Below are 57,671 nucleotides of genomic sequence, written 5' to 3' on the forward strand. Positions count from 1 at the left end.
TAGCTGATGATATTATCGTAGAGTAAAATGGTTAACAATCGCAACCTTTTGTGCCTGCACACCCTGCCCATCCGGTAATCCCAGGAATACCAGCGTTGAATTCCTGAACAGCCATTTGTTCACTTCTGTGAGCCGGGCCGTAGAAGCATATTTATTCATCTTGCCTGTGTTATAGGTAGCCAATAGTTTGCCACTTACCTTATCCCTGAATTCAAACGTGTAATCATTGATGCTGGCATCAGCAGGATACATGGTAAAAGCTGTTACCGACTTGTAGGCTAATTGATCCACCTCACTTCCTTGTATTTTACCTGCTATATTGATGGATATGGGATTACTTCCGGGAGACAGGTTGATAAACCGCAGTCCGGTTACACTATCTTTTATCGAATGCCAGGGAATGATATCTTCCATGAATATAGTATCGGGAGCAGCGGCGGTTCCTGTCAGAAATAGCGAGTAGATGCCGTTGACCTTTAATGGAATGTTCAGCGCCATGAGCGGCTTGCCGGGATTAACAGTGTCAGTGCGCCGGTAAAAGGCCAGGCGTTGATCTCCGGCAGGACGGGTAAACGCAATACTGGCTCTGCCAGTGCCCGTGTAGTTACTGTAATTAAGCACACTTGAAGAAACATAACTCTCCAGGCGATCAGTACCAGCGAAACTGGTGTATAACCTGTCTACATCCGGTATGGCAGCAATGATGGCAAGCGATGCTCCAGGTGTTAAGATCTCAGGGTCTTTATTACAGGCAGTTAACAGAACCGGAATTGTGGCCGCAATGGCCGCTATCTTTCTGATGCCAGTTAAACAGGAACGAATAATCAGCATACCAATATTTTTAAATGAGTTAATAATCTTTGTTCTGGGAAAGGAAAGGATTGTTGATGCGCTCTGAACTGGGTATGGGATATAGCAATTGATGATCTCCTGCCCAGGGTTGTTTATTGGGTATCTGCGATAACACCGATGGTGCACGGCCAGTGCGTTTCAGGTTCAGCCAGCGATGCCCCCATTCACAGAAATATTCCGTTTGCCATTCCTTTTCGATTGCTATCTGAAGCTGTGTATCATCGATGGTATTTTCAAGGAGCGGAACCCCTGCCCGTTTCCGGATCTCATTGATATCAGCGATGGCTGTGGTTCTTCCTTCAGCTGCTCCCTTACTGGCAGCTTCGGCCCTGATCAGGTATTGCTCTGCGAGCCGCAGCGCCATATAGTGTTCAGTGAGTGGTGCTCCAATGACCCGGTTATAAGTTCCGGTCTTATATTTAAAAGGATACCAGGTGGTATCATTACCACTATACATATACGTTACCCAGGACGCGCGGCGTTTATCATCTTCCTCAAAAGCCGACAATAACTGATCAGACAAACTGCCGGAAGAGATTGTTCCGGCCCCACCGGGTACAAAGAAAGCCGACATGAAATACATTCCTTCCGGAGTAGCATTTCCAAGTGGGGTACCATTGTTTTGCTGCAACTGCCAGATGGCTTCTTTGCTATTGACAGCAAAAACAGTATTGAGGTCTGTTGGCAAAGAAAATAAAGTATTGTTCTTTATTACAGCGTCTGCCTGTAACGCAGCATTCGTAAAATCACCTGTATACAGATAGGCTCTTGCCAGCAAGGCAGTAGCAGCCCATTTATTGGCCCGTATGCGCAAGCCGTTATTGATATTGTAATTATCGGGCAGCAGTTGCTGCGCGTCTTTCAGATCCTGAATGATCTGCTTATATACCAATGTCTGTGCGGTTCTGGGCATGGTGGCCGACTGATTGAAATCGGTTGTCAATACCAGTGGCACATCTCCAAAAAAATTGGTGAGATAGAAATAACTGAATGCTCTGATGAATTTGGCTTCTCCTTCCAGTTGCTCTTTCACCGACCGGGACAAAGTAGCTGAAGCCCCGATCCCTTCCAGTACTGCGTTGGCTCCATATACACCAATTGAATAAGAAGAAACCCATAATTTAGGAATATTCGTATTGTCAGCCAGCAATGCCGTCAGTTTATTCATTGCTACAAAATCATCTGCTTCCCCTCTCAAATCATCCGAAGAATAACTTCCGAGGATGGTTGCCAGCCCGCAACTGAATTGCTGTATTGCGCCTCCGTTGATCATTTGCGAATAAACACCCATCAATGCAGCAGTGGCGCTATTGTCGTCACTGAATACTTTCTCTGTGGTGACCGCATTGATGGAGTCAGGGATTTCCACGAGTTTTTCGCAACTACCAAGGAAGCATATTAAAATGAAGGCTGCAGCCTTCATCGTATGCTGTTGAACCAACAGGTATATTTTTCTGCACCTGCCCAAAAACATATTTGCTATTAATAGAGTAACCATGGTTTTCGATTGATCAGAAGTTAACGTTTAGATTGGCAGTGATGGTCTTCGGAATTGGCAGACCGAACATGGGCGCGCCGGGCCTGTATTGTCCGGACAATGCAATGCTGAAAAGCTCCTGTGTTTGTATAGAAACACGACAGGCTTTCATTCTGAGTTTCTTCACCAACTGTTCATTGAGCGTATATTGCAATGAAAGATTCTGACAGCTCACATAGAATGCCTTTACATATTGTCCGTCTGACTCCGAAAAAAGAGCGCCCGATGGAGAGGACATGGTCATCAGCCTGGGATAGGCTGCGATATCACCCGGCTTTTTCCAAACCTGCTCATACACCGATACCGGCATGTTATTTAACCTGCCTAAAGTGAGGAATGACCAAACCGGATTTCTCACCATCGCTTTGTTGTAGGTGAACAGTACATTCAAAGACCATGATTTGTACCTCAGGTCAGAAGAAAAACCACCGTAATACTCGGGCGTAAGGTCTAACCAATACCTGTCATCAAACATCGATCCCGGCGGAAGTGCACGGTCAACATTTATTGCACCATCATGATTCCGGTCCTGATACGACATATCACCTGTAAGCGGGTCTACGCCCGTATAATGTAACAGTGGCATGATGGTAAGGGGACGGCCAATCTGGTAAAGCGCTCTGTAGGGAGAACTTTCGAAATTGGGATAGGCCACAAGTTTATTCCGGTTCAGTGAAACATTGAAACTGCCCGACCAGTTTATAGTTGATGTATTGAGGAGCCTGGCATTGAGTTGTACTTCCCATCCTGCATTCTGCACCAATGCCGGCGAATTGGCCGTTACCTTATCGAATCCGGTGATCCAGGGAATTGGGAACTGGACCAGCTGGTTGTCCATACGATCCCGATAGTAAGTAATATTCAAATTCAGTTGCTGATCTTTGAAGAATCCCAGTTCCAGCGTTGCAGAAAGTTTTTTTGCTTCCTGCCACTGGAATAATGGATTCATTGCATAGAGATTTTTCAGTGGTGTTATTCCTCCATAGGAATACAAGGCAGGAGTTCCGGGATTCCACTGGGAAATATATTGGTAATCGCCTACACCGTCGCTGCCCACTACTCCATAACTACCACGCAGTTTTACAAAACTGACCGATGCAGGTATTGCAGATTTGAACCATTGCTCATCTGAAACGATCCAGGCTGCTCCTACCGATCCGAAATTGCCATATCTTTTACCGGGACCGAACCTGGAAGAACCATCCCTTCGGGCATTCAGGTTGATAACATATTTATTGGCGATGGTATAATTAAGGATGCCAAAAATTCCGGCGAATTTTTGCTCCGCGCGTTTATTATCGCCCCTCAATGATGCTGCGGCGCTCATCAAATTAAGCAGATCATCATTCGTATACCCGGTACCGTAAGTAGCATTACTGATAGCCATTGCGTATTTGATGGAGCCTCCCATTTTCACATCGATGGTTCCAGGGCCTAAATGGTTTACATAATTCAATACCGGTTCAATGGTGGAGCCTCTTCCTTCTGAAAAGGTGAAACCTGCACTGCCCTTGGGTGCGTTCAGGGGATTCTGGGAAGACATGGGCATTTGATTATTGGCCTGACCATGAAACTCATTATAGCTAAGGAGGGTATTCAGGTTCAGTCCTTTCAGGATATTATATCTTATGGAGAGATTGATATTCGAACTGGAAGATCTGCTTTCGTAAGATGTTTCCAGTGATCCGAACGGAAACGGGATCTTGGTAAATCGTGGATCCTGTCCATCCAACCAGCCCGACCAGTTCAGTTTTCCTGCTTCATTGTAGACGGGTGGTGCATTAGGGGGCAGCATGATATCTGCCGGTATCGTTCTGGGGTTAGCATTGGAATTGCTCCAACCCGCTATCAGGGAAATCGTCAGTTTTTTGTTCTGGCTATTATAGGAGGTAGATGTATTCAGCATTAGTCTTTGAGTGGCCCCGGAAACCGTGGAGATATCCGTTACTCTTCCGTAGCCGGCACTTGCCCTGAAGTTGAATTGCTGATTCCCCCCTGACATGGAAATATCGTAATCCGTTCTTGCTCCTGTTTTTCCAAACAATTCTTTCTGCCAGTCTACATTTCGGGTAGTATCCCAAAGAAACAGATCAGGAGCAGTAATGGGAGTTGGGGTTACGCCGTCGTTCTTGAATGCCTGCCGGCGCATTTCCAGGTATTCAGGTGTGCTCAGGTAGTCGATCCGGTTCATCGCCCTGGTAAATCCCCCTCTAACGGATAGGGATACCTGTAGCGGGCCCGATTTTCCGGATTTGGTTTTGATCAGTATTGCTCCATTGGCGCCCTGTGCTCCGTAGATGGCAATCGCGTCTGCATCTTTCAATACTTCGATGCTTTCGATATCCATAGGATTGATACTGAAAAGGGGACTCAGTCCTCTTGTTGGCGTGTTTGTCCAGAGCGGATCAGCCTGATCATAACCCTGGTTGCCCATCAGGTAGCTCCCGCTAGCATTGATCACGGAAAGCGGCGCCCCGTCGATAACATATAAGGGTTCTGAATTGACGCTATTGTTCAGATTCAATTGCCCCCTCAACAGCACTTTTACCGGACTGCTGGCATACCCTGTAGTTTGTGCAACCATCAGGCCCGGAACTTTCCCTGACAATGCAAGTATTGGATTCATTACAGGCTGCCGTTGAATTTCTTCTCCTGTTACTTTCACAATATCACCGGTAGCGAGTCTTTTGCTGGTTTTTCCATAGGCAGTGTAGACGATTTCATCCAGCTGATTGCGGCTGAGTTTCAGCCTGACCGGCAAATAATGGCTCGTATCCTTCACTGTATGGGTAAATGTTTCGAAACCGATATAACTGACCACTAAAATATCTCCCAGGTTAACAGACAGGTTGATACTCCCCATTTCATTGGTCAATCCTGCAAACTTTGTAGTTCTGTTGGTTACCGATGCACGGAAGAGAGGGCCACCTTCCTGATCAGTAACCCTGATCATGATAGACCGGGGAAGCAATATTCTTTCTTCATCAACAAATCTCTTCTCAGTTCTTACAACAATTGTTTTGTTCTTGATTTCATAAGCGATATTCTGTTCTTTCATCACTGCATCCAGGAATGTTTTCAATGGCATATCTTTCACCGATAAAGAAACCGGCTTCGCTTCAGCCAAAACATTTTTATCGCTATAAAAAATAAAATAACCGGTTTGTTTTTCCACAGCAGTCAACGCTTCTTTCAATGAAACGTTCTTACCAGAGAAACTAACTGTTTGCGACAAAGTTTTCGCAGCCAGCTGCAAACAAACTACAGTCATTAAAAAACAGGCCATTCTCATAATTCGCAGTATTTGTTCTGGTATCCATGGAACAGGCGGTAATGCATAGCGCCGGCCCTGGCTATTATTAGCCATTTTTTGCATACATTGCAGTGTTTGGTTGTAAAAAATCGTTACGAAGCGAGTTTTAAATCAATTAAACATCAGCCGGAAGTGTACCACCACTTCCGGTTTTGTTTTGTTGAACATACTATCAGGAATTCATGGCTATATTATTTTGTGATGATAATTTTTCGATCGTCTTCGATGGTAAATTGAAGGTCTGTTCCAGCGAGAGTTTTTAATAATTCATCAAGGGATAAGTTGCGGCTGATCTTGCCGCTGAAGGGAATATCAGGAATGCCATTTTTATAAACGACTTCGATATCATACCAGCGTTCCAGTTGTCGCATGGCTTCCTGTAAGGTAAGGTTGTCAAAATTAAAAGCGCCGTTTTTCCAGGCAAGGTCCTGTTCCAGGTTGGCAGCAATAATTCCTTTGTTGGTATATGCCTGTCCTGGTTTCAACAGCGTGTTATTTACTTTAATGGAGCCTTCTATCAAAGAGACTTTAAGAGTAGGCTCATCATTGTATATGTTGATATTGAAAGTTGTGCCCAATACTTCTGTTTCCTGTCCGCCACCAGACACTTTAAAAGGTTTCTTTACATCTTTTGCCACTTCAAAATACACTTCACCGGTTACCTCTACCCTTCTTTCTTCTCCATCAAAAACAACAGGATATTTTATGGAGGAGGCTGCATTCAGCAGTGCTTTCGATCCATCGGGCAAGATCAACTGATACTGGCCTCCACGTGGTGTTTGAAGTTCATTATAACCTTTAGCTACTGGTTCTTTCTTTGAAGTCATATCCAGCACGGTACTATCCAGCTCTATTTTTTTCCCATCTGCCAAAATCCAGATTGCTTTATTGCTGCCGGGAGAAAAATCCTGAGCTTTTGGTTGATGTACAATTTGTGGTGATGACGCTGTTTGGTTACTGAAGTAGAAAACGCCCAATCCAATTGCAAAAACAATAGCGGCAGCCACCCAGCCCCATCTGCGCATAAAATGAACACGATGAACAGGAATGGTATGGCTATCAGCCCCTTTATCCATGGCAAGAATAGCATCAACCCGTGCAGGGTTGTGCATGAAAAGCACTTCATTACCAGCACGGCTTTCGATCAAATCAGCAAGGGTCTTTTTAATAGCTTCGGCGCTTTCAGGATCCTTCATGAGTTCTGATAAATACAATTCATCCTGCTCAGTGAGCTGACCTTCCGTAAATCGCTTCAATAAACCTGGTATCGATGTGTTTTGTTCCATGTTCCGTATATATAACTGCTACCAGCAAGGAAATGCCTATTGGAAATGAAATATTTTAGAAAAAAAACAAAATCAGCCACACAGGAAGATAATAACCTGCTTTTTCTATGGCTTCACGGATGGTTTTGATGGCCTGGTACAATGTGTTGTTGACGGTACTGACTGAAATGTGCAGCGCTTTAGCGATATCGGCGGGTTTCAGGCCCTGCTCCCGGTTCATAGTATAAATGCGGCTTCGCTGGGCAGGCATCTCCCGGATGGTTTGCTGTACGATGCGGGTAATGGTCTGAAAAGACAGATCAGTTGCTACTTCTGTAGCGACGGTCAACTCCAGTGAAGCTTTATCTTGCTCTACCCGCTTTCTGATCATCCTGCTCTTCAGCCAACTGAATGCGCAATTACCCGCCATTCGATAAATATAAGCGCGGGGATGCTCAAGCGTACTGATATGTTCCCTGTTCAGCCATAAGCGTAACATGGTTTCCTGTACAATATCTTCCGCTATGTGATTGGATTTGGTAAGCTCTGTCAAATAGGGCATCAATAAGTCCTCATATGTATGGTAGATCTGCCGGAAAGCAGCCTCATCGCCCGCAGCAATACGCAGGAGTAACTCCCTTTCTTCATACGGTGGATTGCCGGGCGACATACAATTTAGATAGTTTGGTAGTGATTTGGACTACGTTCATTGAATACCAGCGCAAACTATCGTAAAAATTGTATTTGAGGAAAAATTATTGGGAGGAGGAAGACCCGGCCGGATGATTGCTGCCCGGTTCAAAACGCACCCACTGATCATCGATAATAAATTCTGTAAGAAACACCCTGCGTAACAAAATATGTTATTAAGCCAGGATAAAGAACTTGCCACTACCAAAAGGGAAATACAGGGTAAATCCGGAAATTATTGGTTAAATTGGGATATGCCCTTTATTCTAAAAAATCTAACATGAAAAAGCACAGGCCAGCACTGAAGCTTATCCTCGTTTTTGTGGCGATCTTATCGGTATTCGCAGGTTGTAAAAAAGACAAGAACGACAATGCCAATAATGCCTTGATTGGCAAGTACAAACTAGTCAACTTTACAAGCAAATCAGGTGAAGTTGTAACTCCTGTATACGACCAGCTACATGAATGCACTCGTGATCAAACGATTGAACTGACGGCAGACGAACTAATTGCCATTACATTTACAAAAGAAATTTGCGAGGGTACAGAACCTGCAACCGGCGCCTGGTACCTTAATGAAAATAAACTCACAATCATTGCTGGCGGCATTCAATTAAATGAATACAAAATCATTAAGAACGAAGGTTCAGAATTGGTACTCGAACTAACGGTTCCTGACGGTGATAAATCAGTAATCAATACTGTCACTTTTGCCAGACTGTAGAATAAAAAAGGAAAAAAGTCTAAAAGTTTTGAGACAGTTTTCGCTGATTACTGATATAAAAAAGCCTGCAATGATTGATTTTGCAGACTTTCTATAGACTAATTGATCACCAGACAATTCAGGAGGTACTTCTGAGCATTTCGAGTATTCCTTCGTTCTTTATGATCATCATGCCTTGTCTGTCTTCGGTAATGCCTTCCTCGAGCAAATAGGTATAGCGTGGCCTGACGCCATCCATGATGGTAGGCATGAACCTGAATTGGATATTCTCTGTTTCTTTCAATGCTTCGCCTACTTCGATGATATGGGTACTCACAATGAAAAGGCAATTATGGTATTCAGCAAAGGCTTCCGTTACTGCCAGGGTTCCATCATAAGCATCTTTCACATTGGTGCCTTTGAACAGTTCATCAAACATCAATAGTAATCTTTTGCCACTGGCGGCCGCATCGGCTGCTTGTTTTACGCGCACTACTTCTGCATAGAAATGGCTGTAACCAAGACCGATATTGTCAGCTACGTTAATAGAGGAAAACATCCCTTCACGCACGGAAAATTCAAACTGCTTTGCTGCTACCGGAAACCCCATATGCGCGAGGTAGATGCCAATGCCGATTGATTTCATCAGGGTGGACTTCCCCGCCATGTTTGCGCCGGTGAGAAAGATCACATTGGTATTCTCATGCATCAGGATATCATTTCCGATTGCTTTATCAATGCAGGGGTGCGCCAGTTTGGATGCCTGTAAAATATTCATCTCAGCCGGCAAAGCCTTTGCATAGGTGAATCCCTTCTTACGAGCAACATTACTAACGGCAATGTACAGGTCCAGTTCGTAAATGAATTGCAGAAGGCCTTCCATCTCTTCCGGCAAACGACTTTTCAGCAAGTGGTCATATTGAGCAAGAATGCCTACCGGCAGGTCTTGGTAGATATCGGTATTGCGCAATTTTTCCAGCTGTTTGTCAGAAAGCAACTGTAGCAGCTGATTGACGCGGCTATCCAATGGGCTCTTTAATTGTTGCAACAATTCCAGCATGCCGTGGCAACGGTTCAGCGTAACGATGGTAGCCTGCAGCCCCTGCACATATTTCTTGTACCGCTCATCGCGTGTGAGCTTGCTGAGTAGTTTCTGGATGATCATGCTGCTGGCGGTGGCGAAAGCATTTTTTCCGGTGCCTGCATCCAGGTATTCCCGCATGATGTTCAGTTGCTGCACATCGAAGGAAAAGCTCAGGTTCGATTGCTGAAAGAAACTGAAAACCTTACTGCGCTGGTTAATACTTCCTGCGTCCAACAGAGGATTCCGGAACATATTGCCCAGCAGCTGTTCTCCTCCCCGGGTCTTGACTTCATTGAACAGATGGTATACCGATCCCTGCCTGAATTTTCCCAGCAGGTTCAGTTCATCCACCGTTTGTTTATCTGTATTGAATTGCATTATTGTAGTATTTAATCAGCGTGTGCCCAGTCGCTTGACTCCCGGCGAGTGACTTTTGTTAGTTCGCCTCCGGCGACAAAATAGTGGTCACTCGCCGGAGGCGAGCGACTGCGGCACTCCGACAATTTATTGAACTGCCCGCTTGCGGCCATTCTTCAATGTTTCCAGAATGCCTTCATTACGAATGATGATCATGCCGTGACGATCAGCAGTAATGCCGCGCTCTAACGTATAGGTATATTCGGGTACATTGCCATTCATTCGGGTAGGCAGGAATTGGAATCCAATATTGGGAACCTGCTGCAAGCGTTCTCCCGCTTCCACAATATGTGAAGAGATGATGAACATGCTGTTCCTCTTTGCTGCAAAGGCAATTGTGATCTCCACTGTAGCTTCATGCGCATCTTTCACATTGGTGCCCCGGAACATTTCATCAAAAATGATGAAGAGGGATTTGTTGGCCTGAAGCTCTGCCGCCACTTTCTTCACCCGCAATACCTCTGCATAAAAATGGCTGGCGCCGATACCGAGATTGTCCGGCAAATTGATGGTAGTATAAATGCCATCCAATACAGAGAATTCCATTTCCTCTGCCGCCACCGGAAAGCCAATATGCGCCACATATACCGCTGTGCTCACAGAGCGCAGGAAGGTTGATTTTCCCGCCATATTCGCACCAGTAAGAAAGACCGCATTTTGTTTGGGACTCATGCCAAAATCATTGCTCACGGGTTTTGCCAGCTCCGGGTGATAAACACCCTTAAGCCGAAGAATGCTCTTGCCTTTCTCTAACGCCCTGGGAAATACGAAATTCTTATCACGCGCTACTTTGGCAACTGACAGGTACACATCCAACTGATATATCTGCGCCAGCAATTGTTCAATTTTATTTCTTTCCCGATGCCGGAACAGGAGATCGTAAGCTGTGATGGCTGCATAGCTCAATTTTGCTTTGCCCTGTTCACGCATTACCGGTTCAAAAGCAGGGTCAAGGAGTAGGGAGGCAATCACCTCCCTTTCCTTTGACCAGGACTCCATGGCTATGATTTCCTTCTTTTCAATGAATGCTTTGATCTGTTGAACCAGTGTGATCAGCGCCGTTACACCATGGCTGATCTCTTTTTCACTGAGCACTGAATGTTGCATTCCCTGCTTTTTTTGTTCATCAGCTGCTATCAGGTATTTTTCCGCCATATCGAATAAGGCTCCTTCAAAAGGGAACTGCATATCCATGCCTGAGAAATATTTGATGATATTGCTTCTCCGGTTGATCTCCTGCTGATCACTCAATGGTTTGGTGAACATTTCCTTCAACACAGTTTCTGCGCCGCGGGTATTTGAATAATTGTAGAGATCGAATAAACCTTGACTGTCTCGCTTGCCGAAGATCCGCAGATCTTCGATCGTTTGTTCATCCGTTAACAGGTACATGATATAATGGATTATTGTCGTTTACGTCTGAGAAGGATTACGGAACCGAGGACCAATACAGCGGCGGGCAGGATCCATAAGAGAATGATCTTTTGTATCTGAGCGGCTCTTAGGCTAATGATCAGTAATGTATCGGTAGCCGGAATAATCTCGAGTGTGATAGGAAAGGATTCATAATTCAGCCAGCTCAGATAATTATTTCCAAACCCATGCGTGCCACCTCTCAGGCTCGACATAAAATCAGCATCCCCCACGATAGTAATTCTTTGTTCTTTTTTTTCGTACTGCCTGCTTAAGGCCAGGGCTACAGTAAAAGAATCTGATTTATAATCCCCTTCACTGGCAACAAATACCGGGGCTGCTGAGTCGGTCACCAAACGCCCTGCTTTTGCCCAGACCAATCCTTTTGGACCAGTTACCATCAACCGGGAAACGGTAAAGCTACTGTCAACAAACGAAAGGGCCGTAGCGCCGGGATGAAGTGCTTTAACCGAATCACCCTTCTGGAAAAACGTTCTGATTCCCTGGCTGAAACTTTTGTTTTCCTTCAGAAGCCAGGAATGGTCCATGGTTAAATAAGGAGTTATTTTGTCCGGTGTCTCATTCTTTGAAATTTGTACGAGGGTACCTGGCATCAATGATACGCCTACTTGCTTTACCAGCGGGTTCAGTACATATTGTTTACCGGGTTCACCCAATATCAATAGATTCCCTCCGGTATTGATAAATTGCTTTAACCGCTCAGTCACCGTATCATTAAGCACCACTTTGGGATCAGCCAACACAAGTGCGCTGGCATCAGCCGGTATGTTTTGAAAATTCAGGTTCAGACTGTCGAATTCGAAGCCGTGATTGATCAGTGCCATTCTGCTCAATTTTTTGATTGAATAGCCAAAGAATTCCCGTTCTCCTGTTTTGTATATGTCGCGCTCCAGGTTGCCGGTAGTAGCATAAATTTTTGGAATGGTATCATTCGATAGTCTTTTCAACGCGGCAGCAACATGATCCTGCCCGGGCCAGTAGTTTGGGTCCTCATAATTCCGCAAAAAGATTGTCTTCCCTTTGTACTTTAATTGCATCACTGCCCTTAACATTTCCGGTTGTAAGTCGATCTTTTTTCTGATCTCTTTTGGAGGAAGATACCTGTTGATATTGGTTTCAAACATTTTGGCATATTCCCTGGCAATTGAATCAAGGCTCATTCCCGGCATTCGTTTATAAATACCATTATCCCCATCCATCACATCATAATACAAAACATAATTGAATTTGATATTGGGTTTAAAGCGAACATACTGGTCCCAAAAATTCCAGATATAGTCGTTGCGTTTGTCCGGACGTGTTCTTCTAAAACCCATGCCCGGATCCAGCAGATTGGTATACAATGTAACTTCCAGGGGTTCATCCTGCATGTTTTTCAGGATGCTCTGTGTTTTCTCAGCAATCGTATTTGCCTGGTCCCTGGTGCCATCCCAATATCCGATATATCCAGGTCTGGAAGTGAGATAACCTGCTACCATAACCGAAAGGAAGACTGTCAGGTAACGGACTGCTTTCTTACCTCTCGATACCAGTTCTCTTCCATGCAGTAAACTCAGGTAGCTGAATGTAACAAACATATAGGTGATAAGCGCATAGTACATAACATCCCTGGTGGTGATCAGTCCTTTCAACATCCGGTAAGCTCTACCCTCGATACTCAGGAACCAGGTGAGGTCACGCACAAAATCATATTCCTGCCACAATCCCCCAATTCTTTGCAACACAAACAACAGGATAAAAGTGGCAATAGCTGCAACGATCTGGTAGTTGGTGATACTGCTCATGAACATGCCTATAGCCGTATAGGCACAAACAACCAGGTAAAAAGCAATGATCCCTGCGCATAGATGTCCAACATCAATATTTTTGATACTGAAAGCGCCGATGATCATGAATCCTGCCATGATCGACATCAACAAGAGATTGTAACCCATTATTGCCAGGTACTTTCCCCATACGATCTGACTGAGCTTTACCGGGGAGGAATAGAGCAGTTTCACCGTTCCGTTATTAAATTCCCGGTTGATCAATCCCATTGTCAACAGGGGAATAAACAGGTAGAGATTGTTGAATATATTTCCAATAAAACCTTGCTGTCCCTGCCCCATGAAGATCGATTTGGTAAGGGACCCAAACCCTTTGAACGAAGGGTTGGTCCGCATGAATGAGTCTTGAAAATTGGCCATCATCTCAAGCGATCCCGTATAGAAGACTGCACAAATGACCACGAAAATCAGGGTTAGAAACCAGGCCACCGGCGAGAAAAATAAATTCCAGAGCTCTGTTCTGGCAATCTTAAATATCATTTTCATCCGTATTTATTTTAATTCTTATTGAATGGTTTGGGTGGATAATTGTTTGAAGATGTCATCGAGCTGACCTTTTTCAAGATTCACTTCACGGATGCGCCAGTCTCTTTGCACACCAGCCACTATGATCCTTTCAGTGATGTCTTCTTCTCCATCGAAAAAAATACGGGCTTGTTTATCGGTAAGATATTCAGCCCTGGTAATGCCCTGCACCTGCTGCAATTCAATTACAGGCGGAGGATTGGCAAATCGTACCAATACACTTTGAGGCTGCATATAATTATTGAAAGCATCCATCGAATCGGAAAATATTATCCTCCCCGATTCGATCATGATCACTTCCCTGCAGAGCAGATGGATCTCAGAGAGGATATGAGAAGAAAGCAATACCGTTCTTTCCCGGGCAATCTCCCTGATCAGTTTGCGTGCTTCGATCAGTTGATTGGGATCGAGACCATTGGTAGGTTCATCCATCACCACGAGCTTTGGCTTATGGATAATGGCCTGGGATATACCTACCCGTTGCCGGTAACCGCCTGACAAATTCCTGATCACCCTTTTGCTGAAATGTGTGATACCGGTCTTTTCTTTTGCCTCTGCTACGGCAGCTTTTACTTTGCGGCTTTCTATTTTCCGTAACTCAGCAGTATAAGTCAGGTATTCATCCACGGTGAGGTCCAGGTATACCGGAGGGTTTTGAGGAAGGAAGCCAATAGACTGCTTGGCGAGTTCAGGTTGCTTCCTGATATCGGCACCGTTGATGAATACATTGCCTTCGGTTTGGTTAAGTGCACCACAAATGATATTCATGGTGGTGGACTTGCCTGCACCATTGGAACCAAGCAGGCCAATGATCCCGTTATCCGCGATCTCTATATTGATATCGCGAATGGCCCAGTTGGCGCCGTAACGGTGAGAAAGGTTTTCTGTTTTTAAAATCATGCATCTGTATTTATAAATTTTTGTGGAAGAGGCATAACCCGGCCTGGTCAATACAGTTTCCTGTTTTGAACCGGGGTGATCTTACAGCTGGTCCGAAGACCAGTTGTTGTTCTAATCGATTTAGAAAAAATGTTGAGGGCTTATCCGGGTAACCGGAATCCCGCATTCAGGGCAATATCCCTGATGGCATTGAATTTTTTCAGTATAAGCGTTTTGCCTGCATTAATGCTTTCGAATTCCTGTGGCGTATAATAAAAAGCTGCTGTGAGAAAAGCCCTGAGATCTTCCGATTCTCCCGGAGGAGCTACCGGGTCTGGCATGCCCATCCAGATGGCAAATGCATTTTTGAAATACTTCATGAATCCCAGGTTTTGAGCAGGAGGAACCGTATAGATTCCGAGGAGAACGAATGGAGTACCAGAGTAAATATCTGTGGAAGTCATTGCTTTGGCAGCAGTTCTCGAGATGCTGAAAAAGTCCCTGCTTAGATGCTGGTAGGCATCCCTTTTCAGCCGTCTTTCTGCCAGTCCGGCAAGCAGCGATGATAAATACATTCTTTGCTCGTCTGCATTCATCGCCTCCACATCTTTTACGGAAATAGCCACGGTATTGAACCCATGAAAGGACGTCCAGCCATCAGCTATATCAATGTTCTGTTCCGGGTGGAGGGTCCAGATAGAATCAACAAAGAAGAGGCTTGGGATCTGAAAATTTTCGGGTAATCCGGGAAGGAATTCCTGTTTCAGCAAATGCAGTAATGCCGGAATTCTGCTCTTGTTTGAAACAGGTTTGAAATTAATGCTCTGTTTGCTGTAAAAGGTATAGGATAAAGACAGCGTTATATAGGTATACTTCGGTTGTCCTTCGTTGTTACCAACATGTTTCCGGTGAATGGTGTCATTGCAGAAACCGGCAATGCCGGTGGCATTATAGAATTCATAGATTGCATGATCTACCGGATCATTGGGATTGTCTTTTACAACGAAATAGTTTTCGTCCTCATCGCTGGGAACAAGTGCATTTTCTTTGCGGCAACTTACAACGGAAAGCAATAATGCAATCAGACAGCAGGTGATCGTTGACGTTGGTAGTATTCGTGGCAATAATTGTTTCATGATACTGTGGAGTTAGGATGAATGATGGAATGGGTTATTGCTTACGGGGGCGTGCAGGTCTTGGTTCATTGGTAAGCGATCCCTGATTGAATTCGATCTCATCTTTGGGAATGGGTACAATATAGGCTGCAGCGTCCTGCTCATAAGGCCCCAGTTCATAATATCCGTAGTCTACATGCGCACTACCTGAAAACGTGTAAGTGCGGTGCCTGATCGATTTGCTGAACGGATATTTCGAGTTTACTCCATAGCGACGCAGATCGAACCACCGATGTGTTTCAAAACAAAGTTCCTTTCTCCGTTCACCCCTGATCTCGTTCATAAGCACTGCCCCTTCTGAAGTCACAGGTGTAAGTGCATCTGGTTTGAAGCGTCTCTTTCTCAATTCTTGTAATGCGATCCGGGCTTCTTCAAACTGTCCGAGTGCGGCAAGCGCTTCGGCTTTGTTCAGGTAAACCTCGGAAAGACGAACAAGGTACATGGCAGAAACATCGTCGTTGGTACCGTTCAGATCTTTTCTCTTTTTTCCCAGTTTCAGGTAACCTTTGCTGGTTTGAATAAAGAATACCTGACGGCGAAGGTCCTCCTGAGCATAGATGCCTGCAAGATCATCCGATATTCTGTAGAAGCCATTTGCCGGAGCGTCCTGGCTTATATTCATGAGAACAGGGAATGGATCTTTTCCCATCGTAAATACAACTTCATCAGCATTCCGGATGAGAAAATTGTTTCCCGCGATATGATTGTTGAGGTCAACCAACCGGTATTTATTGTTGCTGATCACTTTGCCGGCATACAATACTGCTTGCTCATAGTTCTCCATGAAGAGATACACCCTGCTCAGCAAAGCCTGTACAGCTGCCTGATTGGGGCGGATGGTAGAAGTGGTATTGGCGCCTGACAACTCCTGCTCAGCCAGCAGCAGGTCAGCAACAATCTGATCATATACCTGCTGAACGCTGCTGCGGGAAGCGAATTGATCCTTAATAGCAGGGTCTGTTTTTAAAGGAACGCCAAAATCATTGGCTGCCGTCGATGGCTTATATGGCTTTCCATAAGTATTCACCAGGATAAAATAATAGAAGGCCCGAAGAAAGTGGGCTTCCCCGGAAATCCTGTTCAATGCAGTAGCAGGTTCTCCCTTTTCTCTTAAGTCGGGGATAAGGTGAAGAATTGTATTGATACGCACGATCCAGGCATATAGTCCCGCAAAAATGCTATTACTATTTATCGGATTCCCTTCGTTATCTATTGCCGGATCAGGCTGCCAGTAATAATATCCGGTATTCATGGTCCGCAGGCCATCGTAGGTGACATTTTCGGGCTTTCCTAATTCCACATCATCATCCATGGTAAACCACATGTCAGGAATAGAATTGTCTAACTTGTTGTATACTTCTCCAACCAGTAGCTCATCGAGATCGGCAGTTGTTTCAATGAAACTTTTATTCTGGGAATAGGAAGCAAGGAATTTTTTGCAGGATATGCCACTGATGGATAGTATGCAAAACAAGGAAACAAGTATGTTGTTGGTAGTTGAATGCATGGTCTTGTTTTTAGAAACTAAGATTGAAGTTGAGCGCATACACTGGTCTGATTGAAAGGTTAATATTGGGCGCAGATCCGGATTGTGATGGATCCTGACCACGCAGCGCTTTGTTGGCAATGGTAAAGAGATTGGAACCTGTCAGTTGAACGGTAGCGCCTTTGATATGCCATTGACTGCAGATTTCACGCGGGAGCATATAACCTAAGGATATGTACTGCAGTTTCAGGTAGTCTCCTTTCACTACCCGCAGATCGGAGAAATCGTACATCTGGTAATAATCGTTGGCAAAAGACATGTTGAGTAATGTGGGACTGTTTCTCCACCAGGGAAACACTGCGTCTCCTGAGATTGCCGGAATAGTGGTAGTCTTTTCATCTCCCGGGGTACGCCATCTGTTTACGAATTCTTTACGCAGGTTTTGTTGGGAGCTGGGCCGGTATGTTCCATAATTACCTGATGCGATCTGCATCAAACGGACTTTATTGCCGAGACTATAGGTGAGGGTAAAACTGAGCGACCAATTTCTGTAAAGGAAGGTATTGGTTAGCCCTCCCTGTAATACTGGTTCCCTTCTACCAGACTCAACCATCACTACATTGAAGAGTTGTTCTTTTGTTAACTTATTGTACTCAGAAGCAAGTGTTGCTGCATTTTCAGGTTCTGCTCCATAAAATACAGGAAAACCACGGGTAGGATCCAGCGTTTTAAAACGATAAGAATAGAATGTGTTCACCGATTTTCCATTGACGGGCACTTTGCCATTCAGGAAATCTGTATAGGTGAGGGCAGCGAGGTCAACCAGCACATTGCGGGTTTGGAGATTGTTGTTGATAAGCCTGTTGAATACCTGTCCGAGCTGCGGATCGAACCGCCATAAGAGTCCATTTTTATTTTCTGTTCCTTTATTGTTGATGATTCTGAAATGAAGGCCGATTTCCACGCCCTGGTTCTCAACAGTCCCTCCATTTACCACGTAGGTAGTTAACCCATTTACAGCTGATACTTTTTTATTCAAAAAGGCATTGTTGGTTTTGCTGTAGAAATACCCCAGGGAGCCGCTGATCCTTCCGCTCAATACCGAGAATTCGATACTCCCATTGTAGTCATGCTTTTTTTCCCAGCTGAGGTCCGGGTTGGGAAATGAAACCATGCCAGCGCTAAAGGAACCATAATAACTATCGAGTGCCCCCTTTTTGATCACCGCATTAGGCGATTGCCCTGGTAACATATTCCCTTGAGTTCCGTAAGAGAATCTCAGTGCCGCAAAGTCTACCCAGGATAGATTTCGTAGCAGGTCTTCCTGCATATTCCATCTGCCGGATAATGCCCAGGTGGGCAGGAATTTCTCATTGCTCCTGGACCCGAAAGCATTCGAATACTCCTGACTGGTAGTAGCAGTGATCACATAACGTTCATTGAATACCCAGGTGGAAGTCAGAAAGGTTCTTATGGAGTTCTGAAGATCTGCTGTGATAGTGCCCGATGCATTGTTTCGCAGCCAGTTCCTGTAAGTGATATATTTGGCCAGATCGATATCCGCAAAACTCATTCCGCGGTTTGGATAATATCCTCTTCTGATATGATCATATGAATTGTTCCGGTTGGAGATCAATTCAGCTCCGATAGCGGATGTTAATTGATGTTTTTTTTGACGGTCGAGAAATTTGCTGATATCCAGGCGGCCATTGATGGTGTAATTCTGTCTCCTGACTGTTTGCTGACGGAGCTCGCCACCAAAAGGTATCAAATCCCGGTTTGGCTCAAAAATATTTGTAAGGATATTGTAAGAAGGATTTCTGATCTGTGCTACCCATTCCGTATTTTCTTCAAACCAGATTTGGTGATCGGCATTTCCACCTGTGTAAGCCAGCGTTGAATTGAATTGAATACCCTTTGAAATTTCAAATCCAAGATTAGCGCCTGCAGTATATTCACTGTTCTCTATCGTTTCTCCGGTATGATTTATTTCGTTGATTATATTCATTGTTTTTGAATCATAGAAAGACGTAGTGAAGGTATTGGAGCTGATGGTAGAGTAGTAATACAATGAACCATCTTCGTTGTACAATGGAATGGCGCGGCTGGTTCCGTAAGCATAATTGAGCAAGCCGATTTCCTGTGGTGTGTACCTTCGTTTCCCCTGGTTCAACTGCACAAAAAGCTCAGCTTTAAATTTTTTGTAATTCAGAAGCAGGTTCAAAGATCCAGTCAGGCGTTTATTGTTTTCCTTTTTGATCACTCCGGGTTCTGTATTGTATCCTACTGATGCGCGATAAGATGCCGAAGCGCTACCTCCGGATATACTGAGGGTGTGATTGGTAGCCAATACGTCTTGCATCGTGTTTCCCAGCCAGTCGGTGTTGACAGTTTCCGCTTTGTCGACCCTTTGTTTGAAGGTATTATAATCTATGACTCCATCGTAATATTCAAGAATAGCTTTTTCATAAGCTTCCAGGCCGCTGCCACGTAAAGTCATTTTTTTCTGGATCATTTCGCGGGAAAGCTCCACGCGCTCGCGGGAATCCATCATATAGATCGATCTGTCTGTGTAACGGGGCCTTCGAGTGAAGCTTCCTGTTACATTGTAGTTAATGGTTGGCGGTCCGGGCTTTCCTCTCTTGGTAGTGATCACGATCACGCCATTGGCAGCCCTTACGCCATATAACGCCGCAGCTGTTGCATCTTTCAATACATCGATCTGCTCGATGTCGTAAGGATTTAAACCGGAAATGGCATTGCCCAGTAGATTTACGAAATCCGGATCATTGATTCTGTCAGCAGGTATAGGGATTGGATTGGTGCGGATGATTCCATCCACCACCCAAAGCGGTTCGCGCGAACCAAGTATTGTGGAAGTTCCTCTGATACGTAATTTGGGGGCAGCGCCCGATTGCCCGGAATTCTGCATGAAAGTAAGTCCGGGTACCCGACCTTCCAGCATCTTATCAACCGTGTTCAGTCCGGGTTGCATCACTGAATCCATTCTTAAGGAAGTAACAGAACCCGTCAGGTATTTTTGTTTGATCTTTTGATAACCGTTGTAGATCACAGCTTCATCCAGCACTTCATTGGAGCGGGCCATTTTGATGACCACATTTTGTGATTCGGGAAATACCAGCTGGCTGAACTTTTCATCAATGTCCCGCTGGCGTGATCGCTCAACAGTCACTACCCGGAACTTTTCGCCATTGAGCCGCAGGGCAATGGGCGTGAAACCAACAGCAGTTATGTCCAGTATTTCATCTTCATTCACCTCCAGTGCAAACTGCCCGTTGGCGCCGGAAGTAGTGCCACGTTTGGTTCCCCTGATGCGTATGCTCACATTGGAAATGGCCTGGTTGTCTGCATCCACAATTCGACCGCTCACAGGAGGGGCATCTTTGTAAACGGTAGCAGGCCGGTAAGAAAGAACAACTGTTTTTTCTTCGATGGCAAAGCTCACAGGCTGGTTGCTGAATACCAGTTGCAGCAGTTCCTGCAAAGGCATATTGTACACCGAGAGTGTAACAGGTTTTGTATTATCCAGTATCTCCTGATTGTAGAAGACCAAATAACCTGTTTGTTCTTTGATGGCAGTGAATACATTCTTCAGTGGAATGTCTTTTCCGGAGATCGTCACTTTCTGTGCAGTCCCTGATGCATGCACCTGTAAGAAAACGATGGTCAAAAGCAGGGCGGTTAGTTTCATAACCAGCAGAATTTTGGTGAAGGGGCTTCGTCTTCCCCGCTGGCAATTAGGCACAAGCGGGTTTGAACCTGACCCGGAAGCAGTTTTTTGCATACCTTTGGGTAAGTTTTGGTGGTGAACTAATAGTAGGACTAATCGCCTCGTTAGCGCCAATAAAACTGCTGCCGGGAGTGGAACAAACACTTCCGGCTTTTTATTGGCCTGGTGAAAACAAAGGAAGGTTAATGGTAGCCGGAATTGCACCAGCATTCATGGAAGGATAGGTCTGCTATGGTTATTATCTGAACGTACAATTGTTGATGCTCCCTACTTTGGAAGCACGATAAGCTTTCTGCCCTCCAAACGGTAACGAATACCCGATTGTTCGAGCACATTCAATACGCCTTTGAGCGACATACTCCTGGAGAGCTCTCCGCCAAACCGGAGGGCCGGTCTTTCATTCTCATACACCACTTCTATATCATACCAGCGTTCCAGTTGCTTCATCACTTCTTCCAGCGGAGTGCCTTCAAATTTGAAAAGTCCACGCTGCCAGGCCATCACTTTGGGGATATCCGCATTGCTGATCACCCGAACCATATCTGTCACCTGCGCCTGCTGACCAGGTTTGATCACAACACCATTTACTTTCACACTGCCATTGATCAGAGTTGTGTTGAGGCTTTTATCGTTATCATAGGCGCTGATATTGAAATCAGTGCCGAGCACTTCTATTGCTGCTTTGTTACGTGCATTCACAATGAATGGCTGTTTCGCGTTCTGCTTCACCTCAAAATAGGCTTCTCCATCAAGCTCCACTTTCCGGTGTTTACCATTGAAGACAGTGGGATAACGAATGGAGCTGGCTGCATTGAGCCACACGCGGGTACCATCGGGAAGTGTGATCTCAAACTGTCTTCCCCTTGGCGTGGTCATGGTATTGTATGCTGTTGCTGCCTTGCTTTCTGTTACAGGATCATAGGTGAGCCGGCCATTCTGCATCGTCACTTCCGATCCGTTCTGTTCAGTCAGCCTGCCATTACCGATGCTGTCGAGCACAATCTGTGAGCCATCTGCCAAAGTGAGGATGGCGCCTGATTTGCCCGGCACAATCAATGTATCTTTCATTGACGACACAACCTGCCGGGTTGCTGGCTCCTGATGACGGCCCAGCCATACATAGGTTCCGATGCCCAGCAATACAACGGCCGCAGCAGCATACCTTATGAAGCCCCTTCTGAGGAATGGGATCTGTGGAGGAGCTGATACCGGCAATGGAGCTGCCAGCTCAGGTATCTGATCCTGTATTTTAGCATAAATAGACTCCCCTGCCCCGGCTATAACTGCCAGTTCCCTCGCAATCACTGCGGGATCATCCAGTCTCTGCACCATTTCCCGGTTTTCACCGGATTCAGCCAGCCATTGCTCCAGCAGCACTGTTTCTTCAGCGTTCAAAGGCTCGTGCAGGCGTTTCTTTAATAGTGAAACTATTGTATTGTATTGTGCAGCATTCATGATTGTAAATAGAAAACGACTGAAGGATTATTTTGTATTGATGAAAACCAGAAAAAAAGAAAAAAGATTTTCCTTTTTTATGATCTCCATTCGCAGGGTCTTGAGAGAACGGGCCAGGTGGTCCCGTACAGACTGATTATTGATGCCCAGCTTTTGCGCGATCTCTTCATTGCTGAAGCCCCCGAGATACCTGAGCTTGAAGATCTCTTTTCCCCGGGGTGGTAATTGTTCAATCTGGTGGTATATCTCCTGCAGGAGCTCTGCATACATATCGGCTACAGAAAATTCCTCCTGCGGATAGCTAATGGCGGCCACTTCGCTTTCTTTCCGGCTTTTTACCTGCTGGTGCTTAAGCAGATCGAGTGTTGCATTCCTGGTAGTACGCCTGAGCCAGGCAGCCGTTTCAGGCAAAGAAGTGAATTGGTGACGGGATTTCCAGAATTTGACAAAAGTATCGGCCACGATATCTTCAGCTTCACTTTTGCTGTTGAGCATTTTATAGGAAAGATGGAAAAGCCCGGGAAACATTCTATTATAAAAAACCGCGAAAGCTTGCTTATCAGCATTCGCGATCAAAGGGAGTAATTCCTCTTCATTGTATGGTAGGGACCCTGGCAACCGGGGGGTAGATTATAATAGTGCCCGCAAACTAAGAAAAAATGCTACATGAGCCTAGAAGTGAAAAAAACTAAAGTTGTGGGTTAAAAAATAAGGGCGGCTGCAATTGTTGAAAAAAATCCATCTCCGATCATATTTCGGAACTGGTTAACCCAAACTTTTTTTTGAACGTAAAATAAAAATGAGATAAATTCTCAAACCCCAGATCGAGATAAAAATCCGCTGGTTTTTCCTTTTTTTGTTTGATGCGATACATTGCTTCATCCAGGCGTCTTTCTCTCAGCCATTGTTTCGGTGTGGTGTTGAATGTTTTGGCAAAATCTCGTTTAAAGCCAGAAACACTTCTTCCCGTAAGTTTCGCGAATGCTTCCACCGAAACATTAAACATATAATTTTGATTCATAAAATCATCCAAATCTATTTTGTAAGGTTCGGAAAAATCGAATAATACGTTTTTTAGATCAGGGTTGCTTTGAAGTATTAATTCAATCGCTTCCATGATTTTTAAGTTTGCCAATTTGGGCGTGGCTTCTTTCGTTCTATTGATATATGGACCAAGCGAAAGAAAATAAGCGTTGAGGAACTCATCTGGCTCAAAGAACAGTTTTTGTTTGTTCTTATTTCTGTTTTCCACGATTATTTTATTCTGCAAAGCATACTGGCGAAGGGTTTCACTGTCTAACGAAATCGAGATAAATTGATATTTCCCCGCTTTTCCGGGATATTTGACAGTTCGGATAAGTTGATTTTTTCTAACCAGGATAATTTGATTTTCGGAAATAACTGTATTGCCATCCGCATAAAAAGCGTGGGTTTCGCCCGACATTTGAAATCCCAAAAAATGCTCGGGTATAAATTCTTCATCTCCTCTGTATTTTTCAAATGCACAGGAATACACCAATTTATCGAATATGATTTCGCTACTTTCTGCCATATTACAAATATCTAAAAAAAATTAAGCAAATATCCTGGCCCCGGCTTCTGCAATTTCTTTATCCTGTTCAACACTTCCACCTGAAGAACCTATCGCACCTATGATGTTTCCATTTGCATTTTTTATCACAGTACCTCCGGGAATAGTCAAAAGCCCACCGTTGGAATTAAGCATTCCGTAACCGTGAAAGCCCGCACCTGAAATGATCGTACCCATAATCTCGCTATTCACACCAAACATTACAGCTGTTTTTGCTTTCTTTACTGCAAAATCAATTACGCCATATACACTGTCTAATCTTGCAAATGCCATCAAATGTCCACCTGTATCAACTACAGCAATACTTACAGGAATGTTTAAGGATTTTGCTTTCTCTATCGAAGCATTCAATGCTTTAGATGCTTCATTGAAATTTATATTCATAATTGTTTTGCTTATTGTTGAATGAGTAGAAAGCACAGATTCCAGCCTGTGCTTTCGTGGAGATGATTTAACTTTTTACTGTCCAGGCTTCTGCCTGCAATTGTTTTATGAAGTCTTCTGTTTCTTTCGGATGCACGTTTCTGAAATTTGAATTATCATCCAACGCTACATTTACAATTGTCTCTGCCATTGATTGTGGGTCTAATTGGTTGTTCAGTGATTCCGCAGCACCGTCAAAAGCTGTTGGTGGCGTAAAGTTCTTTCCGGGGTTATACCAGCGGAAAATAGAGTCCACGCCACGGTCGTTGAATCCTGTACCAAAAACACCGGGATTACAGGTAGCGATTTTGATATTAAATTGTGCCAATTCAGTTTTCAAACCTTCGGCAATGGATTCCATAGCGTGTTTTGAAGCACAATAAGCCGCCACATAAGGAACCGTCCAAAGGCCACCCATTGAAGTAGTGAACACTATTTTCGCTGATTTTTTCTGGCCTACCCATTTTTTGATAAAACCTTGTGATAATTGCAGTCCACCAAAAACATTCACGTCAAACATATAACGTATCAAATCTAAAGGTTGCTCAGCAATCGGACCACCTTCCATAATTCCTGCATTACTGATAAGAATATCGATATCGTATTTGCTGACGATGTATTCAATATCACGGGAATCCGTTACATCCAATTTATCTGCCATTAATTCAATACCTGATTCTTTAGCCTCACGAATCAAATCACTCATTTGAGGATACACTTCGGCTGTTGCGATTACCTTGTAGCCTTTTTTCGCCAAATCGAATGCAGCAATTTTTCCAAAACCGCTTGCTGCTCCTGTAATCAAAATTGTTTTGCTCATTATTGTATTGATTTAAATGTTTAATACAAAGTTGAGCTAACTGGAATTGTTTTTTATTGCTGGTAAGTTCAAATATTTATTGGCAGAAAGGTCAGTTCATAATGATGAACTTAATAGTTCAAATTGTTTTTTCAGGCAAACACTGGCACCACTGCCTGTCTTTCACTGTCAGCGGCGTTGCCGCACTGGAAAAAAGCGCCCCAATAATAATTACCCTGTACCGCTCTTCATCTTTCCATTCTATCCATAATAACCTTAATTTTACCATCGTTACAATCAAACCCTATCCTACCCAACAATAAACTCTGATTTGGCCCAAACTACCGCTTCTATTGATTAGTGCAGCTTTTTATAATGATCCACAGTTTCCGGAGCGCTTTGCCCAGGGCGAAGAAAATGCATTCCGGCAGGTTTTTGACACCTATCTCAATCCCCTTTGTTTCTTTGCTCAGAAACTGATTGGCAGCCGCATGGAGGCTGAAGACATTGTAAGTATTGCTTACTACAAACTCTGGCAAAGACATAAGGACTTTTCTACAGCTGCAGGGATCCGGTCCTTCCTCTACACTACCGTCCGGAACCAATGCCTGGATTACCTGAAACACCAGAAAGTAGTAGCAGCAGCGCATCTTCCCAATCCCCTTACTGATAGTGGGATTGAAGCAAAAATGTACCAGGGTGAATTACTCCAGCTGATATATATGGAGATCCATTCATTACCTGAACGTGCCAGGCAGATCCTGGAATGGAGCTTTATAGAGGAATTGTCCACCACCGAGATCTCAGTGAAAATGCAAATGACCGAATCCCATGTACGCGTGGAGAAATCCCGCGCGCTGGTTCAGCTCCGGGCCGCTTTACGCAAAAAGGATTTGTGGGACTCCACTCTTCTGCTTGCCTTACTCTGGCAGTCGTCCTGATAAATATCTTAAAAAATTAATCGTTTTTCTGTAGCGAAAGAACGGGAAGATCGTTTTAGTGATATGCAGAACGATCTTGTATTCAGTGATGAGCTATTGGCAGTACTATTCAAAAAGTGGTCAGACCAGCCGTTAACTCCAGCAGAGGAGCAATTGCTGGCCGGATGGCTGGCGGCTTCGCCATCCAACAATAAAGCCATCGATGAAATACTGGATGAAAATTGGGTAAAAACAAACCTGAAAGGTTGGAATAATCCCAATGCAGAACAGATCTGGGACCGCTCCCGGGCTCAGGCCGCGGTGGTCACTCTCAACAACAGAAAAAGGCTCATTCCCTACTGGGTCCGTTTTGCCGCAGCGATGGTGCTGATTGCAACGGGTGCCTGGTTCTGGTGGCCGCAACCAAATGCAGATAAACAAGTGATCACCGAAGCGCAGCAAAGTGATACAAAAGATATTCCCCCGGGAACCCGGATAGCCACCCTGACCCTTTCAGACGGGTCCAGCATTTTGCTCGACAGCGTAACCAATGGCAAACTTGCCAGCCAGGGAAATACCGAGATCAGGAAAGATACTGCGGGACGTGTAAGCTATTCCGTTACGCACAATGGCAGGTCCACTGAAGACATCAGGTACAATACCATGTCTACGCCCAATGGAGGCCAATATCAACTTGTACTGCCTGACGGAACCATAGTGTTCCTCAATGCAGCATCTTCTATCACCTACCCCGTTGCATTCACCACAAATACACGGACAGTTAAAATTACCGGGGAAGCCTATTTTGAAGTTGTCGCTGATGCCAGGCAACCTTTCATTGTGGAAACAAGCAAAGATAAAATAACGGTATTGGGTACCCGATTCAATATCAATGCCTATGCCGATGAAAAAGTGGTCAAATCCTCTCTCATGGAGGGATCTATCAAAGTGAATGACCGAATACTGAAGCCCGGCGAGGCTTATAGCAACGGGAAAGTATTTGCCACCAATACCGATCAGGACATAGCCTGGAAGAACGGCATTTTTGATTTCAACAATGTTTCCGTTCAGGATGCCATGCGGCAATTGAGCCGTTGGTACAATGTCCAGGTAGTTTATGACGAACCTGTTGATGAAACCTTTATTGGGAAGATCGGAAGAAACCTTACACTTAACCAGGTGCTGAAAACGATGGAAGGCGCCGGTGCTCATTTCAGACTCGAAGGCAAAACCCTTCACGTTTCACGATAACCTTATCCTGCGATCATTACTATCCTGCAAAAAGAAAGGCAGTGGGGATACTGCCTTTCAAGATTCCGGGATTGGTTCAAACTGCGTGTAACAATTTTTCTTCAAAACCCAAAACTGCAACTAAGTTATGTGTTTTTATCGATCTGCCTCACCAGGGCGGCCTGGAGGCTTTTTAACCAAAATGCTCAGGGGTATGAAAATTACTGCCATTCTTTTACTGCTGGGTTGTTTGCAGGTAAGCGCCTCAGCTGTATCACAAACGATCACTTATTCCGGAAAGGAAGCGAGTCTTGCCACCATTATTTCAGTGATTGAAAAACAAACGGGCTATTTGGTATTTGCCAGCAAAAAACAGATTGAGCAGGCAAAGCCTGTAACAATAGAAGCCAGGCAAATGCCCATGGAAGTTTTTCTGAAAAAAGTATTGGATGACGGCCCACTGGAATTTTCGATTGAAGGGAATACGATTTCCATCAAACTGAAAAAAGATCCTGCTCCGCCAAAGGAAAAATCCGCGCCACCTGTAAGTGGCCGTATCATAGATGCTAACAACCAGCCACTCGCCGATGTGAGCATACGCATCAGGGGAACCCGGAAAGGCACTACCTCCGGTGCGGACGGGCAATTTTCCCTGGAAGTGAATGAGGGAGATGTACTGGATATCTCCGCTGTCGGATTCCAGCCTATTGCCATGCGGCTTAATGGCGATCTGTTCCGTGTGGTGCCAGTTGATCGTCCGGCCCGCAATCAACAACCAGGTAGTGCAGAAGACAACAGTCAGTTACTGCGTGCCGGCAAACAAAATGTATCCATCAAATTGATACGCGCCAGCGCCGTGCTGGATGAAGCCGTGATCTACAATGGCTACCAAAAGATCAAACAGAAATACCTGACGGGTTCCGTTACTTCCTTAAAAATGGATTCAGTGATGCAGCCAGGACTGAACACTGTTGATAAGATGCTGGAAGGACGGGTACCCGGACTTACTTTCATGCAAAACTCAGGGCAATCGGGCGCTGCTCCCAAACTGCGCATCAGGGGCACTTCCACCATACTCGGATCAAGGGAACCTCTCTGGGTGGTGGACGGGATCATCCGCACCAATCCTATTCCCATTCCTGCAGACAGGATCAATGATCCGGATTTCGTAAACTTACTGGGCAATGCCATTTCCGGATTGAATCCTTACGACATTGATCAGATCGATGTATTGAAAGATGCAACAGCAGCAGCATTGTATGGCGTAAGGGCCGCCAATGGCGTGATCGTGATCACCACCAAGAGAGGAAAGCCAGGACCGCCGACTGTCAACTATAATGTAACAGGAACCTTCACACGAAGACCCCGGTACTCAGACAGATCGATATATATGATGGACTCCCGCGAGCGTGTGGATGTATCGAGGGAAATGATCGAAAAACAAATGCTCCTCCGGGGCAGTGGCATTGAAGCTTACGAGAAAGCCATCCTTGATTATTACGATGGCAACATAGATTATGCTACTTTCAAACAAAGGGTAGACAGGGCAGAAACAATCAACACAGACTGGATGGGCAATACGATGCGGGATGTGTTTGCCAGCAATCACACGCTCAGTGTTTCCGGCGGAACCCATTCTGCTTCCTACCGTGCATCCATCGGCTATAATACCGAGCCGGGAGTGATCAAAAAAGAAAGTAATGATCGATATACCAGCTCCATGAACCTTCTGCTCAATTACAAAAAATTCAGAGCTGATCTTATTGTCCAGTTGAACCAGGGGAAACGCAGGTATACACCTCAGGAAATCGGCCTGCTCAATTATGCTTACGGAACCAGCCGCGCCATTCCATTGTACAACGAAGATGGTTCCTTGTATTATTATTCAACGGTCGGATCCAATTTCTCGAATACCTTCTATGATTTCAAAACGATGAATATCATCAATGAAATGGATCATACCGGAGAAACAGTCAGGACCAATGAATATATTGCCAGTGCAAACCTGAGCTACGAAATTTCAAAAGGCATTCAATTCAATTCCACCCTGGCTTACACAGGTGGAAACGCCGATCATGAAACCTGGTTTGAAGAAAAAACAGAATGGGCCGCAAAGATCAGGAATCCCTCTTACTCTCCCATTCAAGGTACTTTTCAGCCCAGACGGAACTTGCTCCCTTTCGGTGGCGAGCTTCGCCAGCAAACGGTAAGAAGACAAAACTATACGATCAATGGCCGGCTCGATATCAGCAAATTCCTCGACCGTCAAAAAAAACATCAATTGACCTCGGCCATAGGAACAGAGCTGATCTCAAACCGGAACAATTCATTCGATCATATCAGCAGGGGATACTATCCGGACCGCGGGCAGAGCTTTGCCAATATAGACCTGACTACCTATACCAGTTTTGCCACATGGCTGCAGCAAAATGGAGCCGGCATCATCAGGAACGAACTTCAAAATTCAATCAGGACATTTCTTACTTCCACCTACATATTCAATGAACGTTACGTAATTACTGCTACTACCAGCCAGGAGTACTCGAATGCTTTTGGCTCCAGGAGCAATGAAAAATTCCTGCCCACCTGGGCATTGTCCGGCAGATGGAATCTGCAGGAAGACCTCCTGCGAAAACTATCATGGGTAGACTTTGCGGCGCTGAAATTTTCATATGGAACACAGGGGAATATGCTGCCCGGTCAATCTCCCAACGCAGTCATACAAAAGGGAACGCTCGACAGTTATTATGAAGCTTTTGGCTCCAGTATTGTTTCATTTTCCAATCCGGACCTAAGCTGGGAAAAGAAACTTGACTACAATGGCAATATCGAGTTTTCGATATTGCAAGGCAGGATCAGTGGCTCCCTCGGCTATTTCTATAGCAAAACCAATAATGCCTTCCTGGAGAAAAAAGTTTCATTAATGAATGGGGTAAGGTCTTACGTGGTAAATGGTGGAACTGTGGAGAACCAGGGCGTGGAAATTGACCTGCATTTTAAAGTCATCAATAATAAGAGAACAGGGAATAAAAATGGATTCCTGTGGCGGTTCGATCCACAGCTTGGACAGGTGTTCAACCGGCTTATCAACAATAATCTGAAATCCCGGAATGTACTGGTTGACGAGGCTGCCCTCACTTATGCAAATTTCCTGAATGGCAGTGTGCCTATCAATGGAAAAGCTGTAAACACTTTCTATTCTTACCGTTTTAAAACACTGGACCCATCCTATGGTTTCCCTGTATTTTATGGCGCAGAAAATGAAAACGCGGCAGCGCTGCTTACCAAATACAATAAAATGACAAAGGATCAGGTCTACAATGCAGTAATGGTTGAATCAGGAAGAAGAGAACCAGTATTGCAGGGAGGGATCAGTAACAGTTTTGTGTACCGGAACTGGTCGCTCAGTTTTACACTCACCTATAGTCTTGGTAATAAAGTCCGTTTACTTCAGATCGCGTCGGGCAATTATGGAACATTCAGACCGAGCTCCCAACAAAATATTCGCAAAGAGTTCGTAAACAGATGGCGTTATCCGGGTGATGAGCAGTTCACCAATATCCCGGCCATCAATGGAGCATCGTCCAACAACCAGCCATATCAATATGGCTGGTGGGGCAGCGGTTTACCTGTAAGGCTTAATACAATTTTTGCAACTGATTATTACCAGATGTACGATTTCTCCGATCTGCGTGTAGTAAAAGGAGACTACCTGAAACTTCAATACCTGTCATTAAGCTATATGCTACCGCGTGAAATATGCAGCCAATGGCATATCAAAGGCGCTACGGTACAACTGACAGGTTCCAACCTCTTTACTATCGCCAATAAAGCGCTGCACGGGCAGGATCCATCACAATCAGGATCTGCGCCCAATATCAACCTTTCAATCAGGCCGGTATATGCTATCAACTTCAATCTTAATTTCTAAAAACAAGATCATGTATTCAACCAACAGCAGGATACTTACTTACGTGATTTGCATATTATCCATCAGTGGCATATCCTGCAAAAAATTCCTGGCTTCTTATTCCCAGAACAACAGCTTTATTGAAACAACAAACGATCTTGACGAACTACTGGTGGGTGAAGTATATTTCAAGCTCGGCTATGCCCTGCCTGAAATGTTCTTTACAATGGATGATGATGTAGAAATGGGAAAGCCCGGAAGTAATAATGCCAATGGCCTGCAGGGTAAAGGGACCGGATTTTATTATTGGCTGGCAAACCCCGCCATGGATAACGATGGCACCATTACAACCACTGATTATTTTTATAGCGATCCATATCGAAAAATCGCCAGTATCAATCTGATCCTTCATTCTGTATCAGTATTGAGAGATAAGGGGGAACCCGCTGTCGAGTTGAACAGGATATCAGGGGAAGCTCATTTCCTGCGGGCCTTCTATTACTTCATCATGATGAATATTTATGGAAAGCCTTATAAGCCATCTACTGCGGCCACTGATTTTGGTATTCCATTGAAAACAGACCCTGCCATTAAAGACCAGTTTGCTTCCCGCAGCAGCGCCAAACAGGTATATGAACTGATCATTGCCGACCTGCTGGCTGCTGAACAGGAACTGTCCGGCGCCAATACATCTTCTACTATCCGCGTAAATCAGCCGGCTGTGCAGGCTTTGCTCAGCAGGGTATATCTCTTCATGGAAAACTATGAGAAGGCAATACTTTATGCTGATAAAGTGATCAGCAACAATCGATATCAAATTGTTAACCTGAACAATCATATTGCAGGAAACGATTTTCTCACACGAAATGCAAGCGAGGTAGTTTTTACCATGAGCAGAGATCCCTTTCCAACTGTCATGTTTCTGGGCACTGAGGCTCCTCCGGTAGCATTCTACAGGATCTCGGATGATCTCGCCGGCATTTATTCCCAAAACGACCTTCGCCGGGAAGTATTCTTTATCCCTACCAGTAAAGGATACCTGAAACTGGGGAAAAAGCGGAAAGCGATTAACGGAACGAATGATGATGTTTCCGCCATATTCCTCGTTCGGCTATCCGAGATATACCTGAACAAAGCGGAAGCGCTTGCTGCGCTCGATCGCTTTGAGGAAGCACGAAATACATTACAGGAATTGAGAAAGAAACGATTCAAACCAGATGAGCTTACACCCGTTATTGCAGCAGGAGCAACCCTCATGAACGAGATCCGGGAAGAGCGGAGAAGGGAACTTTGTTTTGAAACACATCGCTGGTTCGATCTTCGCCGCTATGGTGTGAACACGAAATATCCGTACAGTAAATCGATCAGGCATCGCACATATACTTTTACCGGTACTGATCATGTGGACTACGGATATTATGAACTGGGACCTTATCAACAGGATGCTGCTGCCTATATTGTACCCATTCCTCAGGATGAGATCGAGTTCAACAATGGGTTGCTTACTAACGAGCCAAGGCCCGATCGTCAGCGTAAGCAATAAAATTTCCATCATTCATCCCAACTCCTCATAACATGAAACAATATACGCTGCAAATACCATCAACATTAATGGTCACCTGCTGCCTGATTGCATCATTGCTGTCTGTAGTAAGCTGTCGTAAAGAAAATGCACTTACCGCCAGTGATCAGGACGAAAACTATTTCGTTGTAAAAGATAATCCCAATGATCCGGTTGATCACGCTATCTATGAATTTTATAACAGCACCGGCATTGCCAGTTTCTACAATGATACTATTCACAGGAAACGCATCAGCGACAGCGCAGGTCTGCCGCGGTATTCCTATATAAAGCTCTCTTTATCCTATACCCTCTTCAGTAATCAATACATTTCTTTCAAGCCTGTTTCAAACAAAGGCAGGATTCCGCCTTTGCTGCATCTGCTGGAAGAGGAACTACTGCCTCGTTTGCCCAATGACCTGTTGGTACCAAGTTTCTTTCTGGTAGATTCCATTTGGACTAACCTCTCGGATCAGGTCATAGACCTGGCAGATGGCTGGACTGCATGGCATGGGTTCAATACGGTAGCTATTTCAGTAAAAGATGTGGAAGCAATGCATGCAGATGAAAGAAGAATGTTTGCAGCATCGCTGCTTGCCGGGATAGCAGAAAAACGGCTGAGAAAAACAGCAAATGAGATCCTGAACAGGGATTTCTTCAGCATATCAAGAGTTGCTGCAAAAGCGTTTACACCGCTTGATATTTATTCAGGTAGTCCTTTTTTTATTCACGGGATCGATCCGCCAGCTAACACGGCCCTGGGATTTGTGCGATATTTCATAAATGGTTATGCGGTTATGCTGGGGCTGCCGAATCCCGTAGGCCCTCCCGGGGAAGCAGATGATCTCAGGGCTTTTCTCACTGCAGCATTTTATTATACGCCGGAACAATTCGCCGCTAACTATCCTGGTAGTGAGATCATGCTTAAAAAATTAAATATCATCAGGGAGATTGCCCCAAAAGCCGGATTCCGGCTCCCCGGTTAATACAGTCAAAGCCTGAACAGATACCATATGATAACGCTTCAAACCTGGCAAAAACTGGTAACGAAAGAGACTGAAGAAAACCAGTATACAAAGATAGTAAAGAACTGGACCCCTCATCTTCAGTACACTGCCTGGCAGATCACAAAAAATAAACAGGTGGCGGAAGATATCGTGCAGGAAGCATTCCTTGTATTATGGAAGCAGCAGGCAAGGATCATCCCCGGAAACCCGGTAGGCTGGCTGATAAAAGTGGTCACTAATCTCTCAGCTAAATATGTAAAGCAAAAGAATATACAGATTCGCATACACAACATATTGAGAGAAGGGGAAACCACTTCGCACTTCGATGTGGAAGAGTACCTCCTCATAAAAGAGAAAAGAATTTTGTTGAATGAGACCTTTAAACAACTTCCTTCTCAACAGAAGATCGTATTACATCTCAGTAAGAATATAGGAATGCGAAGGGAGGAAATTGCCGCCTGCCTGCAGCTATCCCCCAATACAGTGAAAGTGCATTTACAACGCGCCATGCAATTCATGAAAGAACACCTGACCTGTATTGTTATCATTTCCATGCTTTTCGTTTGTAACAATATTTTTTCAAAAGGAAGTAATACAAAAGATGAGCTCAGAGAATTATATATAACAAGCAGTGTATCGCTGAATGAAACTACACAGGTAACTACAATTTTACTCAAACAATAATCAGTCAGTCACCAGACGGGCTTACAATGATCTATCAAAAAAATACTTGTATAGATCCGGCACTGCTATGCCCTTTCATTAAATATCAATAAATACAGATGCATGATTCTAAAAACAGAAAAACTCTCCCACCGTTATGGCAATTCCTGGGCCATTCGCGATATTAATATGGAGATCGCCGATAATGGGATCATTGGTTTATTGGGTTCCAATGGAGCCGGTAAGTCCACTACTATGAATATCATTTGTGGTGCGCTCAACCAAACCGAAGGCAATGTATTCATCAATGGCGCCGATATCAGGAAGCAACCAGAGCTTGCCAAACAATTCATTGGATTCCTTCCGCAGAACCCGCCGGTATATCCCGATCTCACAGTGGATGAATACCTGACTTTTGCAGCCGAGTTACGGCAGGTGGAGAACCGCAAGGTAAAAGCTGCAGTTGCAGAAGCGAAAGAAAGAACGGGTATAACGCATTTCAGCAAAAGACTCATCAAAAATCTTTCTGGTGGCTATCGCCAGCGAGTGGGAATATCCCAGGCCATCATCCATAAACCCAAACTGGTGGTGATGGATGAACCTACCAATGGTCTCGATCCCAATCAACTGATCGAAGCCCGTAAACTGATCAGGGAGATCGCCCAGGAAAGAACAGTATTGCTTTCCTCGCATATCCTGTCTGAGATCCATTTGCTCTGCCGGGAAGTGATCATGATCGAAGCGGGCAGGATAATATTTTCCGATTCGATGGATGCTTTCAATAATTATATGCAGCCTCAAAGTGTATTGGTACGATTCGCCAATCCACCACCGGTAAATGAATTGGAACAGATAAAAGGCATTAACAAAGCCGAATACCTGAGCGAAAGAGAGGCACGTATGTTTTTCGACGGAGAAGAAGACATCACCGAAAGGATCATAGTAGCCGGTGTACAAAATGACTGGCGCATACGGGAAATAAATCTCGAAAAAGGTCAGCTCGACGATATCTTCAAACAACTATCCACCCAAACCATTCAATAAAAAATATTCGGATGAAAATGATCATCAAAATTGCCAGAACTGAACTCTGGAATTTATTTTTCTCACCGGTGGCCTGGTTCCTGACACTGATCTTCCTGGTCATTTGTGCTGTCTTCTACTCAACCAGCCTGGTACAGTTAGCAAATTTTCAAGACTCGTTGTTGCGGACCACCCCCTCTTTCGAGGGATTTGGATCACTTACCAAATCCATCTTCATGGGTCAGCATAAGAATGGATTTGTGGGCAATATATTCAGTAATCTCTACCTGTTCATTCCTTTGCTGACAATGGGATTGATCAACCGGGAGTTCAATAGCGGTACTGTGAAGCTGCTTTATTCTTCCCCTGTAAAACTCAATCAGATCGTATGGGGTAAATACCTGGCGGTGATGGCATACAATATGATGCTGATGTTTATCATGGCTCTTTTCATGATCATCGGTGCTTTCAGTATCAAGAATATCGATATCGGTCATTTGTTTGCAGGGATCATTGCTTTTTATCTGGTAGTATGTACTTATACGGCCATCGGCATGTTCATGAGCAGCATCACCAGCTATCAGATCGTTGCAGCCATCGCTACATTTATCCTGCTGTTTACGCTGCAAAGGATTGGAGGATTATGGCAGGAATATGATTTCATACGCGATCTTACCTGGTTCCTGAGTATCGAAGGCAGGGCTCAACGCATGCTGAGTGGCCTGGTCACCACCAGGGATATTATGTATTACGTGCTTGTTACGTATACCTTCGTTACGTTTAGTTACCTGAGTTTATTACATGGAAGAGAGCTGGTATCAAAAACAAAAAAGGCAGGCAGATACCTGGCAGTATTCCTTTCGGTTATGGTAGTGGGTTATCTGACTTCAAGACCTGGATATATCGGTTACTGGGATGGCACCAGGGAGCAGGCAAATACGATCACAGCAAAAACACAGAACATCCTGAAAAACATGCAGGATGAACCCCTGGAGGTTACCCTGTATACTAACCTGTTGGACTTAGGACCTGGCTTTATGAAAACCCGGCCAGGCCAGCGGAACAAGTATATCTGGAATTTCTGGACCAATATATCCGCTTCAAGCCCAATATCAAATTCAATTATGAATTGTATTATGATGTGAAGGATGGAGATAGCGCCTACTTTAAACGAATGCCGGGCATGAGCCTGGATTCCATAGCCAGGGAAATAGCCAAGATGCAGGAAGCTGATTTTGACTGGTACCAAAATCCTGCAACAATCAGAAAAAAGATCAACCTGCAACCGGAAGACATGCATGCAGTGATGTTGTTGAAGTATAAAGGGAAGCAGATTTTTCTGCGTTTTTTTCCTGACCCTGTATTCTGGCCGTCCGAAAACCATGTGGCTGCCGCTCTCAAAAGATTATCCAATGATACCATTCCGAGAATATACGCTACTACCGGAAACCTCGAGCGCAGTATGGAGAAAACCGGAGAAAGGGAGTTCAATGTATATTCACTTATGAAGACGAGCAGAGCGGCACTCATCAATCACGGCTTTGAGTTTGATACCCTGAATCTTCAACAGCAGCAGATTCCGGCAGATATCACTACCCTTGTGCTGGCTGATCCCAAGGTAGTACTCAATGATACAGTGACAGCCCGTCTGAAACAATATATCAATACTGGCGGCAATTTGCTGGTATTGGGAGAACCAGGCAAACAGCATGTGCTGAACCCCCTGATGCAGAATGTTGGCATACAATTGATGCCCGGTACCCTTGTACAAATTTCAAAGAATGAAACGCCGGATAAAGTGACGCCATTTGTAACAATGGACCACAGTTGGTTATTGAAGGAAAATAAACATTTCGGCGAAGATATCAGGGCGGTTTTTGAAGAGGGCGATTCAGTCAAAGTACTCCATCCCGGCGCCGCTCCCCTTTCCTTTTCAGATAGCAACTTTAAAGTTACCCGGCTGATGGTAACAGGCCCTAAAGGATATGTGTGGGCAAAAGCAGGGCAGTTGGTGACCGATTCAGCAGCACCTGTGATGGTTGCCGGCGAAGGAGATTACAAACAGGATTCCTTCAATGTAGCCCTGGCTTTAAACAGGCAGACAGGTAAAATAGAACAAAGGATTGTGGTAGTGGGCGATGCTGATTTTTTATCGAGCATGAGATTCGGTTCGCATGAATTTGGCCGAAATTATCTGAGCTGGATGAATTATGAATCCTACCCTATCGCCATTGAGAATATTCCGGTTATTGATAGAATGCTTACCGTCAGCCTCAAAGCGGCCAAAACACAAAAGATCATTCTCGTCTGGATCTTACCGGCAGCATTCCTCATCCTTGGTTCAGTCATCCTGCTCAGACGTAAACGACAATAATCCATTACAACATGTACCTGTTAACCGATGAACAAACAATCGAGGATCTGCGGATCTTCGGCAAGCGAGACAGCCAGGGATTGTTCGACCTCTACAATCATTCGCATACCCGCGGCGCAGAAGCAGTATTGAAAGAGATGTTCACCAAACCTCTTAGTGATCAGCAGGAGATCAACCGCAGAAGCGATATCATCAAAAGTTTCTCGGGCATGAATATGCGCTTTCCTTTTGAAGGGGCCTTATTCGATATGGCAGAGAAATATCTGCTGGCGGCCGATGAACAGAAAAAGCAGGGCACACAACAGGCCGTGTTGAGTGAAAAAGAGATCAGCAACGGAGTAACGGCATTGATCACACTGGTGCAGCAGATCAAAACTTTCATAGAATCGAAGGAAGTTATAGCCATGGCATCCTATACAAAGGAAAGGGAGGCGATTGCCTCCCTCCTCCTCGACACTGCCTTTGAACCGGTAATGCGCGAACAGCAAAAAGCGAAACTGTCTTATGCGGCTATCACTGCCTATGATCTGCTCTTCCGCCATCGTGAACGAGACAAGATAGAAAGGCTGCTGGCGCAGATCTATCAGCTGGATGTATATCTCTCAGTAGCTAAAGTGGCGCGTGACAGGAAATTCGTATTTCCCAAAGCGTTAGAGAAAGGCAAAAGCATTCTCCGGCTCAAAGGTGTTTATCATCCCGAACTGGCAAAGCCGGTGAGCAATAACTTTTCAATGGATGCTTCACATAACGTGGTGTTTCTCACAGGAGCCAATATGGCGGGAAAATCCACCTTTCTGCGATCCGTAAGCACAGCCGTGTATGTAGCCCATATTGGCTTTCCCGTGGCAGCGGAAGAAATGGAATTCTCTGTGCTCGATGGCATTTACACCACCATCAATCTGCCGGATAACCTGGGCATTGGCGCCAGCCATTTCTATGCAGAAGTGTTGCGTGTGAAGAAAGTGGCATCGGAACTGCAGGCCAACAAATCACTCTTCATCATCTTCGATGAAATGTTCCGCGGCACCAATGTGAAAGATGCGCATGAAGCTACCGTAGAGATCACCATCGCCTTTGCTGCAAAGAGGAATAGCATGTTCATCATCTCTTCTCATATTGTAGAGGCAGGTGAACGATTGCAGCAATCTCCCAGTATTGGGTTCCAGTTCCTGCCTACGCGCATGAACGGCAATGTACCCGAATATACCTATACGTTAGAGCCTGGAATTACGGCAGATCGCCATGGTATGATCATCATACGCAATGAAGGCATCCTGGATACGCTGAAGCATGGCCGTAAACGCGCTGTACAATAAAACATCGGAGTGCCGCCAGTCGCTCGCCTCCCGGCGAGTGACGACTATTTCGTCGTCTCCGGCGACACCCTGTTCGCCGGAGGCGAACCAATAAAAGTCACTCGCCGGAGGCGAGCGACTGGGCACACGCTGATTAAATTTTACAAAAATGCAATTCAATACAGATAAACAAACGGTGGATGAGCTGAACCTGCTGGGAAAATTCAGGCAGGGATCGGTATACCATCTGTTCAATGAAGTCAAAACACGGGGAGGAGAACAATTGCTGGACCAGATGTTCCGCAATCCTTTGCTGGATGCAAACAGCATCAACCAGCGCAGCAGCATATTCCATTTCTTCCAGCAATCGAACCTGGGCTTTTCCTTCGATGTGCAACAACTCAATATCATGCGCGAATACCTGGATGGAGGCACCGGAAAGAATGCATTAGCCACCGCCAGCAGCATGATCATCCAGAAACTGCTCAGCAAGCTCACCCGCGATGAACGGTACAAGAAATCAGTACAGGGGTTGCAGGCTACCATCGTTACGCTGAACCGCTCCCATGGCATGCTGGAACTGCTTCAACAATTAAAGAGCCCATTGGCTGAACGTGTCAATCAGCTGATCCACCTGCTTTCTGATAAACAATTGGAGAAGCTGCGCAATACGGATATCTATGCAGAGCTCTCTGTTACTACCCTGTCCCAATACGATCATCTGCTGAAGAGCCGGTTCCCTGCTGAGATGGAAAACCTACTGCAGTTCATCTATGAACTTGATCTATACATTGCCGTTGGTAATGTGGCGCGTAAGAAAGGCTTCACCTATGCGAAGGCATTAGCTCCGGAGATGAATGTTCTGAAAGCTTCTAATCTTGCGCATCCCTGCATCGATAAGGCCATTGGTAACAATGTATTCATGAGTGAAGATCAGAATGTGATCTTTCTCACCGGGGCGAACATGGCAGGGAAATCCACATTGATGAAATCCATCGGTATTGGTATCTACCTCGCGCATATGGGATTCCCGGTGGCTGCAAAGAACTTTGAGTTTTCTGTGCGCGAAGGCATGTATTCATCTATCAACGTAGCGGACAATATCGGTCTTGGTTACAGCCATTTCTATGCAGAAGTAGTGCGCGTGAAGCAGGCTGCTGATGCAGCCGCCAGTGGCAAAAGATTATTATTGATGTTCGATGAATTGTTCAAAGGAACGAATGTGAAAGACGCTTACGATGGCACGCTGGCAGTAACGGAAGCTTTTGCCGAATACCAGGATTGCCTCTTCATCGTATCCACGCATATCATTGAAGTGGGTGAAGCATTGAAAGAAACGGACAATATACAATTCAGGTTCATGCCCACTATCATGGATGGCGCCAGACCACGGTATACCTATATCCTCGAAGAAGGTATCACCGAAGACAGGCAGGGTATGATGATCATCCGAAATGAAGGGATACTCGAAATGCTGAAAAGCTGACCTACATTAATCGGATAATAGAAGGTCGGAGTGCCACCACTCCGACCTTCGTTGGTCATCCTTAAATTATGAAGTAGTTTTCTGATTAACGGAGAACAAATTGCTGCTGGTCAGCTCCCTCCCTATTGCCCATCATGCCAGGTCTTTTCCCCTTTCAACATTTTTTCATAGTTCTCTTTTATTTCGCCATCTCCGGGTGATGCCGCTACTGCTTTTTTCTGCCATACCAACGCTTCCTCAGTCCTGCCCAGCTTATGCAAGAGATTGGCATACGTGTCCATGATATTCGCCTGTTTGAAAGGATCTTTTTCCAAACCGATCCCTTTCTTTGCCCAGACAAGCGCTTTTTCCAGTAGTCGCTTATCACTGGTTTTTCCAAACAAAGCCCAGGCCCATTCATTGTACATACCGCTATGGTACAGGGAATCATAAATACTGGCAGCATCTGCGAGGTTCTTCGCCGCATTCGGCTTATCCTGTCCGATAGCATTCAAATAATAAATAACAGACAACCCGCGGATAAATTCTCCGTCCAGCGGTTTATGATTGCTGATAATTGCTTCTACTTTGCTCCAGTCAGGGTTTTCGCCCAATTGCAATTTGGCCTGCTCGCGGAAAATAATTTCCTGCAATTTGGTGGTGATCCTATTGCGCTCTCCTTCTTTGAGATACTCCTTCACCCATTGCATCAGCAGCGGATATCCCGGATCAGTACTGTTACCCGTTACTGTTTCGATGAACTGGATATTATGATCGATCATGGGCGCTTTCAATTGACGGATATATTCAGCAGAAAATTGAAAGAGGTTGGCACTGTCTTTATTCTTTATTGCCAGCAGGGTCAATGCGCGGAGGAAGGCAGAATCCTTTTTGCCGGATTGGTATTCTTTCAGGCGCGCTGCGTAATCCTTGTTCACAGAATCCGCCACTATAGCAGCAAATCCTTTGGTGATGCCGGCAAGGTTCCTGGTAGCGGGCCAAACCTTCGCATGGATTTCGCGGATCACGGAGACCGGTAATTTAATAATGGCCCTGTCGTAAGTGATGAGCCCGTTCTGTTCCGACTCCACATCGAAGGGTTGCGTGTAAATGGAAGCGCTCAATCCCTGGTTCTCGAGCAGTTTGAGGGAGTCCATCATCTGTCCATATTGTTTGCGGAGCAATGGAGGCGTTACCACACCATCATAGCCCCATCCTGCCTGCAGGTCGTTCCACAAATGTCCTTCGATGGGCACACCAATACCACCGAACTCACCCAAAACAGCGGCCTTTCCTTTCTCAAATGCGATATGCCCTGGATTCGGATATGCATGTACGTCAGTGATATCGGCATGGATCCATGCATCAGGAGAAGGACTGCGGAGTTGGTCATTCACATATAATTTCTCGCCCGAATGTCCATTGATGAGGCGGGTCGGGTCCAGCGCTTTGAGCCAGTTCGTTAATCTTGCCTGGTCGTATTGTCCCCATTTTTCATTGAACAGAACCCAGGTTGTAATGGAGGGATAGTTGTACAACTGCGCGATATTCTCTGCACATTCTTTTTCGAATTGCGCCCGGGCTTCAGGACTGTCATTTCCCGGATTCACCATATCCTGCCAAACCAGCATCCCGGCCTGATCGCAGTGATAATACCAGCGGGCCGGCTCCAGCTTGATATGCTTTCTGATGGTATTGAAGCCCATCGCTTTGGCAGCCAGGATATCAAACTTCAACGCTTCATCGGTGGGAGCAGTATACAAACCATCGGGCCAGAATCCCTGATCGAGCGTGCCCAGGTTGTAGTAATACCGGTTGTTCAGGAAAATGCGTGGTCTTCCTGCTGCATCTTGCTGAACAGAAATCTTGCGCATGCCAAAATAAGAGCGGATGTGATCGATCACCTTGCCATTCTTTGTAAGCGAAATGGTCAAATCATACAGAAAAGGATCATCCGGGCTCCAGCGCCTGGCGCCTGGTATGCGCAATTGCAGGGGCTGGCCATTTTTATCAGTTGCTTTGGTTACCGTTTTTCCGGACGACAAAACAATCGCCTCCACCTGGCATCCATCACAGTTACCCACAACCGAAACATCCAGGTCCAGTACCTCTTTGTCGATATCGGGCTTCGTTTTTAAAGATGCAATGTATTGCGCGGGCAAGGTTTCCATCCATACCGTTTGCCAGATACCGCTGGAGGGCGTATACATGATACCCTGCGGAGCAAGCACCTGTTTGCCATGCGGGTTCGGGCCCAGGTCCGTTGGGTCCCATACACGAACGATCAATTCATTGGCGCCCGGTTTGAGCGCATCGGTAATATCGATACTGAAAGCCTGGTAGCCACCGGTATGCCGGCCCAGTTCCTTTCCATTCACAAATACCCTCGCATCATAATCCACTGCGCCGAAATGCAGGAGGGTACGCTGTTTGCCGCCAGCGGCCGTACTATTGAATTGCCTCCTGTACCAAAGGGCCTGATGCGCCTGCAATGGTTTCTTTACACCGGACAGGGCCGATTCTATAGGAAATGGAACCAGGATCTGATCCTTCCAGGTTGCGGGAACAGAAGCTTCCAGTGATGTGATGGAATATTGCCAGAGCCCGTTCAGGTTGGTCCAGGAAGGACGCACCATTTGTGGCCTGGGGTATTCAGGAAGTACTTTCGCCGGCTGCACCTGTTTGGCCCATCTTGTGGTGATGGAGCCCGGCTGCATTGCCCAACCCTGCTGGCTCATCGCATAAAAAGGTTGCAATGCGCCCAACGCTAAAACATAAAAGAACCGTTTCATCATATTGTTTTTTGAATGGTGTATGATTTATTGTAAAGAGATATGTGGCTTATGGTTTTGCACCGCTCTTATCCAATTGCAATCCGCTTTTGAAATTCCTGTCCTGGGGATTGACACCCTTCGTCATCCAGACGGGCGCAGGTTTTCCTTTCAAATAATGTTCAAAGAACTGGCGCTGGCGCAAAGCGGCATCTTTACCGAGCTCATTGTGATCGGCAATAACATGACCATCCTTGTAAGCCAGGATCCATACGGGTTTCCGTAGTCTTCGCAATGCTGTGAACATCTCGATATCCTGTCCGAATTTCACGTTCTCATCTTCATAGCCATGCATCAGCAGCAACGGAGTGGTGATCTTATCAGCGTAGAAGATGGGAGAGTTCTCGATATAGCCCTGCGGGTTAGACCAGGGGAGGTTACCAGGCCCCATATTGGCCTGACCTGTTTCATACCAGGTATAGAGCTCATGTTCTCCGAAAGCTGTTCCCCGATGGCGCTCACGATATCACTCACAGCGGCAGAAGCCTGTGCCGCCGCGAACATCCTGGAATGCGCGATCAGCAGCAAGGTTTCATATCCTCCGAAACTATGTCCCTGTGCGCCAAATTTGGCAGAGTCCACCCAGGCAAACCGGCTGAGATAGCGAGCTGCCCCTTCCACCGAATTGATAACGGTCTCGGCTATTCGCCCTGGCTTATAGTGATTGATATCGGGTATGCATACCAGGTAGCCATTGCTGACATACCAGGGAATATCGATCTGGTTTGGTTCTACGCCAGCCCGGTGGTAGTCGTGCATTTCAGTATTCCTTGTCTGATAATATTGAAAGATGACCGGGTATTTTTTGGAGGGATCGAAGTTCTCCGGTTTGTACAGGTAGGCCAGACCGGTATCACCATCATTTTTCCTGTAACGGATCATTTCAGAGCTCATCCAGTTGTATTCTTTTTCGGGATGAATGGTACTGATCTGTTGGAAGGAACGAAGGTCTGTGCTGACGAACAGGTTGATGGATTCACTGGCGGATTGCCGGGTTACAATGTAGATGGCTGCATTTTTGGCTTTGCGAAGCCTGGGTGGCTCATCGATCTTATGCCAGGAAAACATATAAGGTCCCATGATCTTCTTCACCGGATCGGAAAACTTATAGGCCCCCATGATCTTCTTCACCGGATCGCCACCACTCGGTTTCGTTTGCCAGAAACCGTTATCTCCTGTTCTTTCATTACGGGCACGGAGTATAATATCGCCGGTGGGCCATGTTGCGGCGGCATCACTCAATGCGGGCTGGAACATGATCCTGTTCCTTCGTCCGTACCCGTTGGTGATATTCACAGGAGCCTGCTTTCCCAGGGGATCCAATAACCAGCAATCGTATTTGTCCTGGATCAACAGGCGCTCATCTGCTCCAAACCATCCATCGACGTTCAATTCCAATTTTATGACGGGCGATCCCTGGTTGATCAGGATCATATCCGGCTTCAGGTTCAGGCCGGCAGAAATATTCCGGGTAATACCTGTCGCGATCTCGTAGCAATAGAGGTCCTGATCGTCTTTGTTGACCCAGGTAATGAATTGTTCTCCTTTCGAAAGACTTGCATGCCAGAGCCTGGAGGAACGTGGCCGGAAAGTCTTCCTGCTCCCATCTTTGAGCGAGACCAACTGGTAAAGAGGCGCCTGCTCTTCGTTGAAATATTCTTCATCCTGTCTTATCAGGTCATTCGATTTTACGATCACATACTCATTTCCCAGGCTACCTGTGATCACCATGCTATCGTTCTCCACTTGTATCATCCGGGCATTGGGCGCAGCCAGGTTGATCACAGCTTTGAACCGGCTAACACCCGGGAACCAGCGCTGGCTCCCATAGAGGTTTGGCTGGCGGTAATGCCATACTTCCACCTGATTGGTCAGCAGGTCTGGGTCCTTTGTTCCGGGAAGACTTTTTTTGAGCAGCTCGAAATAAAGGGAACGGCCATCAGGACTGAAAACCATATCGCCATCATTGATGCTATGATCAGGGCTCATTCCTTCCATTGTATTCCTGGCTGCAATAGCAGCAGTGGTCATGGAAGGAGCAAAATGATATACCAGGAAATCATTCCCTTCTTTGTGGATGAATGCAATGCGCTTACCATCCTTGCTGATGGTAAGGCGGATGATATCGCCATTGAAAATAGTCCTGCTTTCCTGCCTGGCGAGATCAAGCCAGATGAGCTCGCTGTTTTTTTGCATCACCAGCGCCGTTCCTCCGAAGGCAGGCTTACACTCTTTCACACCGGGATAGATTGCGTTGTAGCCTGTTTCCAGGTTCCTGACAATTACAGAATCGGATCTCCTGTACACCAGCCAATTGGTTTTGCCGGTCTGTTGCAGTTGGAAAGTCTTGCCGGGAGTGGCCAATATCAGCTTTCTCTTCGCCAGATCAAATACCAGGACGCTATCGCTGAACAGTTCAGCTACAAGATAGCGGCTGTCTTCCGAGAAGCGGGCATCTGATCGGTTACTGATCCGGGTTATCTCCTCTCCTTTTGTGGTAGCCAGCACGCCAAGATAGCTGGAACGTTCGCGGCAATGTATATCGTAGCTCAGGTAGCGGCCGTCGTTCGACAAATGGTAGTCATGGTGCAACCAGCTCCAGTTCAAATAACTGGTATCTGTCAGGATCTTTTTCTGCGCCCGCAACGTGGAATGGCAAAGGCATAGGATGGCCAGCAAGGGCATAGCCCCTGCAAATGATCTCATCATGGTTGATTTTTTAGCTTATGGTTTTATTGATATACTGTGGTGACCTGCAGTTCCGGCCAATCGTTCTTCAGGCCGCGCAGGCAGATATTTGTATTGGTGAATGGAACAACGGTGAATGGATAACTGAGAACGATCTCCCCCGTGCTTTTATCTACCATTTCAAAAACGTAGGAACGCTGTCCTGTTCTGGCATTGTACAATTTGAATGGCGATGCCTGCAGGTAAGGCAGATCAGCTACTTCACTACCAACAGGCTGGCCACTGATATTGACACTGATAGCAGGCAGGTTACGAACGAGGTTCACAAAGCGGATACCTGTGCTGCTGTCTGCCGGGCGCTGCGGTTGATCGTGCAGGTAAAGATACCCGGGCATTTCCGGCGTGCCGGTCACCATCAGGTTATGCCGCTGCCCGGGTACGGAACTGATCGTTTGGCTGAAAAAAGGTTTGGTGGAATCATTTCTATAATACACCTGCACCAGGGCAGGTTTTTTGCCGGAGATCCCAAAATACCAGAGACCTGTGATATTATAACCATCATCACTGAAGAAATGAACCGGCTGTTTTCTGTTGAAGGATGTCCGGTTATCACCAGCCACTACAAGCAGGTCGGAAAAACTCGTGGCCATCGCATTGAGCACCGTGAAAGGGACCGTATAAGTGGTGGTGTCTGTTTTATCTTTATAACATCCTGCCAGCAACGTCATTACGAGCAGGCAGGCAATCGGAGCAAATGATCTCATACAATTTTTTTTGAAGGAGAAGAATTCGGTTAGGGAACCTCGTAATATCCGGGATTCTGATGTCCGCGCAGCGAAGGATTGTAGGTGAATTCGCCGGGCGGAATCGGCATCAGTTCTTTGTAGGGAAGCCATACGCCCCCTTTGAGCGGCGTTACGATCCTCATGCGGGCCTGCAGCCTGCCGGTCCTTTTGAGGTCAAGCCAGCGATGCCCGCATTCGGAAGACAGCTCGATCCTTCTTTCCCGTAAGATAGCATCGATCAGTTCCTCTTTCGTACTGGCAGGCGTGTTGCCCAGGCCGGCCCGGAGGCGGATCCTGTTCAGGTCTTCAGCGGCGCTGCCCGGCCCGGTGAGCTTTCCCAATTGCGCCCTGGCTTCTGCACGGATCAGGAATTGTTCTGCCAGGCGCATTAAAATGAGATACTCTTTGCTTTCCTGTACGCCGAAGCCTTGCTTGTATTTGTAAAAACATTTTTTCGTTGCAGTGAAATCCATCGTCCAGTGCACCCGGCGCTGGTCGCCCGGTTCAAAACTTTGATACAGGTCTTCACTTACATAATAACGGGGATCCTCACCCGGTCTGGGCAGCATGTACCGGGCTTCCAGTGTATTTACACCATCAGGTTCCAGTTGATTGGTTTGTATCTGCCAGATAGCTTCATGGCTTTCTTTGAGGAATATTGCATCGAGGTTGTTGACCAGTTCATATTGTGGATCATTTATCAGCAGACTGGCGGCAGCTTCAGCTTCCGCCCATTTTTGCCTGTACAGGTAAACCCTTGCCAGGAGCGCATTGGCGGCTCCCTTGTTTGGCCTCAGCCTGGTGGCGGCATTGGTGAAGAGATCCTTTGCGAGATAACGGTTATCGAGATTTTGCTGTGCAAACCGAAGGTCCTCTTCTATCTGATCGTACACTTTATCGACGGCCGTTCTGGGGAGCTTACTATTGACATTGAAATCCGTACTGAGGGCTAGCGGAACATCCCCGTAAAAGCTGAGCAGGTGTAAATACAGGAATGCCCTGGTGAAGCGGGCCTCTCCTTCGAGTATCGCTTTGGCCCTGGCAGGCAGGCTGGTGGATTTGCGCACGCCTTCGATCACACTGTTCACTCCAAACATATGGGTACGGTAAATGGGCCTCCAGGTATCCCATGAATGGTCCGTGTCTATATTGTTCGCGTATAAGCGGTCACCCTGCTCATTCTTCAACTTGAATTCATCACATAACAATGCCGGCGCAATCGAGACTCCTGCAGGGCCACAGAATTCGGAAATCATGTTCACATAAACGCCCGTCATGGCGGATACCGCCGTAGAGGTAGTGGCAAATACGGTTTCCGAAGGATTCCTGTCGATGGGCAGGTCAACTTCTATCAGTTTCTTGCAACCTGTTATTCCCAGGCAGCAAAGCAGCAGCAGGGAAAATGCCTGCCAGTATTTTGTTATCGGGTATTGCTTGTACTTCATGTTGCTTCTGTTTAAAAACCGACCTGGATGCCGGCAGTGAATGTTTTCATTAATGGCGTGATACCGGATTGTTGTATTTCCGGATCCAGTCCATCATATCCCGTGATCGTAAGCAGGTTCTGACCAGTAGCAAATAGCTGGCAACTGGCCACCTGCAGCTTCTTTGCCCAGGTTTCGGGAATGGACCAGGACAAGGAGATATTACGCAGACGGATAAACGAAGCATCCACATAGGCCAGGTCCGACCTGGATGCTTTGATGTAACCCGCTTCTATCGGTCCATTCAGGTAGTAAGGATATAATTTCTGGAAGGAAGCGGATTGCCCGGGCTCTTTCCAGTAATCGAGCCTGCCCACCGGCATATTGCCGAACACGAAACCGGGTTCGCTGACGAATCCGCCGGGAGTGCCTACCAGGAATGCTTCATTGAAGAGATAATTCAGTCCCCATTGTTTGGTCAACTGCACCATACAGTCCAGGGAAAAACTCCCCCAGCGGATATTGCTGGTCAGTCCTACCGTACGTGGCCTGATATCCAGTAACAGTTCATCCCAGTTTTCATTGTATTGATAAGCGGTGGTATTGCCATCCAGGTCCGTGAACTGATAAAGCCCGCTGGCCGGATTGATCCCTTTCGACTGGTACAACAATGCAAAACCGGTAAAAGGCTTACCCACCGTTACGTGACGGCTCAGGCCATAGTTGTTGAAACCCGGGTCGGGAATGGACAGGAGCTTGTTGTTCTGTATTCCATAATTGGCAGAGATGGTCCAACTGAATTTCTTTTCATCGAAGATCTTCGCGGTGAGTATAAATTCCCAGCCGCTGTTCTGGATGCGCCCACTCATATTACGCATGATCGAATAGGCGCCACCGGTAGCAGGTAATGGATAATCGCCCAACTGATCTCCTGCCCTGTTCCTCCACCAGGAGGTGGTGGCCAGCAGGCGGTCGTTGAAGAATCCCAGTTCGAGGCCCAACTCGAGTTTATGAACCGATTCCCAGTGAAAATCGGGATTGGCCGCTCCGAGGGTACGGAGGATGGTCATGTCGTGGAAAGAAATTCTCGGCATACTCTCGTACAGTTCCAGGTAGCGATAATCGCCGGTTCCATCCTGGCCGCTGGTGCCGATGCTGCCTCGCAGCTTTCCGAAGCTCAGGAAAGGCAAATGCTCCCGGGCAACAAATTCATTGGAGAAGATCCAGGCTCCGCCCACCGACCAGAAATTGCCGAACTGGTTCCCTGGTCCAAAACGGCTGCTACCATCCCTGCGCCCTGTGAGATTGAGGATATACCTGTTATTGTAATTGTAGGTGATCCTGCCGAAGGCCGCAGCATATTTGTACTGGTTGCTCGTATTGTCGGCGCCTACCTGCGGCGCAGCTCCCAGGTCTTTCAGCAGCGCATCGCTGGTATAACCGAAAGCGCCGAAAGATTCGCTCAAACTGCTTTGCCCCTGCACGGAAGCGCCAGCCAGCAGGTCCAGGTTCCCCCCAAAGAGATCCGTTCTCCAGGTCAATTGCGGATCCACCGTATATGAACGGCTGACATTATTGGAAAAGAAGGATTGTCCTGTTGCATTCAACTGCGAAGGATCGATAGCGCTCATGGGGCTGATAAATAAATTTCGGGTAGTGATCTGTGAGTAACCGATACTGGCGCTGGCCACCAGGTCTTTCAAGAGCTCGTAACTGAAATTCGCGCTGGCCCGGATATTATCGGACCTCACAGTTGTTTTTCTTTCCAGCAGTGCGAAAGGATTCTCCCAGGATGCCTGGCCCGTAGGTGAAGCCGGATTGGCCTCCCAGTTCAACGTGCCGCCTTCGTGGTAGATGGCCGGGGCATTGGGCGCAAGCCGCAATGCCAGCCTGGAAAAATCTTCGTTGGGCGACAAAGAATTGTTGATCGTATACGAAGTATTGATTCCCATTCGTAACCTGCCATTGGGCGATTTTCCATTGATGCTCAGCAGGGCGCTGCCCGTCTCGTATTTATTTTCACCAGGAAAAATATAGCGTTGTTTGTTGTAGGTGCCACTGATCAGGTATTGTACTGTGGAGCTTCCGCCGGAAAGAGAGGCATTGGCATTGAGATAGGGTGTGGAATTGCCCAGCAATACATCCTGCCAGTCGGTTTCCCGGTTGGGGTCCCAAAGCGTAAGATCGTAGTTCGAACTGTTCTTGTCGGCCGTATTCAGGTCGGGCACTTCCATATTGTTCATGATATAGGCCTGCCGGCGCATGTTCAGGTATTGCTCCGTATTGAGCAGGGTCAACCTGTTGCTTCTTCGGCTATTGCCCATCGTTATACCGGCAGAGAACCGTGCATCTCCCGCTTTTCCTTTTTTGGTGGTCACCAGTATCACGCCATTACCGCCGCGGGAGCCGTAGATGGAAGTGGCATCCGCATCTGTCAGCACATCGATCTGCTCGATGTCTGAAGGATTGATGAAGCTGAGGGCGGAGATCTTCGCGCCTACACTTCCGAATGAAGTGAATTGTGAACCAGACAATGTATTCTGAAAGGGAACACCATCCACGATGATCAGTGGCTCAGAACGCAGGGATTGTGCACTAAGACTGTTCTGTCCTCTCAGCTGAATGGTGACCGGTGCATTGGGTAAACCTGATGCCGGGCTGATGATCAGATTGGGCACCCGTCCGGATAATGCCAGTATCGGATTGCTGACCGGCTGCCGGGCAATATCCGCCCCCTTCACGGTAAGGATATTGCCGGTGGCGATCCGCCGGCTGGTGGTGCCATAAGCCTGCACCTGCACCACATCCAGCGGCGAGCGCGATACCTGCATAATGGCAACGAGCAATTTTCCCTGCACCGGCAAAACTTTGTTTTCAAATCCTATGAAGGATACAACCAATACATCGCCATGGTCGGCTTCAATTTCAAACTGCCCTTTAGGATCTGTTTGTACAGTTTTTTTTGTTCGCTTATTCATGACTGTTGCACCAGCAAGTGCATTGCCGGTGGAGTCCTGCACTAATCCGTGGACCGGCTCGCGCTCCTCCACCGGCGGAGATGGTTTTTCCATTAGTCCATTTTCATGGGTCGGTTTCTCAGACAAAAAGATCGTCTTGCCCTCGATCACATACCGGAATGGTTGTTCTTTCAACACCATATCCAGCAGTTCGGCCACGGCCATTTCATACACGGTCAGCGAGATGGTCCTCTTGTTGCTATCCAGCATGGAATTGGTCATTACCCGGTAGCCGGTTTGCTGCCTGATGGCCGTAAAGATTTGTTTGAGTGTAAGGTCCTTACCGGAGAGCGTAACGGTTTGGGCATTGCCTCCGGCATAGCAGTGAACGAAAGTAACGGTCAGCAAAATGATCAGAAGTTTCATAACCTTCAGCGTTTTGGTCAGGCCACGGCACCCCCATGGGCCAGCCGTTGGCCAATAGCAGTTTTTTTGCATAAATTGCAAGCAGTTTGGAGTTGACAAAATGGATTCGCGTCTGTTGAATCAACCCGGAATTGGCCGGTAGTGTTAGCGCACTGCCGGTTCGTTTTTTTATGGGAGATCCGGTAGGATGAGGTGAAATGGGGTTATGGTAAAATGATCAATTGCTTTCCTTCTAATTTGTACTGTAAGCCTAGTTCCTTCAAACCGCGGAGCAATCCCTGCAGGGTCACATCCCGTGTCATCTCTCCATGCAGGTCGATATCGGGTACGCCATTCGGGTACACCACCCCGATATCGTACCAGCGTTCCAATTGCCGCATGATCTCCTGCAGTGTTACTCCTTCAAAATTGAACCAGCCATTCTTCCAGGCCATCACTTTATCGGTATCAGTGCTCAACACTTCAATTTTACCGGCCTTTATTCTGGCTTGCTTACCGGGTGTCAATATTGCCGGACTTGCACCAGCCATCACTTTTACTTTTCCTTCTATCAAAGTGGTATTGATGGACTGCTCATTGGAATAAGCATTCACATTGAAACTGGTGCCCAGTACCTGCACCTGCACCGATTCACTGACGCGGACTGAGAAAGGTTTTGTAGCCAGTTCCGCCACTTCAAAATACACTTCGCCTGTTATGGCTACCTCTCTTTTTTCACCTATGAACGCTGTTGGATACCGGATGGAGCTGGCAGCGTTCAACCAGGCTTTCGTTCCATCGGGTAAAACCACCGTGAACAGCCGTCCCCTGGGTGTAGTGAGTGTATTGAAAGTGGTGGCGCTTTGCGCTTTGTTTTCGTATTGCAACTGGTGATGTTGCAACTGCAGTTCGGTTCCCGCCTCTACTGCCACCACACCATTTTGCAAAGAATCGAGTACCAGTTGACGTCCATCTCCCAGGGTCAGGATGGCTCCGTTACTTCCGGGCGCTATCGCTTCTGTACCCGCCACCACGGGCGGCTTGCTATCATGATCCGTTCCGGAGCGGGTCCAGAAGAAATACAGACAGGAACCGATCAGCACAACAATGGAGGCGGCCGCCCACCAGGTCCGGTGAAGGGGGACGCGACGAACGGGAACCGCCCGCCTGGTCACCTGAAGTACTTCGGCGGCAGCCGCCGGCCAGTCAATTTGCGAAGAAGATATGCCTGCAGTTCCGGATCTCAACAAATCCGAGTGAAAACGGGTGATCATTGCCGTTATACTTCCATCCTCATCGGAACGGATCAAACCGAGCAGCTCGTCCAGTTCGGCACGGGTTGCCGTCCGTTGTTGTACCTGCTCCAGTAAATATTTTATTCGATATGATTCCTCCATAGTTCGCCTGATTAATGCCAGGATAACAGGATATTAATACCCTGGTAGAATGAAGTCTCCCGAAAAGACCAAAAGTGGACAAGGTTGGGGAAATTATTTTTCGAGCCACCAGACCAGCAGGAATAGCGGCAGGGAAATGCCACGTTCTGCCAGGTATGCTTTTATTTGCTGTGCAGAGCGGTAGAGCGATTTCTTTACGCCATCCACAGAGATGCCCGCCTCCGCTGCGATCTCCTGGATCTTGCTGCCAGTTTCTTTGAGATGGAAGATCCGCCGGGCCTGCGGAGAAAGGGTTGCAATGGCTTGCTGCAGGATCAGGGCCGTTTCCTCGAATGAAAACCATGCTTCCGGATCTTCCCATCCGGAGGCTTCCTGCTCCCCGATGGCCGATTGCTGGTGGCGGTCACGGACCACTTGCTTCCTCACCCAGCTATAGGAACGATTGTACACCATTTTGAAGATCCAGTTATCCGGTTCTCTCACTTCCGGCAAACGTTCGCGGTTGATCCAGAGTTGTAAAAAAACTTCCTGTACAATATCTTTCAGCATGGCTTCGGTGCCGGTGATTTGAATGATGACCGGACTGATACGCGGAACATAGCGAAGGAAAAGTTCTTCAAAGGCGGATTCATCTCCTTGTGCGATCCTTTGAAAAAGTATGTTGTCTGTATGGGAGCCGTTGCTGGTCAATTCCTGTTGTTTTGTCGCTGGGTATTTTTCACTGAGGCTGTAAACTTAATGGAAAAATCCGGGAAAATAACAGAAACGAAAAAGCCAGCCCGGAGTGGGCTGGCGATGTTCTTCAGGCTATATAATTGCTGCTCGTGTATGGCAATGACAAGCGGCCCCTCCATCCAAACGGGTGATGTCAGGGCCTTTGTCAGTACTTATTTTGATTCGTCTCCAGGCTGCGGCCAGGTAGGTTGTCCCGCCTTCATTTTTGCAAATGCTTTCTGCAGGTCTTCATTGCCCGGGTCATAAGCCAGGGCCTTTTCTTCATACTTCAATGCCTCTTCTTTTTTGCCGAGCTTGTACAAAAGATTAGCATGTGTATCCAGTAATAATGCATCTTCTTCCAGCATCAAGGCATGAGCCGTCATCTTCACTACTTCTTCCAGGAAAGCAGGATTGGTGGATTGCTCAAATACAGACCAGCCAAGGCTATTGAGCAATCCTGCACCGATCCATTTCCGGTTGCTACCGAATTGTTTGAACCAGGGGATCAGGTTTTGCTCATAGGCTTCCCAATCTTTATTGTTCACAGACCAAAGCACACGGCTCTGCCATACGATCTCCTGCCCTAACCGTCCATATTTCTTCACTGCATTTTTTTCGATGCTGGCCCAGTCGGGACGAGTACCAGTGCTTCCGTTCTCCGGATTCTTGCAGGCGCTTCCACCGGGCAGGTAAGGTTTGATCTCGTCATTCTCTATCGCGTAAGTGATCCTGGCTTCAGCTTCATCTTTACCGAGGACAGCATTCACTTTTGCAATATTGTTGTAAAGGATCGGGAAGCCCGCATCGCTGGCGCTGTAAGTGAAGTTCTTGATGAATTGCAGGTTGCGTTCCTGGAAAGGATCCTTCATTTGCCTGATATAATCGTTCGCTGCTTTGGTCCGCATCTCTTTGTCTTTTTCCAACCTGGCCCTCACCGTTAGTTGACGAAGGAATGACGGATCTCTTTTTCCTTTTTCATAAGCGGCCACTAAATCCTTGTAACCGGTAGTTCCGGTATCCACCATTTTGGCTTTGATATGAGCGGTGAGCCCTGCATAATTCCTGGTGGTGGGCCAAAGCTTCTGATGAATGGCGCGCAATTCCGAAAAAGGTATTTTGATCATCTCCCGGTCATAGGTCATGATACCATTCTGTTCGGATTCAACGTCGAAGGGTTGGGTATAGATGGAAGCGCTCAATCCACGTTTTTCCTGCTGCACAAGAGAGTCCGTCATCAGGGCATATCTTTTCTTCATTTCACCTGCACTCACAGTGCCACCGTATCCCCAGCCGGAAGCGATATCATCCCACTGATGATCCGGCACCTGAACGCCAATACCTCCGAACTCTCCCAGCACCATCACCTTGCCCGGCATTTTTGCAGGGAGGGTTGGCGGCGGATAGGAATGCACATCGGTCATATCACTGTTCACCGATTTGTTGATGATCTCCCGGCTGGCATGATCGGGTAAATTTCCATCCACAATGGCGGCGCCGGAATGACCATTCACCAGCCTGGTAGGATCGGTGGTCTTGATCCATTGGGTGATCCTTGCCTGATCATATTCTCCCCAGCTTTCATTGAAAGCCACCCAGGTGGTGATACTGGGATAGTTGTACAATTGTTCCAGGATCTCGGCACTCTCTTTTTCAAACTGGGCTTTGGCTTCCTTGCTTACGGGCTTGCCGAATTTCACACTGGGATGCACCATATCCTGCCATACCAGCATACCTAATTTATCGGCATGATAATACCACCTGGCAGGTTCCACTTTGATATGCTTGCGAATGGTGTTGAAGCCCATGGCCTTGATGGCCTCGATATCGAAACGCAAGGCTTCATCAGTAGGTGCAGTATACAAACCATCAGGCCAGAAGCCCTGATCGAGTGTACCGAGATTATAGGTATACTTGTTATTGAGGAAGATGCGATCGATACCCTTTTCATCTTTTTTGATCTCCACTTTCCGCATCCCGAAATAACTCTTCACCTGGTCTTTGCCCAGGGTGATAGCCAGGTCGTAGAGATAAGGATCATCGGGGGTCCAGAGCCTGGGATTGGCTACAGGAATGGCAATGGGTGTATTGGCCTTTCCTTTCACTGTTTGTCCGGCAGCCTGCACAGTGATGGCTGCATCGCTTGCAGCCTGTACTATAACGGTTACGGTTGAGCGATCTACATCGGGCGTGATCCTGATCCCCCCGATATGATCTGCCGGCACTGTTTCCAGCCAGGCCGTTTGCCAGATGCCGCTGCTGGGCGTGTACCAGATGGCGCCGGGGGACAGTGTTTGTTTGCCCCTGGGCCCAATGCCTTTCTCCAGTGGATTGGATACTTTCACTACCAACTCGTTGCTGCCTTTTTTGAGCAGGCTGGTAATATCCAGGCTGAACGCGGTATAGGAGCCGGTATGATAGCCTGCTTCCTGCCCGTTCACATACACGGTGGCTTCCCATCCCACAGCACCGAAATTGAGCAGCACACGCTCTCCTTCCTGCACTGTTGGCTGGCTGAAATTCCTGCGATACCAAAGCAGTTGCTCGGGTTGAAGCGCTTTTTTGACGCCTGAAAGGGCTGACTCGAGCGGATAAGGCACCAGTATCTTTCCCTCATAACTGTTAGCAGTAGCCGCATCATTATCTGTAATGGCATAATCCCAAAGACCATTCAGGTTGGTCCAGTTCTTTCTTTGCAACTGGGGACGCGGATATTCTTTCAACGCATTGGAAGGACTAACGGTATTGGTCCAGCGCGTTTGAATGGCGCCGGGCTGCACCTGGTAACCGGTTCCCTGTTGCGCACAGCCTGTGAAGGCAGCATGGCCCAGTAATAGCCATGCCATGATCCATTGTTTTTTCATTTGTGTATTTTTTATTTGCGTTTTGAATTGTCTCTGTCTTTGCCGGCCCGCTGTGCGAGGGCATTGCAGATGGTACAGGAAGCAGAACAGTTGCCGCCTGTATCGGTCTTGAATCCGGTATCGATCCCTTTCAGCTTCGCGGGAATTCCCTGGGTCATCCAGGCAGGTGCAGGTTTGCCTTTGAGGTAATGATCGAAGAACTGCTCCATGCGAATGGTAAAGTCCAGCTGGTTGGGTCTTTCACGCAGGTCGTGATCTTCATTATCATATTCCAGCATCCACCCGGTTTTACCTGCGCGGCGCATGGCGAGATAAAGCTCCACGGCCTGGGGAAACAGGATCGCACCATCGCCCCGGTTATGGCAGATCAGCAATGGCGTGGTCATCCTGCCCACATGGAATACGGGAGAGTTCTCGATGAATACTTCCGGCCGCTCCCAGGGAAACACAGCCAGGTTGCGCTGCCCCACATCGGCGCTGCTCTGATTGTTGGTGCCGCCGGGCCGGATGCTTCCGTATTCACTGATGATATCGGTAGGCCCGGCCATCTCGCAGGCGGCTTTGAAAATAGTGGTGCCGGTGGCGATCACATTGGTTGCATAGCCTCCAAAGCTCTGTCCCTGCGCACCCATGCGGGATATATCCACATAAGGAAAAGTGGACAGTTTTTTTGCAGCAGTGTTCACTGCATCTACAATGCTTTGATACGTTTTGCCGGTCTTGTAATAGAAGTCCGGCTCAAACACCAGGTAACCCCTGCTCACGAACCAGGGAATATTCACGTTATGCCACGACAGCTCCGGTACGCGAAAAACATTCAGGCATTCGCTGCGGCGCTCATAGTAATTGAAGATGACCGGGTATTTTTTGGAAGGATCGAAATCCTGTGGTTTGTGCAGGATGCCCTCCACGGGAAGTCCATCTGGTAACGTCCAGGTAACCAGTTCAGCCTT

At 46.6% G+C, this 57,671-nt stretch carries 39 protein-coding genes (1 of these 39 running past the window's edge); 12 read left to right on the plus strand and 27 right to left on the minus strand.

Features of this window, described 5'->3' with window-relative positions:
- Positions 1-12 precede the first annotated feature (12 nt).
- The 5 genes from FSB84_RS26845 to FSB84_RS26865 form a co-directional block, all read right to left on the minus strand.
- The gene (locus FSB84_RS26845) at positions 13-831 is read right to left on the minus strand and encodes a DUF4397 domain-containing protein (protein ID WP_130540918.1); all 819 of its coding nucleotides are present in this window, start codon (positions 829-831) and stop codon (positions 13-15) included.
- A 19-nt stretch (positions 832-850) separates the two neighbouring features.
- Positions 851-2,275: a RagB/SusD family nutrient uptake outer membrane protein gene (locus FSB84_RS26850; protein ID WP_158644139.1), complete on the minus strand. Its 1,425-nt coding sequence runs from the start codon at positions 2,273-2,275 to the stop codon at positions 851-853.
- A gap of 88 nt (positions 2,276-2,363) precedes the next feature.
- On the minus strand, positions 2,364-5,675 hold the full coding sequence (locus FSB84_RS26855; RefSeq protein ID WP_158644140.1) for a SusC/RagA family TonB-linked outer membrane protein: 3,312 nt from the start codon (positions 5,673-5,675) through the stop codon (positions 2,364-2,366).
- Between the two features lie 218 nt (positions 5,676-5,893).
- Entirely contained in the window at positions 5,894-6,988 is a 1,095-nt protein-coding gene (locus FSB84_RS26860) for a FecR family protein (protein ID WP_130540921.1), read from the minus strand.
- Between the two features lie 55 nt (positions 6,989-7,043).
- Positions 7,044-7,637, minus strand: coding sequence for an RNA polymerase sigma factor (locus FSB84_RS26865; RefSeq protein ID WP_130540922.1), 594 nt, complete (start codon positions 7,635-7,637; stop codon positions 7,044-7,046).
- 300 nt (positions 7,638-7,937) lie between these two features.
- Here FSB84_RS26865 and FSB84_RS26870 point away from each other — a divergent pair, with 300 nt between their 5' ends.
- Entirely contained in the window at positions 7,938-8,381 is a 444-nt protein-coding gene (locus FSB84_RS26870; protein ID WP_130540923.1) for a lipocalin-like domain-containing protein, read from the plus strand.
- Between the two features lie 118 nt (positions 8,382-8,499).
- Here the strand turns inward: FSB84_RS26870 and FSB84_RS26875 are convergent, their stop codons facing one another.
- The 12 genes from FSB84_RS26875 to FSB84_RS26930 form a co-directional block, all read right to left on the minus strand.
- Positions 8,500-9,822, minus strand: coding sequence for a MutS-related protein (locus FSB84_RS26875; protein WP_130540924.1), 1,323 nt, complete (start codon positions 9,820-9,822; stop codon positions 8,500-8,502).
- Positions 9,823-9,948: 126 nt separating this feature from the next.
- Positions 9,949-11,253, minus strand: a complete 1,305-nt coding sequence (locus FSB84_RS26880) for a MutS-related protein (RefSeq protein WP_130540925.1) — start codon at positions 11,251-11,253, stop codon at positions 9,949-9,951.
- Positions 11,254-11,264: 11 nt separating this feature from the next.
- The gene (locus tag FSB84_RS26885; protein WP_130540926.1) at positions 11,265-13,607 is read right to left on the minus strand and encodes a Gldg family protein; all 2,343 of its coding nucleotides are present in this window, start codon (positions 13,605-13,607) and stop codon (positions 11,265-11,267) included.
- Positions 13,608-13,625: 18 nt separating this feature from the next.
- Entirely contained in the window at positions 13,626-14,546 is a 921-nt protein-coding gene (locus FSB84_RS26890) for an ABC transporter ATP-binding protein (RefSeq protein WP_130540927.1), read from the minus strand.
- 140 nt (positions 14,547-14,686) lie between these two features.
- Positions 14,687-15,661, minus strand: coding sequence for a hypothetical protein (locus FSB84_RS26895; RefSeq protein ID WP_130540928.1), 975 nt, complete (start codon positions 15,659-15,661; stop codon positions 14,687-14,689).
- Between the two features lie 34 nt (positions 15,662-15,695).
- Complete coding sequence (locus tag FSB84_RS26900; protein ID WP_158644141.1) at positions 15,696-17,207, minus strand: RagB/SusD family nutrient uptake outer membrane protein; 1,512 nt, start codon at positions 17,205-17,207, stop codon at positions 15,696-15,698.
- Between the two features lie 10 nt (positions 17,208-17,217).
- Positions 17,218-20,898, minus strand: a complete 3,681-nt coding sequence (locus FSB84_RS26905; protein ID WP_158644142.1) for a SusC/RagA family TonB-linked outer membrane protein — start codon at positions 20,896-20,898, stop codon at positions 17,218-17,220.
- Between the two features lie 306 nt (positions 20,899-21,204).
- Positions 21,205-22,392, minus strand: coding sequence for a FecR family protein (locus FSB84_RS26910; RefSeq protein WP_130540931.1), 1,188 nt, complete (start codon positions 22,390-22,392; stop codon positions 21,205-21,207).
- A 27-nt stretch (positions 22,393-22,419) separates the two neighbouring features.
- Complete coding sequence (locus FSB84_RS26915; RefSeq protein ID WP_317132465.1) at positions 22,420-23,010, minus strand: RNA polymerase sigma factor; 591 nt, start codon at positions 23,008-23,010, stop codon at positions 22,420-22,422.
- 130 nt (positions 23,011-23,140) lie between these two features.
- Positions 23,141-23,944, minus strand: coding sequence for a helix-turn-helix domain-containing protein (locus FSB84_RS26920; protein WP_130540933.1), 804 nt, complete (start codon positions 23,942-23,944; stop codon positions 23,141-23,143).
- Between the two features lie 21 nt (positions 23,945-23,965).
- Complete coding sequence (locus FSB84_RS26925) at positions 23,966-24,367, minus strand: GlcG/HbpS family heme-binding protein (protein ID WP_130540934.1); 402 nt, start codon at positions 24,365-24,367, stop codon at positions 23,966-23,968.
- 67 nt (positions 24,368-24,434) lie between these two features.
- On the minus strand, positions 24,435-25,226 hold the full coding sequence (locus FSB84_RS26930) for an SDR family oxidoreductase (RefSeq protein WP_130540935.1): 792 nt from the start codon (positions 25,224-25,226) through the stop codon (positions 24,435-24,437).
- Positions 25,227-25,558: 332 nt separating this feature from the next.
- On the opposite strand from FSB84_RS26930, the gene FSB84_RS26935 reads away from it, so the two are divergent.
- The 11 genes from FSB84_RS26935 (at position 25,559) to FSB84_RS26985 (ending at position 40,674) form a co-directional block, all read left to right on the plus strand.
- Positions 25,559-26,146, plus strand: a complete 588-nt coding sequence (locus tag FSB84_RS26935; protein WP_158644143.1) for an RNA polymerase sigma factor — start codon at positions 25,559-25,561, stop codon at positions 26,144-26,146.
- Positions 26,147-26,209: 63 nt separating this feature from the next.
- Positions 26,210-27,376 carry a FecR family protein gene (locus FSB84_RS26940; protein WP_130540937.1) on the plus strand — a complete coding sequence of 389 codons (1,167 nt, stop codon included), beginning with the start codon at positions 26,210-26,212 and terminating at the stop codon, positions 27,374-27,376.
- A 193-nt stretch (positions 27,377-27,569) separates the two neighbouring features.
- On the plus strand, positions 27,570-31,286 hold the full coding sequence (locus tag FSB84_RS26945; protein WP_158644144.1) for a SusC/RagA family TonB-linked outer membrane protein: 3,717 nt from the start codon (positions 27,570-27,572) through the stop codon (positions 31,284-31,286).
- A 10-nt stretch (positions 31,287-31,296) separates the two neighbouring features.
- A complete protein-coding gene (locus tag FSB84_RS26950) occupies positions 31,297-32,808 on the plus strand; it encodes a RagB/SusD family nutrient uptake outer membrane protein (RefSeq protein ID WP_158644145.1) in 1,512 nt (503 codons plus the stop codon).
- A 32-nt stretch (positions 32,809-32,840) separates the two neighbouring features.
- A complete protein-coding gene (locus tag FSB84_RS26955) occupies positions 32,841-33,812 on the plus strand; it encodes a hypothetical protein (RefSeq protein ID WP_130540940.1) in 972 nt (323 codons plus the stop codon).
- Between the two features lie 27 nt (positions 33,813-33,839).
- Positions 33,840-34,517 (plus strand): RNA polymerase sigma factor, encoded by a 678-nt coding sequence (locus FSB84_RS26960; protein ID WP_130540941.1) that lies wholly within the window; start codon positions 33,840-33,842, stop codon positions 34,515-34,517.
- A gap of 102 nt (positions 34,518-34,619) precedes the next feature.
- The gene (locus FSB84_RS26965) at positions 34,620-35,540 is read left to right on the plus strand and encodes an ABC transporter ATP-binding protein (RefSeq protein ID WP_130540942.1); all 921 of its coding nucleotides are present in this window, start codon (positions 34,620-34,622) and stop codon (positions 35,538-35,540) included.
- 11 nt (positions 35,541-35,551) lie between these two features.
- Positions 35,552-36,664 (plus strand): ABC transporter permease, encoded by a 1,113-nt coding sequence (locus tag FSB84_RS26970; protein ID WP_147122382.1) that lies wholly within the window; start codon positions 35,552-35,554, stop codon positions 36,662-36,664.
- A 38-nt stretch (positions 36,665-36,702) separates the two neighbouring features.
- Entirely contained in the window at positions 36,703-37,893 is a 1,191-nt protein-coding gene (locus FSB84_RS26975; protein WP_455430511.1) for a Gldg family protein, read from the plus strand.
- 11 nt (positions 37,894-37,904) lie between these two features.
- Positions 37,905-39,209: a MutS-related protein gene (locus FSB84_RS26980; protein WP_147122386.1), complete on the plus strand. Its 1,305-nt coding sequence runs from the start codon at positions 37,905-37,907 to the stop codon at positions 39,207-39,209.
- 148 nt (positions 39,210-39,357) lie between these two features.
- Positions 39,358-40,674: a MutS-related protein gene (locus FSB84_RS26985; RefSeq protein WP_147122388.1), complete on the plus strand. Its 1,317-nt coding sequence runs from the start codon at positions 39,358-39,360 to the stop codon at positions 40,672-40,674.
- A 122-nt stretch (positions 40,675-40,796) separates the two neighbouring features.
- Here the strand turns inward: FSB84_RS26985 and FSB84_RS26990 are convergent, their stop codons facing one another.
- From FSB84_RS26990 to FSB84_RS27035, 10 genes are all read right to left on the minus strand, one after another.
- On the minus strand, positions 40,797-43,448 hold the full coding sequence (locus FSB84_RS26990) for a sugar-binding domain-containing protein (RefSeq protein WP_130544091.1): 2,652 nt from the start codon (positions 43,446-43,448) through the stop codon (positions 40,797-40,799).
- 46 nt (positions 43,449-43,494) lie between these two features.
- Entirely contained in the window at positions 43,495-43,875 is a 381-nt protein-coding gene (locus tag FSB84_RS31530) for an alpha/beta hydrolase family protein (RefSeq protein WP_147122390.1), read from the minus strand.
- Complete coding sequence (locus FSB84_RS31535) at positions 43,779-46,193, minus strand: alpha/beta hydrolase family protein (RefSeq protein ID WP_147122392.1); 2,415 nt, start codon at positions 46,191-46,193, stop codon at positions 43,779-43,781. Before FSB84_RS31535 ends, FSB84_RS31530 begins: the two co-directional genes overlap by 97 nt.
- A gap of 23 nt (positions 46,194-46,216) precedes the next feature.
- Positions 46,217-46,936 carry a hypothetical protein gene (locus FSB84_RS27005; protein ID WP_130544093.1) on the minus strand — a complete coding sequence of 240 codons (720 nt, stop codon included), beginning with the start codon at positions 46,934-46,936 and terminating at the stop codon, positions 46,217-46,219.
- A gap of 29 nt (positions 46,937-46,965) precedes the next feature.
- A complete protein-coding gene (locus tag FSB84_RS27010) occupies positions 46,966-48,402 on the minus strand; it encodes a RagB/SusD family nutrient uptake outer membrane protein (protein ID WP_130544094.1) in 1,437 nt (478 codons plus the stop codon).
- An 11-nt stretch (positions 48,403-48,413) separates the two neighbouring features.
- Positions 48,414-51,764, minus strand: a complete 3,351-nt coding sequence (locus FSB84_RS27015) for a SusC/RagA family TonB-linked outer membrane protein (protein WP_158644146.1) — start codon at positions 51,762-51,764, stop codon at positions 48,414-48,416.
- A 203-nt stretch (positions 51,765-51,967) separates the two neighbouring features.
- Positions 51,968-53,140, minus strand: coding sequence for a FecR family protein (locus FSB84_RS27020; protein WP_130544096.1), 1,173 nt, complete (start codon positions 53,138-53,140; stop codon positions 51,968-51,970).
- 93 nt (positions 53,141-53,233) lie between these two features.
- Positions 53,234-53,830, minus strand: coding sequence for an RNA polymerase sigma factor (locus tag FSB84_RS27025; protein WP_130544097.1), 597 nt, complete (start codon positions 53,828-53,830; stop codon positions 53,234-53,236).
- Between the two features lie 197 nt (positions 53,831-54,027).
- Positions 54,028-56,718, minus strand: coding sequence for a glycoside hydrolase family 2 protein (locus FSB84_RS27030; protein WP_130544098.1), 2,691 nt, complete (start codon positions 56,716-56,718; stop codon positions 54,028-54,030).
- A gap of 11 nt (positions 56,719-56,729) precedes the next feature.
- Positions 56,730-57,671: the final stretch of an alpha/beta hydrolase family protein gene (locus tag FSB84_RS27035; RefSeq protein WP_130544099.1), read on the minus strand. The gene runs 1,860 nt beyond the window's last position; 942 of the gene's 2,802 nt are visible here — the last part of the coding sequence; the start codon falls outside the window, past its right edge — the gene reads right to left on this strand; its stop codon occupies positions 56,730-56,732.

Source organism: Pseudobacter ginsenosidimutans, assembly GCF_007970185.1.
In the GTDB taxonomy this organism is placed as follows: domain Bacteria; phylum Bacteroidota; class Bacteroidia; order Chitinophagales; family Chitinophagaceae; genus Pseudobacter; species Pseudobacter ginsenosidimutans.

What these genes read in the sequence shown, in the direction of transcription:
- FSB84_RS26845 (WP_130540918.1), bottom strand. Translation starts at nt 831, where the DNA reads ATGCTGATTATTCGTTCCTGTTTAACTGGCATCAGAAAGATAGCGGCC.
- FSB84_RS26850 (WP_158644139.1), bottom strand. Translation starts at nt 2,275, where the DNA reads ATGAAGGCTGCAGCCTTCATTTTAATATGCTTCCTTGGTAGTTGCGAA.
- FSB84_RS26855 (WP_158644140.1), bottom strand. Translation starts at nt 5,675, where the DNA reads ATGGCCTGTTTTTTAATGACTGTAGTTTGTTTGCAGCTGGCTGCGAAA.
- FSB84_RS26860 (WP_130540921.1), bottom strand. Translation starts at nt 6,988, where the DNA reads ATGGAACAAAACACATCGATACCAGGTTTATTGAAGCGATTTACGGAA.
- FSB84_RS26865 (WP_130540922.1), bottom strand. Translation starts at nt 7,637, where the DNA reads ATGTCGCCCGGCAATCCACCGTATGAAGAAAGGGAGTTACTCCTGCGT.
- FSB84_RS26870 (WP_130540923.1), top strand. Translation starts at nt 7,938, where the DNA reads ATGAAAAAGCACAGGCCAGCACTGAAGCTTATCCTCGTTTTTGTGGCG.
- FSB84_RS26875 (WP_130540924.1), bottom strand. Translation starts at nt 9,822, where the DNA reads ATGCAATTCAATACAGATAAACAAACGGTGGATGAACTGAACCTGCTG.
- FSB84_RS26880 (WP_130540925.1), bottom strand. Translation starts at nt 11,253, where the DNA reads ATGTACCTGTTAACGGATGAACAAACGATCGAAGATCTGCGGATCTTC.
- FSB84_RS26885 (WP_130540926.1), bottom strand. Translation starts at nt 13,607, where the DNA reads ATGAAAATGATATTTAAGATTGCCAGAACAGAGCTCTGGAATTTATTT.
- FSB84_RS26890 (WP_130540927.1), bottom strand. Translation starts at nt 14,546, where the DNA reads ATGATTTTAAAAACAGAAAACCTTTCTCACCGTTACGGCGCCAACTGG.
- FSB84_RS26895 (WP_130540928.1), bottom strand. Translation starts at nt 15,661, where the DNA reads ATGAAACAATTATTGCCACGAATACTACCAACGTCAACGATCACCTGC.
- FSB84_RS26900 (WP_158644141.1), bottom strand. Translation starts at nt 17,207, where the DNA reads ATGCATTCAACTACCAACAACATACTTGTTTCCTTGTTTTGCATACTA.
- FSB84_RS26905 (WP_158644142.1), bottom strand. Translation starts at nt 20,898, where the DNA reads ATGAAACTAACCGCCCTGCTTTTGACCATCGTTTTCTTACAGGTGCAT.
- FSB84_RS26910 (WP_130540931.1), bottom strand. Translation starts at nt 22,392, where the DNA reads ATGAATGCTGCACAATACAATACAATAGTTTCACTATTAAAGAAACGC.
- FSB84_RS26920 (WP_130540933.1), bottom strand. Translation starts at nt 23,944, where the DNA reads ATGGCAGAAAGTAGCGAAATCATATTCGATAAATTGGTGTATTCCTGT.
- FSB84_RS26925 (WP_130540934.1), bottom strand. Translation starts at nt 24,367, where the DNA reads ATGAATATAAATTTCAATGAAGCATCTAAAGCATTGAATGCTTCGATA.
- FSB84_RS26930 (WP_130540935.1), bottom strand. Translation starts at nt 25,226, where the DNA reads ATGAGCAAAACAATTTTGATTACAGGAGCAGCAAGCGGTTTTGGAAAA.
- FSB84_RS26940 (WP_130540937.1), top strand. Translation starts at nt 26,210, where the DNA reads ATGCAGAACGATCTTGTATTCAGTGATGAGCTATTGGCAGTACTATTC.
- FSB84_RS26945 (WP_158644144.1), top strand. Translation starts at nt 27,570, where the DNA reads ATGAAAATTACTGCCATTCTTTTACTGCTGGGTTGTTTGCAGGTAAGC.
- FSB84_RS26950 (WP_158644145.1), top strand. Translation starts at nt 31,297, where the DNA reads ATGTATTCAACCAACAGCAGGATACTTACTTACGTGATTTGCATATTA.
- FSB84_RS26955 (WP_130540940.1), top strand. Translation starts at nt 32,841, where the DNA reads ATGAAACAATATACGCTGCAAATACCATCAACATTAATGGTCACCTGC.
- FSB84_RS26960 (WP_130540941.1), top strand. Translation starts at nt 33,840, where the DNA reads ATGATAACGCTTCAAACCTGGCAAAAACTGGTAACGAAAGAGACTGAA.
- FSB84_RS26965 (WP_130540942.1), top strand. Translation starts at nt 34,620, where the DNA reads ATGATTCTAAAAACAGAAAAACTCTCCCACCGTTATGGCAATTCCTGG.
- FSB84_RS26970 (WP_147122382.1), top strand. Translation starts at nt 35,552, where the DNA reads ATGAAAATGATCATCAAAATTGCCAGAACTGAACTCTGGAATTTATTT.
- FSB84_RS26975 (WP_455430511.1), top strand. Translation starts at nt 36,703, where the DNA reads ATGAGCCTGGATTCCATAGCCAGGGAAATAGCCAAGATGCAGGAAGCT.
- FSB84_RS26980 (WP_147122386.1), top strand. Translation starts at nt 37,905, where the DNA reads ATGTACCTGTTAACCGATGAACAAACAATCGAGGATCTGCGGATCTTC.
- FSB84_RS26985 (WP_147122388.1), top strand. Translation starts at nt 39,358, where the DNA reads ATGCAATTCAATACAGATAAACAAACGGTGGATGAGCTGAACCTGCTG.
- FSB84_RS26990 (WP_130544091.1), bottom strand. Translation starts at nt 43,448, where the DNA reads ATGATGAAACGGTTCTTTTATGTTTTAGCGTTGGGCGCATTGCAACCT.
- FSB84_RS31530 (WP_147122390.1), bottom strand. Translation starts at nt 43,875, where the DNA reads ATGGGGCCTGGTAACCTCCCCTGGTCTAACCCGCAGGGCTATATCGAG.
- FSB84_RS31535 (WP_147122392.1), bottom strand. Translation starts at nt 46,193, where the DNA reads ATGATGAGATCATTTGCAGGGGCTATGCCCTTGCTGGCCATCCTATGC.
- FSB84_RS27005 (WP_130544093.1), bottom strand. Translation starts at nt 46,936, where the DNA reads ATGAGATCATTTGCTCCGATTGCCTGCCTGCTCGTAATGACGTTGCTG.
- FSB84_RS27010 (WP_130544094.1), bottom strand. Translation starts at nt 48,402, where the DNA reads ATGAAGTACAAGCAATACCCGATAACAAAATACTGGCAGGCATTTTCC.
- FSB84_RS27015 (WP_158644146.1), bottom strand. Translation starts at nt 51,764, where the DNA reads ATGAAACTTCTGATCATTTTGCTGACCGTTACTTTCGTTCACTGCTAT.
- FSB84_RS27020 (WP_130544096.1), bottom strand. Translation starts at nt 53,140, where the DNA reads ATGGAGGAATCATATCGAATAAAATATTTACTGGAGCAGGTACAACAA.
- FSB84_RS27030 (WP_130544098.1), bottom strand. Translation starts at nt 56,718, where the DNA reads ATGAAAAAACAATGGATCATGGCATGGCTATTACTGGGCCATGCTGCC.